We start from the raw sequence: 57,671 nt of genomic DNA, 5'->3' as shown, positions 1-57,671 counted from the left end.
AGCTATTGCGTTAGTTGCCGTCGAGCTGGCTTCAGGCCCTACAGCAACGCTATCAGTGCCGCTAGCAACGCTATCCGCCAGGGTCGAGTCGGCATGGAAGTACTTAATACCGGCACCGTTATTCACGATGTTGTTAACAGTCTCATTGGTTGTAAACAGCTGAGAACCATTCACCGCATCGGTCGACGAAGCACTCAAGGTACCTGGGGTCAGGTTAGTAATTTTCACCCCACCAGCAGGCCCGCCGACTCCACCGGTAGAACCCAAGGTGATGGTGTTGCCACCCGCCGCGTCATACTTCACGGCAATGTTGGCGGTATTCACCACGTCCGAATTCAACGCGCTCAGTGCACCGGCGACGCTGGTCTGTGCCGTCGTAGGACCAACAGCACCACTCGTACTGATCCCATTAATGGGCTGGCTGAAACCCGTCAGCCCGGTAGCCGGCGAGTAACTCGCGCCGCCACCCATCGTACTCGCCGTGGTAGTACCCAAGGTGTTGGTCTGGGTACCCAAAGCGGTCACTGCAGTATTGGTACCAAACAGTTGGCTGCCATTTATGGCATCGGTGCTGCTGGCACTGACCTGGCCTGCCGCCACGTTAGTGACCTGACGCTCTTTACCGGCAGTGCCCACGCTCATTACACCCACCGGTGCCGTTCCGGCATAGGTGTAGGTGGTGCCGTTAACCGCTCCACTTGGTGTTGCAGTCGCGGCTGCGGTGGTTGCGCCGTTACCCAGGGCAATCGAGTCCGCCACACTGGCGACGGCACCATTGCCGATGGCCACAGAGTTGGTTGCCGTCGAGCTGGCTTCAGGTCCCACAGCAACGCTGTCGGTACCGCTAGCAACGCTATCCGCCAGGGTCGAGTCGGCGTGGAAGTACTTGATGCCGGCACCATTGTTGACGATGTTGTTGACGGTCTGATTGGTTGTAAACAGCTGAGAACCATTCACCGCATCGGTCGACGAAGCGCTTAAAACACCAGGGCTCAGGTTAGTAATTTTTACGCCACCAGCGGGCCCGCCCGTACCACCGATGCCTCCCAGGGTGATGGTGTTACCACCCGCCGCGTCATACTTCACGGCGATGTTGGCGGTATTCACCACGTCCGAATTCAACGCGCTCAGTGCGCCGGCGACACTGCTCTGCGCCGTCGCAGGACCAACAGCACCGGTCGTACTGATCCCATTAATGGGCTGGCTGAAACCCGTCAGCCCGGTAGCCGGCGAATAGGTCGCGCCGCCGCCCATCGTGGTCGCGGCGGTAGTGCCCAGGGTTGTGGCCTGAGTACCGAGTGTCGTTACCGCGGTATTGGTACCAAACAGTTGGCTGCCGTTTATGGCGTCTGTGCTGCTGGCACTGACCTTGCCGGCGGCCACATTACTGAGCTGGCGCTCGTTGCCGGTACTGCCCAGGCTCAATACCCCGACCGGTGCCGCACCGGCATAGGTGTAGGTAGTGCCATTGACCACACCGCTGGGTGTCGCCGTCGCGGCAGCAGTGGTTGCACCGCTCCCCAAGGCAATGGAATTGGCAGTACTGGCCGTCGCGCCATTACCCATGGCCACTGCGTTGGTTGCCGTCGAACTGGCGGCCGGGCCGACCGCGACACTGTCGGTGCCGCTGGCTGTACTGTCCACCAGGGTCGAATTGGCATGGAAGTACTTGGTGCTGACGCCATTGTTGACGATGTTGTTGACGGCCTGATTGGTCGCAAAAAGTTGAGAGCCATTGACCGCGTCAGTGGACGAAGCACTTAAAACGCCAGGGCTCAGATTAGTGATTTTTACGCCACCAGCGGGCCCGCCCGTACCACCGATGCCCCCCAGGGTAATGGTGCTGCCACCTGCCGCGTCGTACTTCACGGCAATGTTGGCGGTGTTCACCACATCCGTATTCAACGCGCCCAATGCACCGGCGACACTGGTTTGAGCAGTGGCAGCCCCCACGGCGCCCGTGGTGCTGACACTGTTGATCGGTTGACTGAAGCCACTGACCATCCCGGTGCTGGTGGAATAGGTCGCACCGCCCCCCAGAGTGGTCGCCGTACTGTTGCCCAGATTATTGATGCCGCTGGCCACCGAGTTCAGCTGAGAACCGTTGATCGCATCGGTACTGGTGGCGGAAATGACCCCGGCGGCGACATTCTGTATTTGCCGCTCAGCCCCCGTCGCCCCGACAGACACCACGCCATTGACCGCATTGGCCACCCCCTGCGCTGTCGCGCCATATAGCGCGGTAGCCCCAGTGTGAGGTGCCGCCGTCGTACTGCCTGCGCCCAGGGCAACGTCTTTTGTATTGCCCGCAGTGGCGCCAACGCCGAGGGCGATCGCGCTACCGGCGGAAGCGTTCGCGCCGTCACCCAATGCCATGGCGCCCGCCACGGAGGCCGACGAGGCATTGCCCAAGGCCAGCGAACCTTGGCCGGTGGCGGTGTTGCCGTTGCCCAGGGCCACGGCCCCTTGGCCAGCGGCCGAATTATTCTGCCCCATCGCCACGGCCCCGGCCCCGACAGCCGTGTTGGGATCGCCGATCGCCACCGCACCATCGCCATTGGCGGTGTTGCCCGCGCCAATCGACACCGCCTTGCCGCCTTTGGCGATGGCCGCGTCCCCGATCGCTACGGAGGAGTCGGTTTGGGCTTGTGAAGCCTGACCGAGCGCGACGGAGTTCACCCCCGTCGAGACCGCGCTAAACCCCAAAGCTGTCGATCGATCCCCCACAGCGGAGCTGGCGCCGCCGAGAGCCGTAGAAACCAAGCCCGCCGCATTACTGTTATAACCCATCGCAATCGCCGACCCGCCGGTAGCGGAAGAGCCGGACCCTATGGCAATACCAGAAGCGAATCCACTGGTTCCGCCTACAGAGGCATTCCGGCCAATAGCAATGCCGAACTGTTGAGCTGTGGTGGCCGAGGTACCGATTGCAACAGCGTTGGCCACGTTGGAGCTCGCGCTATCGCCCAGCGCCACGCTTCCCGCCGCCGAGGCCGAAGCGGTATTGCCCAAGGCCAGCGAACCTTGGCCGGTGGCGGTGTTGCCGTTGCCCAGGGCCACGGCCCCTTGGCCAGCGGCCGAATTATTCTGCCCCATCGCCACGGCCCCGGCCCCAACAGCCGTGTTGGGATCGCCGATCGCCACCGCACCATCGCCATTGGCGGTGTTGCCCGCGCCAATCGACACCGCCTTGCCGCCTTTGGCGATGGCCGCGTCCCCGATCGCTACGGAGGAGTCGGTTTGGGCTTGTGAAGCCTGACCGAGCGCGACGGAGTTCACCCCCGTCGAGACCGCGCTAAACCCCAAAGCTGTCGATCGATCCCCCACAGCGGAGCTGGCGCCGCCGAGAGCCGTAGAAACCAAGCCCGCCGCATTACTGTTATAACCCATCGCAATCGCCGACCCGCCGGTAGCGGAAGAGCCGGACCCTATGGCAATACCAGAAGCGAATCCACTGGTTCCGCCTACAGAGGCATTCCGGCCAATAGCAATGCCGAACTGTTGAGCTGTGGTGGCCGAGGTACCGATTGCAACAGCGTTGGCCACGTTGGAGCTCGCGCTATCGCCCAGCGCCACGCTTCCCGCCGCCGAGGCCGAAGCGGTATTGCCCAACGCCAGCGAACCTTTCCCCGTGGCCGTATTACCATTGCCCAGCGCCACGGCACCCTGCCCGTTGGAGGTATTGTTTTCCCCCATCGCCACGGCACCGGTGCCGGTGGCTGTATTGGGATCGCCGATCGCCACCGCGCCATTGCCATTGGCGGTGTTGCCCGCGCCAATCGACACCGCCTTGCCACCTTTGGCGATAGCCGAATCCCCGATCGCCACCGAAGAGTCGGTTTGGGCTTGTGAAGCCTGACCAAGCGCGACGGAGTTTACTCCCGTGGCCACCGTGTTCCCTCCCAGAGCCAGTGATCGATTCCCCACAGCAGAGCTTGTATTGCCGATAGCCGTGGAAACGAGACCTGCCGCGCTACTGTTAAGGCCGAGCGCAATGGCTGCCCCACCTGTCACACTGGAGTTATCACCGATAGCGATACCGCTGGTGAACCCGGAATTGCTTACCGAGGCATTGGGGCCAATGGCAACCGCTCGCGACGCCTGGGCGGTTGCCGAATCGCCAATAGACACTGAAGAAACGGTTTGAGCCTGCGCACCCCGGCCAGCCGCTACCGAATTATTACCTGTCGCCGACGAAGAAAGGCCCAATGCCAACGCCCCCGAGCCGGTACTTGTCGAAGAAGCGCCTAAGCTTGTCGAGTTGGCGCCTGATGCGCTCGAGCTCACCCCCAACGAGGTGGCGTTATCGGCGGTAGCAGCAGCGACTCCGCCAATAGCAAGGGAATTGGTGCCCGTGGATTTGCTCTGAAAACCAAAAGCCAGCGAGCCGGATCCCGTTACATTGGCACCGCTGCCGATGGCGATTCCCGCCCCCGTGCTGGCCGAGGCGACTGTGGCATTGAGGCCGATCGCGATGCCTCGTCCTTGCCCGGTACTGGCAGAAGTACCAATGACGACTGAGTCCGAGGTAGCGGATGCACCGATACCCATGACGATATTATTGGAGCCGCTTGCTGTAGTGGCTGTGTCCCCAACGATAAAGTTATTGGCGAAAACCCGCGTAGTGGAGGCCGTAAAAGCCGCATCCCCTATGAAGACATTGGACTGATTAGCGGTATCCGCATTGCCTCGAAAGTACAATCTAATAGCCTGTCCATTGTCCCCACCACCAGCAAGTTGAAGTTCTTCATTGGGGCCACTTCTGTCATTGTTGGCAACAAACCTAAGCCCAGTATTAGTACCAGGAGTACATACAAAAAATTGGCCGGCCCCAATAGTAGCTGATGAGCAATCAATAGTAGCGGCATAAGCCCCCATTGGAGCAAAAACCACTATTGCTCCTATACCTAACGAGACACCCGCCCCGCCCCAACGACTCAACCCTTTTTCGATTTCAGCAGGAACTACCGAGATCGATGTCGACTTCTTTTTATTCTTGGCGGCAAACTCAGAGGCAACCACCCAGCACCCAAGCGAAAAGTTCCAGACAACCGAGTAAAATCTATTCATTTTTCCATTTGGCTAAAGCCAACCTCCAAGATCCAGACACAGGGGTGCCGCCCGCATAAATATTTAACGCAGGTAGGTAACTGCTTTTTTGCACCACATAAAAAAGCTTTCGACGTGAAGCTTTTAACTTTCAGGCAACCAACATTGATTCCACGACTTCAAAAACCAGCGCCTCGATCGACGCCGACTCATCTTTAGCCTCTGCCCCCAGCGCATAAGCCATAAGAAACGCACCGACTAGAGAATTGAGCATGGCCAGGGACTCCCTCCGGCTATTCAAGTGCCTTTCAAGCATCGATAAGTAGAACTCGATCTTGTCGCCTAATGAGTTCTGCTCGACATTGTCCTTACCGCCGGACCATGCCCCCACCAACTCGCCTTTAAATCCTTTACTGCATTGGCCCTCCATGCCTTTTCTTTTTAGATGCAGGGCAACCCACGCAATGAACTCTTGCAATGTGGAGTCACGCGTCCAGACGGGACCCGCATCTTGTGTTTTTGAAATCCGCAAGCCGCCATAAGAAACGATGCCGGATTCTCGAACGATTTCGTCCAGGGTTATCTTCGGACAACGCTTAGCCAACTCCAACTCACGAGCAAAACTGATGATTACATTACCGACCCGTACTACTTCTGTTGTACGCATGCGTCACGCCTCCGTACCTTTACAGCCAACCCAAAACTTTTCATCCTTAATGTGCTATTCCCCGCGCATCCCGCTCGAAACTCCAAAGGCCTCAAACTACTCGTGAACGCCCAGCGACCTGACAACATTTGAAATAACGCCGCTGGACGGCGAGGTTGAAAAGAAGACCCGAACATTACGAGTTTCCCAGGACTGAGAAGACGAAACCCTGCCGCTGCCATAAAAGAGCACGGACTTGACCATCGAAATTCGCTGAATGAATTCCAGCGCGGTTCCGTCGCAGCCCAATAAAAAATCAGAGTTCATCACAAGCATTCCGAAGGGCGCTGCTTCAATTAGCTTCAGCATGTCCTCAGGAGTCTGCACGGGCACTATCCGATGATATCCAGCGTCATTGAGCAGGCGCTCTATTTCCAAAAGGCGGCTGTGTTGCTGATCGGCAATCATCACACGCATCGTTTTATCGGGCATTTCAACCAACCTCTGCCAATACAAAACTGCCAGAAATAGACAAGCATCCGTGCCTCATGCCTTGCCCCGAAAGCCCTTTCAACCAAACAAATCCTTGCAAGGCATACCTCCTCCAAAACCGCGGCTACCACTACTGAAGGACCAGAATCTGTGCCTTTCATGGCCAATCTGGAGCGTGAGCCCCTTTTTAATGTTGGTCAACATCATAATAATCAAGAACGCTCACCTGTCAATCGAGCAACTGTGCCCAGGACAGAAATCAACGGTTCGAGCGGGGAAGGATTGAAATCGAAAGGGAGCCTTTGATTATATTTTATTCAATAAAATCAAAAAGTTAGCAAAAAAGACGGTCTTTCACCCATGAGCAGAGCTGATAGAAACCATCAATAATGCCGAGGAAGGCGTTTTGCCTGGAGAGGATTTCTTTCACGAAGCTTTCAATCGAGTATCTGGCAGGCAGAGATTTCCCTCAGGCAACACCCCTGATGCAGCAGAAATCAGCTAGAAAGGAAGGGCTCGCCGTGCTACCGGCAATGACGCTGGAAGGTCATCTTGCAAAGCAGAGATTCTGAAAGGCCCTTGGCTCAAATCTGCTCACCAGCCCAGTAACGCATTCGCCCCTTGTGTACCGGCCATCGCCGGCCACAAGGGTTGTAGACTTTATAAAAAGAGATCCGTAAACGGCGCAGCTCAGTAATTAGAAAAATATAAAACGACTATTATCCAAGTCCTTTGGCCTAAAAACAGGCACAGCAGATCCTTGAACGAAATAAAGGAGGATTTTATATTCTTGTTTTTCTATATCCCGAACCTAAGGCAGTTCGACCATATAAAGCCATGACACAATCTTAACGAGAGAACTGAAGATCCGCAGCCTTAACTTTACATATAGAGTTCAACCTCTCACGAGCAGACTCCAGAACTTCATCGGACAAGGATTCACTGCCCTTGACCAAGGCCTTGGAAAGTACGGTGGCGCCAATAACCGTGGTTAATATCGCCAGAGCCTCATTACGCTTGAAACTTGCACGATTCTTTGTTTTCAGATTCATGAACAGGTCGACACAGGCTTCTATACCGTCCGCATAACAGCCCTGGACATTTTCATCCCGCCCCATGGCATCTGCAACAAAGGTAGCAGAGGGATAACTATAACTCGGATTATCGCGTTGATCGGGCGAAAGATAATTATAGAGGCACTCAAGAAGTATCTCCTCGGCAGATTCACTCCCGACTTCAAACTTCGAGGTCATCGATTTCAAAAAATTGATGAAACTGAGTTTATAAGCTTCTACTGCCAGCGCTTCCTTGGAAGCAAAGTGATTATAAAAGCCGCCATGAGTAAAACCTGCCTCCTTCATCAACTCAGTCAGTCCAACCGCGTCATAACCGCGCTCATTAAATAACTTCGCAGCGGCCCAGACAATTTTGTTTCTATTTATTACCGCCTGTTCCTTAGACACTCTCACGACGTATCTCCCCTGTAGGTTGGATAGAAGTTTGGAAGCTACATCGGGGTACTCTCCCAAACAAAAATGTTTAACGACATCAATAATACCTCATCCCGTCGCCAAAAAGTGTCAACTGTTAGACAAAATCCGTGGTTCACTCGGCCTCAATCGGTCGAATCCCCCCAGAACAGCCCATAAAAAATAGCCTAGCAAGACCGAGGCCAGGGTGAGTAATGCTTTTTTGTAAAAAAAAATTATATTTATATGATCAAGAAATATATAGCACTTTGCCTTTACGCCAAAAATCTTCTCATTTTATCTAATACCAAAACAACCGTTTGATTTTACTGAAAAATAACAAAATCCAAGACCCACCCCCTACTCACTCAAGCTTAAAAGACCCTCGCGACTAAAAACCATAAACCGAATATTAAGCCGACCATCACCAGCAACTCTCCTCATCCCTACTCCCTCTAAAACCGACTCCATACTCAGCACACCCTTCAAAATACGATTATCTGATCTCGACTCATCAGCCAAACGTATAAAACCCAAAGGCACTCCTGGCAGGCTGAATCTTAATAGCGCACCATTCCGAAAATACAGTTTTGCTACATTTATAGACACGACGCACTCTTTTATTAAAACAGTAAAAACAAACAACTTATCTCAATAAAACACCCTAACAAAAGAGCCTCATAACAATAATAAAATATTCTCCCCTACCATCCAGACAATATTTTTGTTTCGTTTTTATGGCAAATAAATGACGAATGGCTTGATCCATTCTTCAGAGATTGTGCTGTACTGAACTCAGCACCGTAGCGCCCTCTTGACAAGTACCGACCAAGATCCACAACCAAGACTACTCATTGAGTAAAGCGCCAATAAAACCTCGTCAAAAAACCAGAGGTGCTCATGATCAGTTCAATGTCATTCCCTCCCCCTTTTACCCACTTGTTATTAAAACGCTATCGAACTCTTTCCTCTCACATCGGCCCTGCGCAAAAGAAGTGATTCCCCTTAAGAGGAAAAGTGATGAAAAGAGCCGAAATTCGCCAAGCCGTGCACGACTTCATCAGCCGCCTGCTGGATGGCAACGACAACTTTGCCGACGATGTAAGTCTTCAGGCGCTGGGGTTGGACAAACAGGATATCGAGGATCTGATCTTCCACCTGGAAGACGAATTTGGCCTGACGGCCTTCACTCACGAAGAAGACCAGATGCTCAAGGCGGCGAACAGCGCCAACGACTTGAGCCGGTTTCTGCTGAAGATTTCACGGCACTGAAGATTTCACGGTGCCAGGGGCTATTGGCGGGAATCAGGTAGGCGGGGTTCGATCAGAAGGTTGCAGCCCTCGCGAGCGGACCTGCTCTCGCGTGGCTGAAGAATGATGGGAGCAGGCTGGAACGCCTGCCCCACTCCCGAGTCGATGATTAACGGCGGCGTTGTTGCCGACGCCGTTGTTCGTCGTCTGTGCGGATTGGCACCGGCTGCAATGGTGGCTCGATCAGCCCCAATGCGACCCCGAGGTCGTGAAGCCAGTTCTGCAGTTTCTCTTTCATAGTGCCCCCTTAAGGGTCGTGCCCAGCGGCAGGGTTCTGGAGCCGCTCTGGGTTGATAATAGCGCTAAGTTTCGCGCCTTGCTCAACCTCGATCGCAATGATCTGTTACCGGATTAATCTGAATCCCCGCCTCTCATGCCAGCGTTCGCAGCGCCGGCCGTTGCTCCGTCTGCCCCGCTTGCTGCAGCTCGATCCAGGCATTGAGGTTCGCCCCCAGCATGCCCTTGCGCCACATCAGCCAGGTGGTGGCACTGGCGAACGGCTCGGCCAAGGGATGCACCGACACGCTCTCGCGCCCGGGCAGGCTGGCGAGCATCGACGCCGACATCAGCGCCACGCCGGACCCGGCGATCACGCAGGCCAGCATCCCCTGATAGGACTCGATTTCCATCGCCCGCCCCATGGCCGCACGGTAATGGGCGAACCAGGACTCCAGTCGCAGGCGGTAGGAGCAACCGCGGCGAAAGGTGAACACCGCGCGCCCTTCGACATCCCTGGCACTGCGGATCGGCGGGTGGTCCGCCTCGCTGATCAGCACCAGGGTTTCCTCGCACAGCGGTACGCCGTCCAGGCCCGCCAGTTCCAGCGGCCCGTCCACCAGCACCGCGTCCAGGCGGCCGGCCAGCAGGCCTTCGAGCAACTCGCTGCTGGGCGCCGATTGCACTTGCAGGTTCACCGCCGGGTAGGTTCGGTGGTAACGCGCCAGCAGCGCCGGCAATTGAATCGCCGCCGTGCTGTACATGGTGCCCAATACGAAGTCGCCGGCCGGCTGGCCGCCCTGCACCGCCCCCTGGGCCTCATCGTGCAAGGCGAACAGACGCGCGGCGTAATCGAGCAGCACCTTGCCCGCCGGCGACAGTTGCAAGCGCTGGCGCTCGCGCAGAAACAGCTCGACGCCCAGTTGCTCTTCCAATTGCTTGAGCCGTGTCGACAGGTTGGACGGCACTCGATGCAGACGCTCGGCCGCCCGGGTGATGGAACCTTCCTCGGCGACCGCCTGGAAGATGCGCAGCTGGCTGAACTCCACATCTATTCTCCAAAAACGAATAAGTTACTCAATATTATTCATTTTTAAAGAAAGTCAATCAGTCCTAGCCTGACGGGCATCGCCTCTTGTGTGGAGCCCGGAGCATGTCACCGCTGATTCGTTTACTCGCCAGCTTCATCGCCCTGATGATGGCCATGGGCATTGGTCGCTTCGCGCTCACCCCGCAATTGCCGCACCTGCTGAGCGAAGGCCAGGTCGACCTGACCGCCGCCGGCCTGATTGCCGCCGCCAATTACCTGGGGTATTTCGTTGGCGCGCTGGATGCCATGTTCGCCCACCGCCCGGCCCAGGTGCGCCGGCGCCTGCTGGCCGGGCTGTGGCTGTGCGTCCTGCTGACCCTGGCCTCGTTCTGGGCCGACGGTTTCTGGTCGCACCTGGTATTGCGCTTCGGCACCGGCGTGGCCAGTGCCTGGGTGCTGGTGATGATCACCGCGCTGAGCCAACCGCTGGCACTGGCCGCCGGCCGGCCGCGCCTGGGCGCCCTGGTGTTTGCCGGGCCCGGACTGGGGATTTTCCTCACCGGCCTGCTGGCCCTGGGGTCGAACCTGCTCGGGCAAAGCTCCGCGACCCTGTGGCTGGTGTATGCCGCGGCCGGCCTGCTGATGCTGCTGGCAGTCCTGCCGATCCTCCCGCAACCCGCCGCGGTCATGCCGCCCGTGCAGCCGCACCTGGCTTCGAGCCGCGGCGTGATTGCCCGGCTCGGCGTGATTTACGCGCTGTTCGGCGTGGGCTACATCTTGCCCGCGACCTTTCTGTCGCAGATGGCCAGCGCGTACTTTCAGGGGCAATGGCAGGCCGACCTGTTCTGGCCGTGCTTCGGCCTGGCGGCAGCCGCCGGTGTGGTGCTGGTCAGCCTGCGCCGACACAACCCGAATGCCACCCGGCACTGGCTGATGGCGACCTTATGGCTGCAAGCCGCCGGGGTCTTTGCCTGCCTGCTGGGCAACGGTGTCGGCCTGGTGCTGGGGGTAATCCTGTGCGGCACCCCCTTCCTGGCCTGCATGCAACTGGTGATGCAACGCTCGCGGGAACTGGCGCCCCACGCCGCCCAGCGCAATGCCGGCTTGCTCACCGCCTGCTTCGCCATGGGCCAATTGAGCGGGCCGCTGCTGGCGGCCCTGAGCAGCCATTTCAGCGGTAACTTGCAACCGGCGCTGCTCGTTGCCGGCAGCGGCCTAGTGTTGGCGGGTGCCTTGCTGCTGAGGCAACAACCGGCTACCCGGGAATGTCACGCTACCGCCTGAACCCGGCGCTCACAGCCAGTTGCGGATACGCCGGCGCAGCCACTGCTCGGCGCTGACGAAGGTGATGCCCAACAGCACCAGCACCGCACCAATAATGAAATTCAGGCTCAACGGCTCACCCAGCAACAGCACGCCGAAGGTGACGCCGAACAGCGGCGTCATAAAGGAAAATACCGCCAGGTTGGCGGCCAGGTAACGGCGCAGCAGCCAGAACCAGGTCAGGTAGCTGAAGAAGGACACCACCAGCCCCTGGAACAGCACGCTGGCCACCGCCACCGGGGTCAGGCTGACGTGGGTGACCTGCCCGCTCAACACGGCAATCAGCAACAGGCCGACAAAGCCGACGATCAACTGATAGAACAGGGTCAGGGTCGCCGGTGCTTCGGACAAACGCGACGCCCGCACCACCACAGTGGTCGCGCCCCAGGCCAGGCCGGCCAGCAGGCCCAGGGCATCGCCGAGCAGCATGCGCGTGTCCAGGTTATCCAGCGAGATACCGCCGGCGAAGGCGACGCCAATGCCAATGAACGCCAGCAGGATCCCCAGCCATTGCAAGGGCCTGAGACGCTCGCTGGGCAGCAGCCAGTTCACCCCTAGCGCGGTAAAGATCGGCGCGGTATAGAGAAACACCGACATGTGCGCCGCACTGGTGAGCTTGAGGCCCTCGGCGATGAACAGGAACTCCAGGCCGAACAGGCTGCCGGCCAGCAGGCCGCCGCGCCAAGTACTGCCCAACTGCGACCAGCCGCCCTTCCAGCACATCAGCAAGGCCACCAGCAACGCCGAAATCCCCGAACGGGCGGCGGCCTGCATCACCGGCGCGATATCCGCCGCGGCCCACTTGATCATCACCTGCTGTACGCCCCAGATCAGGCACAGCCCCAGCATGACTTGCAAGGCGAAGCCGTCGGCACTACGGCGCTCAATACTCATGACGCACGCTCGTGTTCATTCAACAACATGGCAGTTACTCGGCAAAAACGACAAAGCCCCGGAACCGGTCCGGGGCAAATAATGATGTGTTGCCAATTATCAACCAAACGGCCAGAAAAGACCGCTTTCGTAAGCGCCTGGTCCGCCCAGCCCCCAGAAACGCCAAAGGCCGCGCCCCGTGCAACGACAGGTCGCGGCCTTTGTGGGCCCCTAAGTAAGGCTCAGCTCAGTTCAATGCGGTCGGCATGAATGACAATCTGGCCATTCTTGTACAAGGCACCGATGGCCTTCTTGAAGTTGCCCTTGCTGACCCCGAACAACCCACTGATAACGCTCGGGTCGCTCTTGTCGCTGACCGGCAGGGTGCCATTGTTTTCTCGCAACTTGGCGAGGATCTTGGCGTTCAGGCTGCTGGCCAGTTCTTCGCCCACCGGTTGCAGGCTGAGGCTGATCTTGCCGTCGGCGCGAACTTCCTTGATAAAGCCTTTTTCTTGCTTGCCCGGGCGCAGGAACTTGAACACTTCGTTCTTGTGGATCAAGCCCCAGTGCTTATTGTTGATGATCGCCTTGAAGCCCATATCGGTGGCTTCGGCCACCAGCAGGTCGACTTCCTGGCCGACCTTATAGGTCACCGGCGTCTTGTCCAGGTAGCGGTCCAGGCGGGCCGTGGCGGTAATACGCCGGGTGTGCTTGTCGAGGTAGACGTGCACCACGCAATAGTCGCCGGCGTTCAGCTGGCGCTTTTCCTCGGAGTACGGCAGCAGCAGGTCCTTGGGCAGGCCCCAGTCGAGGAACACCCCGATGCTGTTGACTTCGACGACTTTAAGACTGGCAAACTCACCGACTTGAACTTTTGGCTTTTCGGTAGTTGCAATTAACTTATCGGCGCTGTCCAGATAAATAAAAACGTTCAGCCAGTCTTCATCTTCGCTGGGAATATCTTTTGGAATATAACGATTGGGCAGCAATATTTCGCCGTCCGCCCCGCCGTCCAGATACAAACCGAAGTTAGTATGTTTAACCACTTGCAAACTGTTGTAGCGCCCGATTAAAGCCATTTCCAATACCCTCATTGCGTGGGCGGCATTCTACCCGGTTTTACCGGCCGGGTTGACCGAGCCGTCGGCCTGCCGTGGATATTTTCCTGAAAGCCTTGAATTTCATGGCTTTTTGCCAGAAATCGACGGCGTTTGTCAGGCCATCCGGCGCGGCGCGGCCCTGGAATGCCTCCACCCCTGCCCTCTTCGGCGCATTGTCTTTATTTAAAACAGCAGCTTATGAGGATATTCCCGAGATCAACTTAGGAATAACCGGGAGTTTTCCTCCGTTATTTCGTCCGGAATATTAGCCAAGCAATGATCGGTCATTTCATGTATGATGGCTGGCCAAATTAATTTTCAAAAGGTTAATGGCCGCCATGCGCGTAAAAGCATCCAACAGCAAAGCAAAGCCCGCCCCAGCCGTTGAAACCAGCGAATCGATCAACGATCAAATTGCTGCGTTCCTGAAATCCGGTGGCGAGATCCAGCAAATTGCCAAAGGCGTCAGCGGCCAGACTTTCGGCCCATCCAAGCAGATCAGCCTGGGCAAGAAATAACACCTCGCATTACCTCCTGGTCCCTCTGCGCTTTGAGCCTCAAAGCGCTAGGACTGGATCCCCGATACCTCCCTCCTCCAGAAAAGTCGACGAACGGCCCTCATCCCCGAGGTTTCGCCGGTATCCTTGCACACGCCTAGACCGGGCGTTTCAGTAGGTTCTGCGGTTCCTGCTCCTCGCTTTTCATGGAGTGACGCATGCTCAAACCCTCTCTTTTATTGCTCGCCAGCATCCTGACCAGCTCCCAGGCCCACGGGCAGATCTTTCAGCGCGAGCTGGGCGATTTCGACCTCAAGCTCAGCAGCACCCCCAGCCGCAGCATGGCCCAGGGCCTGGTCAAGCCCTCGGCCACCGGCTCGTTTCATGGCGGCCTGGACCTGAGTCACGACAGCGGCTGGTACATCGGCCAGTGGTCGCCCAGCATGGGGCTGGGCGAGTCGAGCGATCTGGAAGTGGACTCCTACCTGGGCTTCAAGCGGCCCTTCGACCAGACCCTGGGCTATGAAGTGGGGCTGATCCAGTACAACTACCCCCAGGCCCCGCAGGACAGCCAGGAACTCTACGGCGGCCTGACGCTGCTGGGCAGCCGCTTCGGCGCCGCCTTCAGCCAAGACCCGGACAAGCGCAACAGCACCCTGTTCGCCGACCTCGGCGGCAACCCGCCATTCGGCATCGGCCTGAGCATCAAGTACACCGCTCATCAGCTGGGCAACCCGGTCTCGGTGAGCAACGGTTATGTCAGCAGTTTCAACGACTGGTCGATCAAACTCTCCCGCCCCTGGATGGGCATCGACCTGAAGCTGATCTACAGCGATTCCAACCTCAACGGCAGCGCCTGTTCGGCCTATTCTGGACGTAACGCGCAATGCGACGGCCTGCTCACCTTCAAGGCTGAGCATCCGTTCTATTGAGCGGCTGAACTGCCGAAGGCGTTACGCGTTCAGATCAGAAAACCCTGCTCCGCCAGCAAGGATTCGCCATGTCGCGCCGGTTGCAACGCCTCACCCTGTTTTTGCTGCTAAGCCTGGTGCTGACCGCCTGCACCCGCGTCGGGCTGGCTTATCGCAATCTCGATGTGCTCATTCCCTGGACCCTCAGCGATTACCTGGAGATGAACCGCGAGCAGAAAGGCTGGTTCAACGAGCGCCTCAAGGAACACCTGAGCTGGCACTGCAGCACGCAACTGCCCGGATATCTGGACTGGCTGGACCGCCTGCAACTGATGGTCGAAAACAATCAGGTCAACGACGCCGCGCTGCAGGAGCGCACCCGGGAGGCCAAACAGGCCATTGCCCAGACCGCCCGGGCGATCGCTCCGTCGGCCGTCGAGTTGCTGCGAGGCCTGGACGAGCAGCAAGTCGCGGACATGAAAGCCGCCTTCGCCAAGGACCTGCGCGAGCGCCAGGACAAATACCTCAAGCCCTCTCTGGAGCAACAGATCAGGCTGCGCGGCGAGCGCATGGACAAGCGCCTGACGACCTGGCTCGGCCCGCTCAGCGCCGACCAGGCCCGGCGCGTGGCGGACTGGTCAAGATCCCTGGGCGAACAGAACCGGCTGTGGATCGCCAATCGCGCCAACTGGCAGGCGCAATTCAGCGCGGCGCTGGAGCAACGCCAGAGCGGCGACTTCGGACCACGCATCGAGCGCCTGCTGGTCGATCGCGAAAGCTTGTGGACGCCCGCTTATCGTCAGGCCTTTGCCCACAACGAACAGGCGGCGCGCAGCCTGCTGGTGGACCTGATAGCCGCAAGCACGCCAGCCCAGCGCGAACATCTGCGCGACAAGATCCAGAACGTACGCAATGAATTCGCCGCCTTGAAATGCATGAAGACCGCACGCCAGGAATAACGCCGCGGCCGATCACTCACAGCTGGCAGGCGGACGACCGTTGGGCGGGACCGTCCGGCGGCTGTCGATTTGCCCGCGGGCGGAACGACTAGCCTGGGTAGGCACTGTCGCCGCGCCACCTGTCGCAGGAGAAGACGTCATGCACCTCAACGATCATCCGGTCGTATCCCGGGAACAATGGATACAGGCCCGCAAGCAGCATTTGATTCACGAAAAGGCCTTCACCCGTCAACGTGACCAGCTCAGCGCCGAGCGGCGCGCCCTGCCCTGGGTGAAGGTCGAGTCGCCCTACCGCTTCCAGGGCCCCGATGGCGCACTGAGCCTGGCCGAGCTGTTCGGCGCTCGCAGCCAGTTGGTGGTCTACCACTTCATGTTCGCCGAGGGCTGGGATGAAGGCTGCCCGGGCTGCTCCTTTCTTTCCGATCACATCGACGGCGCCAACCGGCACCTGGCCCACCACGACATCGCACTGGTGGCGGTGTCCCACGCGCCGTTCGCCGAATTCCAGGCATTCAAGCAGCGCATGGGCTGGACCTTCGACTGGGTGTCGTCCGCCGGTAGCGACTTCAACTACGACTTCGGGGTCTGCGTCCGCCCCGACGAAGTCGCCGCCGGCACCGCCACCTACAACTACGAAAAAACCGACGGCGCCGAAGCCGAGTTGCCCGGCCTCAGCGTGTTCTACCGCAACGAAGCCGGGGAAATCTTCCACACCTACTCCACCTACGCCCGCGGCCTGGACCTGCTGGTGGGCGCCTACAACTACCTGGACCTGACACCCAAGGGGCGCAACGAGGAACAGATCATGGAATGGGTCCGGCACCACGATCGCTACGACGACACGCCGGCCGCCAGTTGCTGCCATGGCAAGTCCTGACCTTTAGACCGCGATCGCGAGCACGCTCGCTCCTGCTTATTCCCTGTAGGAGCGAGCTGGCTCGCAATCACATTCGCCGGGCCAAGACAAAAAAACCGGCTACCCCACGCCCGCCGCGCCGCCCCCGGCTAAGCTTGTCTCCATGAGCCCTGCCTACCACAGCCTCCATGAATACACCCAACGCATGAACCGGGTGCTGGAGCATATCGACCAACACCTGGACCAGCCACTGGAGCTGGCCGAACTCGCGCAGGTCGCGCATTTTTCGCCCTTCCACTTCCACCGCCTGTTCACCGCCTGGGTCGGCGAAACCCTCGGCGACTACCTGCGGCGCCGACGCCTGGCCTGCGCCGCCTACCAGCTGGCCAGCCATCCGGAAGCCAGCATCCTGGACGTGGCCCTGGAAGTCGGTTTCGGCTCCGGCGAAGCCTTCTCCCGAGCGTTCAAGCAGCATTTCTCGGTCACCCCCAGCACCTGGCGCAGCACCGAACCCAAACGCTGGCACCGCCGCCTCAGCGACATTCGCGAACGGCGCCTGCGGGAATTGAGCAATCCTGATCAGACGCACATCCCGGCCTTCGACGATCCTGACGCCTTCATTCACCTGAAGGAGCCCTCGATGAACGTCACCCTCAAGGAACTGCCGCCGGTACGCGTCGCCTACCTGCGCTCTATCGGCCCCTATGGACCGGAGATTGGCACCTTCTGGCGCGAAACCGTCGCCCCCTGGATGCTCGAAAACGGCCTGATGGGCCGCGTGCGCTACGGCATCGGCCACGACGATCCCTACGTCACCCCGGCGCAAAAGTGCCGCTACGATGCGTGCGTCGAGGTCCCCGCCGACTTCAAAGCCAGCGCTCCCGCCATCGTCACCACCTTGCCCGGCGGGCTCTACGCGGTTGCCCATTACCAGGGCAAAGGCCCGGATATCGCCGACGCCTGGACCGAACTGTGCCGCGACTGGCTGCCCAGAAGCGGCATGCAATTCGACGCCCGGCCGGCGTTCGAGCGCTATGCCGTGGAGGCGAAATACGATGTGAAAACCGGGGAGCTGGAATGCGAGATCTGCATCCCGGTGAAGGCGCTCTGAGGCCTGGCGGACTCTCCAGCCTGCCGACAACGAGACACAGGCACCGTCCGTCGTAGGAAAGTCTGAACTTTCCCCAGGCTCCGCCCCTCAACCGGATAACTGCTCCCATCCGGAACCCGAGGCCAGGCCCCATGAAGACCTTAAGCACCCTCGCCATCGCCACCACCCTGTTCTGCGCCCTGCCCGCCTGGGCCTGCACCCTCGAGGAGGCCACCGCCAAACGCGAACAACTGGCCCGGGAAGTGGCCAGGCTCACCGAGCAGAACCCGGCCAAGGCCAAGGAGATCAACGACGAGTTGCAGAAGATGGACCTGGGCACGGCCAGCAAGGACCTGCCGGACAAGTGCCAGTTGATCGACCAGCGCCTGAAGGAACTGGACACCGCCGAGAAGAAGGCCGACAGCTGATCGCCCGCCCATAAAAAAGCCCGGACAAGGTCCGGGCTTCGTGTATCGATCTATGGCTTATTCGCCAGCCGGTGCCTGCGGCTTGCGGCGCTTGAGCGGCGCCATGCCGTCCTGGCTGACCAGGGCATCGCTTTTCGGCCGGTTGGCGGTCTTGCGTTTGGTCGGGGCCTTGGCGGCGGTTTTCTTCTTGTCGCCCTTGGCGTCGGTCTTTTTCTTCTTCACGCCAACGGCCTTGCCCGAAGCCTTGACCTTCTTCGGTCCGCCGTAAGTGCCTTTGACTTCCTTGATAGTGCGGCGCTCGAAGCTCTGCTTGAGGTAGCGCTCGATGCTCGACATCAGGTTCCAGTCGCCGTGGCAGATCAGCGAGATGGCCAGGCCATCGTTGCCGGCACGCCCGGTACGACCGATGCGGTGCACGTATTCGTCGCCGCTGCGCGGCATGTCGAAGTTGATCACCAGGTCCAGGCCCTCGACGTCCAGGCCGCGGGCGGCGACGTCGGTGGCCACGAGGATCTTCACCCCGCCCTGCTTCAGGCGGTCGATGGCCAGCTTGCGGTCCTTCTGGTCTTTCTCGCCGTGCAGGACGAACGCCTTGTATTCCTGAGCCACCAGGCGGCCGTAGATACGGTCGGCCATGACCCGGGTATTGGTGAAGATAATCGCCTTCTGGTACGTCTCGTTGGCCAGCAGCCAGTTGACGATCTGCTCTTTGTGCTGGTTGTGGTCGGCGGTGATGATCTGCTGGCGGGTGGTGTCGTTCAGCTGGCTGACCGCGTTGAGCTGCAAGTGCTCAGGGTTGTTCAGGACCTTGGCGACCATTTCGCGCAGGCCCGAGCCGCCGGTGGTGGCGGAGAACAGCATGGTCTGCTGACGGTTCGGGCATTCGTCCACCAGACGCTGCACGTCGTCGGCGAAGCCCATGTCGAGCATGCGGTCGGCTTCATCGAGGACCAGCACTTCCACTTCCTTGAGGTCGAGGTTGCCGGCGTTCAGTTGCTCGATCAGGCGCCCTGGGGTGCCGATCAGGATGTCAGGCACCTTGCGCAGCATGGCGGCCTGGACCTTGAAATCTTCGCCGCCGGTGATCAGGCCGGCCTTGATGAAGGTGAACTGCGAGAAGCGTTCGACTTCCTTCAGGGTCTGCTGCGCCAGCTCGCGGGTCGGCAGCAGGATCAGGGTCTTGATGCTGACGCGGATCTTCGCCGGGCCGATCAGGCGGTTGAGGATCGGCAGGACGAACGCGGCGGTCTTGCCGCTGCCGGTCTGTGCCGTCACCCGCAGGTCACGCCCCTGGAGCGCGAGCGGAATGGCCGCTGCCTGCACCGGCGTAGGCTCGACAAATTTAAGCTCGGCCACGGCTTTGAGCAGGCGTTCGTGCAGGGCGAATTCGGAAAACACGGGTGCTACCTCGAAGAAATGCAAAAAATCAGCTGCATAGGGTAACGGTTTCGAGCGCGAAGGCCGAGTTTCTTTCATGCAAAGCGCGGTAAACAATTGGTTTTTTTCGGCGATTTGTCCTTAACGGTAACTTTCGATGGCTTAAATGTTCTAATCGATTCGTCCCGTCTCATAGAGGAAGCTTCTGACCCCATGGATTTCCAACAGCTCTGGCTCAACGTTCAAGACCTCTGGGGTGCGCTCGACCAGCACCCGCTCCTGCATTCCAGCCTGGCCCTGGTGCTGCTGCTGGTGGTGGCGCTGCTGCTCGGACGGGTGGCGCGCTACGTCATCCTGCATGCCGTCAAGCTGCTGGGCCGGCAGCCGGCCCTGCACTGGCTCAACGACTTGCGCCAGAACAAGGTGTTCCATCGCCTGGCGCAGATGGTCCCGTCGCTGGTGGTGCAATTCGGCCTGCACCTGGTGCCGGAGCTGAGCAAGACCAGCCAGGTGTTCCTCGGCAACCTGGCCCTGGCATTCACCATCCTGTTCCAGGTCCTGGCCATCAGCGCCCTGCTCAATGCCCTGCTGGATATCTACGCCCGCACCGAACATGCCCGCACCCGCTCGATCAAGGGCTATGTGCAACTGGCGAAAATGGTGCTGTTCGTGTTTGGCGCGATCATCATCGTCGCCACCCTGATCGACCGCTCGCCACTGTTGCTGCTGTCCGGCCTGGGCGCCATGTCGGCGGTGATCCTGTTGGTCTACAAGGACACCCTGCTGTCGTTCGTCGCCAGCGTGCAGTTGACCAGCAACGACATGCTGCGGGTCGGCGACTGGATCGAAATGCCCCAGGTCGGCGCTGACGGCGATGTGGTCGACATCACCCTGCACACGGTCAAGGTGCAGAACTTCGACAAGACCATCGTCTCGATTCCCACCTGGCGCCTGATGTCCGAATCGTTCAAGAACTGGCGCGGCATGCAGCAGTCCGGCGGCCGGCGGATCAAGCGCAGCCTGTACATCGACGCCAGCGGCGTGCGCTTCATCAACGACGAGGAAGAGACGCGCCTGGGCAAGGTGCACCTGCTCACCGACTACATGCTGCGCAAGCAGGCCGAGCTCAAGAGTTGGAACGAGGCCCAGGGCAACGTCGCCGCCCTGTCCGCCAACCGCCGCCGCATGACCAACCTGGGCACCTTTCGCGCCTATGCCCTGGCGTACCTGAAGAGCCATCCGGACATCCAGCCGAACATGACCTGCATGGTCCGCCAGATGCAGACCACCGCCCAGGGCATCCCGCTGGAAATCTACTGTTTCACCCGCACCACGGCGTGGGTCGACTACGAGCGTATCCAGGGCGATATCTTCGATTACCTGCTGGCGGTGATGCCGGAGTTCGGCCTGAGCCTGTACCAGCAGCCGAGCGGCAACGACCTGCGCGCCGGCCTGTTGCCGGCAGTGCTGGGCGCCAGCCATATCCCCGAAGCGGAAAAACGCGCGCTGTAATCCCCGCCTGATCGCCCCGTCCCCGGGGCGATCCCCCCGATCCCTTGTAGGAGCGAAGCTTGCTCGCGATCCGCGCAGCGGCCTGATATCCGCGGAGTCTGATCGGCCGCGATCGCGAGCAATCGAGCGTCGACCGGCTGCTCCTACAACAGGGCGGTGTTTCTTGTGCCGCGGCGGCTGATCCATACGGCAAACAGAATCACCAGCGCCCCGAGGAACAACCGCCCCAGCTCTTCGTGCTGGTTCCAGATCAACAGGTTGATCAGCAACCCCACCGGCACATGCAGGTTGTTCATCACCGCCAGGGTCGCACCGTTGACCAGGCAGGCGCCCTTGTTCCACCAGTACAGCCCCAGCGCGGTGGAGACCAGCCCGAGAAACAGCAGCACCGCCCATTGCAACGGCGCTTCGGGCAGGAAGTCAGGTTTGCCGAACAGCAGGAAGGCCGGCAATACCACCGCCAACGCCCCCAGGTAGAAATAACCGAAACGCCGGTAATGCGGCAGGTCGCTCGGATGGCGCGCCACCAGGTGCTTGTACAGTACCTGCCCGGCGGCATAGGTGAAGTTGGCCAGTTGCAGCAGCAAGAAGCCCATGAAGAAGTCCGGGTTGATGCGGTCGTAGCGGATCACCGCCGCCCCGGCCACCGCCACCAATGCCGCCAGCAAGCCCCAGGGGTTGAAGCGACGGTTCAGCGCATCTTCGATCAGGGTCACATGCAGCGGCGTGAGGATGGTGAACAGCAGCACCTCCGGCACCGTCAACACGCGGAAACTCAGGTACAGGCAGACGTAGGTCACGCCGAACTGCAAGGCGCCGATCAGCAGCATGCCGCGCATGAACGCCGGTTCCACCCGCCGCCAGCGGGTCAGGGGGATGAACACCAGCCCGGCCAGCAGCACCCGCACCAGCACCGCGAAGTAACTGTCGACATGCCCCGCCAGGTATTCGCCGATCAGGCTGAAGGAAAACGCCTGGATCAACGTGACAAAAAGTAGATAGCCCATGCTCGCCTCGTCTTGAAGGGAGGCGACGATAGCGGTTTTGCCCTGCTCGATGCAAAACACCTCCCCTCCTGACACCCAATCCTGTAGCCGCTGCCGAGCCCGCGAGGCTGCGCAAGACCCGCAGGGGCTCCGGCGCCTGCAAGACCGCCGCGAGCGTACCGCTCGAGCGCAGCCTTCGGCAGCGGCTACCTCGTCGGGCAAGCGGAAGGATCGAGGCGTCCGCAGTGCCTGTAGCGGCTACAGAGGGGGATATAAATCGCAGGCAAAAAAAAGCCCGATCTCGCAATGCGGGCAATCGGGCGGGAGCACTCAGGAGCAACAAGTGCAAAGGGAGGTTCGATGCGCAAAACAAACATGAAGGGGAGCGCAGGGCCTACTAGACCACTGCGCGATTATCTGGCGATTAACGGCTCAGGCGACCTGGGCCAGTTTGGCATTCGCCTGGTTCAAGCCCTTTTCCTGGAAGTCGCCGCCCAGGTTCATGCCTTCGGCGTGAATGAACTCGACGTCGTGAATGCCGATGAAACCCATGACCTGACGCAGGTAAGGTTCCTGGTGGTCGTTGGCGCTACCGGCGTAGATGCCGCCGCGGGCGGTCAGCACATAGGCGCGCTTGCCGGTGAGCAGGCCCTGGGGACCGGTTTCGGTGTACTTGAACGTCACGCCGGCGCGCAGCACGTGGTCCAGCCAGGCTTTCAGGGTGCTCGGGATGGCGAAGTTGTACATCGGCGCGGCCATCACCAGCACGTCGGCGGCCAGCAGTTCGTCGGTCAGTTCGTTGGAGCGCTGCAGCGAGGCCTCTTCGACCGCGTTGCGCTGGCCGACGGGTTTCATCCAGCCGCCCAGCAGGTTGCTGTCCAGGTGCGGCACCGGAGTCGTCGCCAGGTCGCGCACGGTGATCTGGTCGGCCGGGTGGGCCGCTTGCCATTGCTTGATGAAGGTTTGGGTCAACTGGCGGGAAACGGAATCCTGTTGGCGGGCACTGCTTTCGATAATCAGAACGCGGGACATGTGAGGCACTCCATCGGGAAGGTGGTCAGTCGATGGAGCGCAGATTAAACAGAGTCATATCGATGAAAAAGCGCAAATAACTGCTATAACCAATCAATAAATTCGTTTATAAGCGGAGCAGGTCGCGCGCCCTGCCCCGCTGTGCGCTTATTTGGCGGTACAGGTCAGGTCGATGCGCAGCTTGATGATGCTGCGGTTGAATTTAGCGGTGGCGTTCTTGAACTTGCCGGCCGCAACCTCCAGCTTGCGCGTGCGCGGGGCCTCGGGGCCGTTGCGAAAGACCACGGTGCAGGCCGCGTCGGTACTGCCGTAGTTGTTCACCTGGATCGAACCGATGTCGGCGTCGGTGTCGTAGGCGGTGTAGTCGATGCTCACGCCCTCGAGCTTTTTCTGCACGTCGATGGGATAGGCGAACGCACTGAGCGGCAGCAGGGCCAGCAACACACAACAGAATTTTCTCATTCGGCAGTCTCCAGTAAGGAGCGCCAGCTTAGGACAAGAGGAGCTCCTCATGAAAGCGCCCCGCGTTACCCTCGATCAATGGCGCACGCTGCAAGCCGTGGTCGACCATGGCGGCTTCGCCCAGGCAGCCGAAGCGCTGCACCGTTCGCAATCCTCTGTCAGTTACACCGTGGCGCGCATGCAGGACCAACTGGGCGTGCCGCTGCTGCGCATCGACGGGCGCAAGGCCGTGCTCACCGAAGCCGGCGGCGTGTTGCTGCGCCGCTCGCGGCAACTGGTGAAACAGGCCAGCCAGCTGGAAGACCTGGCCCACCACATGGAACAGGGCTGGGAAGCCGAAGTGCGCCTGGTGGTCGACGCCGCCTACCCCAATGCGCGCCTGGTCCGTGCCCTGACCGCCTTCATGCCGCAAAGCCGCGGCTGCCGGGTGCGCCTGCGCGAGGAAGTGCTGTCCGGCGTCGAGGAAGTGCTGCTCGAAGGTGTGGCCGACCTGGCCATCAGCGGCTTCAACATCCCCGGTTACCTGGGCACCGAAATGAGCGCGGTGGAGTTCGTCGCCGTGGCCCACCCGGAACACGCCCTGCACCGCCTGAACCGCGAACTGAACTTCCAGGACCTGGAAAGCCAGTTGCAAGTGGTGATCCGCGACTCCGGCCGCCAGCAGCCGCGGGACGTCGGCTGGCTCGGCGCCGAACAGCGCTGGACCGTCGGTAGCCTGGCCACCGCCTCGACCTTCGTCGGCAGCGGCCTGGGGTTTGCCTGGCTGCCGCGCCACCTGATCGAGCGCGAACTCAGGGAAGGCCTGCTCAAGGTCCTGCCGCTGGACCAGGGCGGCAGCCGCCATCCGACTTTCTTCCTCTACTCGAACAAGGACAAACCCCTGGGGCCGGCCACGCAGATTCTTGTCGAACTGCTGCGCACCTTCGACACCGCGCCGCTGGACGCGCCGTTCGCCGCCCCGCAGCAAGCCTGAACGAACACTTGACCCCACCGCGAGCCTGAACAGGAATTCGGCCATGGCCTATTTCGAACACGAAGGATGCACCCTGCACTACGAGGAATATGGCCACGGCGAGCCGCTGGTCCTGGTTCACGGGCTCGGCTCCAGCACCCGGGACTGGGAGAAACAGATCGCCGAACTGTCGGCCCGCTACCGGCTGATCCTGCCCGACGTACGCGGCCATGGCCGCTCCGACAAGCCTCGCGGGCCCTACAGCATCGCCGGCTTCAGTGCCGACCTGATCGCCCTGCTGGAACACCTGAACCTTGAGCGGGTGCATCTGGCGGGGTTGTCCATGGGCGGCATGATTGCCTTCCAGGTCGCGGTGGATCAGCCCGGGTTGCTGAAAAGCCTGTGCATCGTCAACAGCGCCCCGGAGGTGAAGGTCCGCGGCGCCAACGATGCCTGGCAATGGTTCAAGCGCTGGAGCCTGATGCGCCTGCTTGGCCTGGACACCATCGGCGTCGCCCTGGCCGGCAAACTGTTCCCCAAACCCGAGCAGGGCGAGCTGCGGCAAAAGATGGCCGAGCGCTGGGCAAAAAACGACAAACGTGCTTATCTCGCAAGCTTCGATGCCATCGTTGGCTGGGGCGTTCAGGAACGACTTTGCCAAATTACCTGTCCAACCCTGGTCATCAGCGCCGACCGCGACTACACCCCGGTCGCCCTGAAAGAAAACTATGTGAAATTGCTGCCCGCCGGGCGCCTGGTGGTGATCGCCGATTCGCGTCACGCCACGCCGCTAGACCAGCCGCAACGCTTCAACCAAACCCTGCTCGAATTTCTAACCGCAGTCGACACCACTCCCCAGGATCACTGACCCATGCTGAAAAAAATCGCCCTCGTCGCCGGCTCCGTTCTGTTCGCGGCCAACCTGATGGCCGCCCAACCGGCCAAGGCGCCTCACGTGCTGCTGGACACCAGCTTCGGCAAGATCGAAGTCGAGCTGGACCCGGTCAAGGCCCCTGTCTCCAGCAAGAACTTCCTCGACTACGTCGACAGCGGTTTCTACACCAACACCATCTTTCACCGGGTGATCCCGGGTTTCATGGTCCAGGGCGGCGGTTTCACCCCGCAGATGGTGCAGAAGGAAACCCGCGACCCGATCAAGAACGAGGCCAGCAACGGCCTGCATAACGTGCGCGGCACCCTGTCCATGGCCCGTACCTCGAACCCGAACTCGGCCACCAGCCAGTTCTTCATCAACGTCGCCGACAACGCCTTCCTCGACCCGGGCCGCGATGCCGGCTACGCAGTGTTCGCCAAGGTAGTGAGCGGCATGGACGTGGTCGACCAGATCGTCAACTCGCAGACCACCACCAAACAGGGCATGCAGAACGTGCCGATCGACCCCGTGCTGATCAAGTCGGCCAAGCGCCTCGACTAGGCTCAGTACGTAAAGTGGCTACGCTCGGCCATGCTGCGTTAAAAACAGGCTCGGAATGCTCATGTAGGTCCCTACACTCCGCTTCCTCGCCTGTTTTTGCCTTGCCTGGCCTTCGCTCGCCGACTTTTCGTACAGAGCCAAAGGCTTCACCGGGAGTCCCGGCGCAGCGCTGATTCGGCGCTGCGCCTGCTTACTGATAAGGAGAGCCCGCCACGCGGGCGTCAGATCCCATGCTCTATCGTCGTTTTGAACAACTGATCGATATTTTCCGCGACGCTCCCACTGCCGCTCCCCCCAACCGCGTACTGCCCTTCTACCTCTATTACGTCAAGCAGGTCTGGCCGAGCTTCGTCGCCCTGCTGGTGGTCGGCCTGTTCGTGGCGCTGATCGAGGTGTCGCTGTTCAGTTACCTGAGCACCATCATCGACCTGGCCCAGGGCACGCCCAACGTCGAGATCTTCAAGACCCACGGCCTCGAACTGGCCTGGATGGCGGTGGTCGCGCTGATCTTCCGCCCGCTGTTCGTCGGCCTGCACGACCTGCTGGTGCACCAGGCCATCAGCCCGGGCATGACCAGCCTGATCCGCTGGCAGAACCACAGCTATGTGCTCAAGCAGAGCCTGAACTTCTTCCAGAACGATTTCGCCGGGCGCATCGCCCAGCGCATCATGCAGACCGGCAACTCGCTGCGCGATTCCTCGGTGCAGGCGGTCGACGCGCTGTGGCACGTGCTGATCTACGCGGTCAGCGCCCTGGTGCTGTTCGCCGAAGCCGACTGGCACCTGATGATCCCGCTGCTGATCTGGATCGCCGGCTACATCGGCGCGCTGCGCTACTTCGTGCCCCGGGTGAAGAAACGCGCGGTGATCTCCTCGGACGCCAACTCCAAGCTGGTCGGGCGGATCGTCGACGGCTACACCAACATCACCACCCTCAAGCTGTTCGCCCACACCCACTTCGAGCAGAACTACGCCCGCGAAGCCATCGGCGAACAGACCGAAAAAAGCCAGCTGGCCGGGCGCGTCATCACCAGCATGGACGTGGTGATCACCGCCATGAACGGCCTGCTGATCGTCTCCACCACGGGCCTGGCCCTGTGGCTATGGACCCAGTCGCTGATCACCGTGGGCGCCATCGCCCTGGCCACCGGCCTGGTGATCCGCATCGTCAACATGTCCGGCTGGATCATGTGGGTGGTCAACGGCATCTTCGAGAACATCGGCATGGTCCAGGACGGCCTGCAGACCATCGCCCAGCCCATCAGCGTCAGCGACCGCGAACACGCACCGCGCCTGGCGGTGGCCAACGGCGAAGTGCGTTTCGAGCATGTGGATTTCCACTACGGGAAAAAGGCCGGGGTCATCAGCGACCTCAACCTGACCATCAGGCCGGGGGAAAAGATCGGCCTGATCGGTCCGTCCGGCGCCGGCAAGTCGACCCTGGTCAACCTGTTGCTGCGGCTCTACGACCTGGAGAGCGGACGCATCCTGATCGACAACCAGAACATCGCCGAGGTGACCCAGGAAAGCCTGCGCGAGCGGATCGGCATGATCACCCAGGACACCTCGTTGCTGCACCGCTCGATCCGCGACAACCTGCTGTACGGCAAGCCCGACGCGACCGACGAGGAACTCTGGGAAGCGGTGCGCAAGGCCCGCGCCGACGAGTTCATCCCGCTGCTGTCCGACGCCCAGGGCCGCACCGGCTTCGATGCCCACGTGGGCGAGCGCGGGGTGAAACTCTCGGGCGGCCAGCGCCAGCGCATCGCCATTGCCCGGGTGCTGCTCAAGGACGCGCCGATCCTGATCATGGACGAAGCCACCTCGGCGCTGGACTCGGAGGTCGAAGCGGCGATCCAGGAAAGCCTGGAAACGCTGATGCAGGGCAAGACCGTGATCGCCATTGCCCACCGGCTCTCGACCATCGCCCGTATGGACCGCCTGGTGGTCCTGGAAAAAGGCCGCATCGCCGAAACCGGCAGCCATGCCGAACTGCTGGCCCAGGGCGGCCTGTACGCACGCCTGTGGCAGCACCAGACCGGAGGTTTTGTCGGTATCGACTGATGCCCTCGCTTCCCCCAAAAAACGCCAGCCCCCTTCGGGGTCCTGGCGTTTTTTTATGCCCCTCATCTGTAGCCACTTCTTCCGGCGCCGGCAAGATCGCAGCGAGCGTGCCGCTCGTGCGCAGCCTTCGGCAGCGGCTACACAGAGCGTGCATGACTGGAGTATCGAGGCGTTCGCAATCCCTGTAGCCGCTGCCGAGCCTGCGAGGCTGCGCAAGACCCGTAGGGTCTCAGGCGTCGGCAAGATCGCCGCGAGCGTACCGCTCGTGCGCAGCCTGCGGCAGCGGCTACACAGAGCGTGCATGACTGGAGTATCGAGGCGTTCGCAATCCCTGTAGCCGCTGCCGAGCCTGCGAGGCTGCGCAAGACCCGCAGGGTCTCCGGCGTCGGCAAGATCGCCGCGAGCGTGCCGCTCGTGCGCAGCCTGCGGCAGCGGCTACAGAATGCGTCTGGAGCCTTTACCCCGGGCCCTGGCGGTTTGGGGCGCGCTGGAATTGTGCAAAAAGCCTGCTGTACTGAGCCTAGGTTCTGGAGCAGGGCCTGTAGCCGGGCTGTCGGGCTGCATAACGGCTGTTATCGGATCGATAGGTCGACCTATCAAGGAATAACTTCATGTCGCTGTTCAAACGTTCAGTCACTGAGTTGTTAGGTACGTTCTGGCTGGTATTGGGGGGTTGTGGCAGCGCGGTGCTGGCAGCCGCGTTTCCGCAGGTCGGGATCGGCCTGCTGGGCGTGTCCCTGGCGTTCGGCCTGACCGTCCTGACGATGGCCTTCGCCATCGGCCATATCTCCGGCTGTCATCTCAACCCCGCGGTGTCCGTCGGCCTGGTGGTCGGTGGGCGTTTTCCGCTCAAGGAACTGCCCGCCTATGTCGTCGCGCAAGTGATAGGCGCGGTGATCGCCGCGGCGCTGCTGTACTTCATCGCCAGCGGCAAGCCCGGTTTCGAGCTGGCCAGCGGGCTGGCCTCCAACGGCTATGGTGAGCATTCGCCTGGGGGCTACTCCCTGGCGGCGGGGTTTGCCAGCGAACTGGTGATGACCGGGATGTTCGTGGTGATCATCCTCGGCGCCACCGATAAACGCGCCCCGGTCGGCTTTGCGCCGATCGCCATCGGCCTGGCGTTGACGCTGATCCACCTGATCTCGATCCCGGTGACCAACACTTCGGTCAACCCGGCACGCAGCACCGGGCCGGCCCTGATCGTCGGCGGCTGGGCGATCCAGCAACTGTGGCTGTTCTGGCTGGCGCCGATTCTCGGCGCGGTGGTCGGCGGCGTGATCTATCGCTGGCTGGGCAAGGAAGACAGCTGAACGCACACCTCGAGGGTCACGCCTGCCGGTACGGCAGCGCGGCCCTCGCCTCTTCGGCGTAAGCCAGCACGCCCTGTCGCTCCTGTTCGAGAAAGTCCTTCACCGCGGCCGCCAGGCCCGGGTGTCGCAGGTAGTGCCAGGAACGGGTGATCACCGGCTCGAAACCGCGAATCAACTTGTGCTCGCCCTGGGCGCCGGCGTCGAAACGCTGCAAACCCTGGGCGATGGCGTAGTCCAGGCCCTGGTAGAAACAGGTCTCGAAATGCAGGCGGTCGAACTCCGCCAGGCAGCCCCAGTAACGACCGTAGAAACTGTCGCCGCCGACCAGGCTGAAGGCCATGGCCACCGGCCGGGCATTCTGTGTCGCCAGGACCACGCGGATCGCCTCCGGCATGCGCTCGGCCAGCAGGCTGAAAAACGCCCGGGTCAGGTAGGGCGACTGGCGCCGCACCGCATAGGTATTGGCGTAACAGGCGTAGACGAAATCCCACTGCGCCTCGCTGAGTTGCCGGCCTTCGAGCCACTCGAATTCGATGCCCTGCCCCGCCACCTGCTCGCGCTCCTTGCGCATCTGTTTGCGCTTGCGCGAACTCAAGGCGTCGAGAAAATCCGCGAAATCCCGGTAGCCCCGGTTCTGCCAATGGAACTGGCAACCCAGGCGTTGTTGCCAGCCGGGCTGCCCGGCCAGGGCGGTATCGGCGAAGGCATCGGTGAAGTTGATATGGGCGCTGGAAAGCCCCTCGCTCTCCAGGTAACCAGGCAGGTTCTGCAGCAGCTCGAAGCCGTCTTCCTGGCTCGCCGCCAGCAGCCGCGCGCCGCTGACCGGGCTGAACGGCACGGCGCTCAGCAGCTTGGGGTAATAGTCGATGCCGGCCCGCTCGCAGGCCTCGGCCCAGCCATGGTCGAACACGTACTCGCCGTAGGAATGCCATTTGCGGTAGCTGGGCAGCGCCGCGATCAGCCGGCCGTCCCGCATGTGCAGCAGATGCTCGGCCTGCCAGCCCGAGCGCGGGCCGAGGCTGCCGCTGTCTTCCAGCGCACTGAGAAAGGCGTGGCGCAGAAACGGCTGGCCGTCGTTGAGCAGGCCGTCCCATTGCTGCGGATCGACGGCGGCCAGGCTGGTCAAGGATTGCAACGGCATTGGGTTCCCCAGGTGTGATGCCACGAACGCGCCGAGTATCGCCGATCACTGCCCCAGGTGCAGCAACAGGAAGTCGATGAACGCCCGCGACTTGTGCGGCAGGTGCGAACTGTTGGGAAACACCACGTTCACCGATTGCGAAGGCAGGCTGTAGTCGGGCAGCAGGCGCACCAGCCGGCCGCTGGCCAGATCGTCCTCGACCACCCAGGCCGGCAATACCGATACGCCGAGGGACGACAGGGTCATGGCGCGAATGGCGGTCGAGGAGTTGGACTCGAAATGGTTCGGCCCACAGACCTCCGCCTGACCCAGACGCGGGTGGCTCAGGGTCCATTGGGTCGGCCCCTGCAGGTTGCTGTTGGCGATCCACGGCACACTGTTCAAATCCTCGGGTTCGTCGACCGGATGCCGCGCCAGGAAGTCCGCGCTGGCCACCAGGACGATGTCGTAGTCGGCCAGCTTGCGGCTCTTGAAAGCCGAGTCGGCGAGGTTGCCCAGACGGATCACCAGATCAAGTTTCTCCGCCACCAGATCGTTCAACGAAGAGTTGAAGTTATAACAGAGACGGATCTCCGGATAGCGCGCCGTAAACTTGGAAATGATCGGCAATATATACCGCTCGCCATACTCACTAGTTGAACTGAAGCGCAACTTGCCAGAGATTCTATTATGCCCATGCAGGACATTATCGAAGGCATTGTCGATATCTGCGACAATCCCCTTGAACTCGTCATAGAAGTCCTGGCCTATTTCCGTCAGGGATATATTGCGAGTGTTGCGGATCAACAAGGTGGCCGACAAGACTTCCTCGAGCGCCTTGACATGCAGGCTGGCCATGGCTTTGCTGATACACAGGTAGTTGGCGGCCTTGGTGTAGGAGCCGAAATCGACCACCGCCAGGAATGTCTGGACGCGATTCAAATGCGTGTGCATGTTGTCGCTCGCTGTGCTGTAAGTTGCCGCGTTGCGTTGAAAGCCATTGTTAAATCCCATCAAACAATGTTTCAAGTATAGGCGTATCGACACCCTCGGTCTATCGCTCCTATGATCCCGCCGCAAAAGGGAGATCATATGACTTATCGCTACAAAGTGGCTCTTATATTCCTTATCGGGTTCTTTATCGACTGTATAAACATATTCATGTCGGCAGTGGCTTTACCGAGCATTGCCCGTGATATGCAGGTGTCGACTTCCGCCGTGGCCTGGGTGGCCAATGCCTATATTCTCGGCCTGACCCTGATCATTCCGGTGAGCACCTGGCTGGCCGGACGTTTCGGCAGCCGCGAAACCCTCACCGCCTCCATGCTGGTGTTCAGCGTCGCGGTATGGATGTGCGGGATGGCCGGCAGCTTCCACGAACTGGTGTTCTGGCGCTTCGTCCAGGGCATCGGCGGCGGTTTGCTGATTCCGGTGGGCCAGGCCCTGACCTTCAACCTGTTCCAGGGCCCGCAGCGGGCCAAGATCTCCACCCTGGTGATGGCCGTCGCGCTGATCGCCCCGGCCATTTCGCCGACCATCGGCGGAGTGATCGTCGACAGCAGTTCCTGGCGCTGGGTGTTTTACAGCAACATTCCGTTCTCGCTGATCGCCGCCGGCCTGTCCTGGCTGTGGATCGAGGAAGCCCGCCCGGCCAGCCTGCCGCGGCCGGACATCAAGGGCCTGCTGCTGGTCAGTTCGGCCCTGGGCTGCCTGCTGATGGGCATGTCGCTGTACGGCGGCGACTACCCGCCGCTGGCCGCCGTGAGCTGCCTGTTCACCGGCCTGTTCTGCATGGGCCTGTATGCCCTGCACTACCGCCAATGCGACAACGCCATCGTCGAGCTGAGCCTGCTCAAGAGCAAGAAACTCAGCACCTCGATCTTCATCTATTACGCGATCCCCGGGGTGTTCACCGGGGTCAACCTGCTGAGCATCTTCTTCCTGCAGAACAGCCTGCACTTCAGCGCCCGGCTGACCGGCATGTTCATGATCCTCTACGCCTGCGGCGCCTTCGTCGCCATGCTGGTCTGCGGCCGGGTCTACAACCGGTTCGGCGCCCGGCGCCTGTTCACCCTCGGCATGCTCCTGCACAGCGCCGGCATCGCCACCCTCTACCTGGTGGACAGCGCCGCCGACTTGCCGGTCATCGTCATCGCCTACTGCCTGATGGGCATCGGCGGCGGCATCGGCGCCAATACCGCGCAAACCACCTCGCTGATGGACTTCCAGGGCGCCGATACCCACAAGGGCAGCGTGATCTGGAACATCAACCGGCAGATGTCCTTCAGCATCGGCGCCGCGCTGTTCCTGATGATCTACAACCTGCTGCTCGCCAGACTGGCCTCTACCCCGGCCTATCACCTGACCTTCGTCATCGCGGCGGTGATGGGCCTGCTCCCCCTGTTGCTGATGAGCAACCTGACCCCGCAAAAGGAATGTCATGCACACCACAATCGTTGAACAGGCCCACCACAGCATCCATGCCGTCCACGACCTGATCCATGCGGTCTTCACCGACCCGGACGGCACCGGCGCCGCTGCCGTCGAGCAACTGCTGCCGGCCTTCGCCGAGCGCTTCAGCATGGTCACCACCGCGGGGGCCATCGTCGGCCTCGAGCAGGTCGAACAGATGTTCCGCGGCGCCGTCGGCGCCCGCCCCGGCCTGGAAATCCGCGTCAGCGACCTGCACACCGTGTGGCACGAAGGCCACAGCGTGGCGATCCGCTACAAGGAAACCCATCGCCTGAACCAGCAGGAAACCTCGCGCCTCTCGGTGGTGGTGATCCGTATCCACGAACATTCGGCCCAGTGGCTGTACCTGCACGAAACACCGTTAAGCTGACAGCGAGCCACCGATGAATTACCAGATCACCCAGTGCCTGATGCTCGCGCCGAGCATCAAGGAAATCACCCTGGCGCCTGTCACTCCCGGCCCCTGCGAAACACCCGCCGGGGCCCATTTCAAATGGTGGATTCCCGGCCTCGAACAATGGCGCCACTACTCCCGGGTCGAACTGGCCGGGCATGACCTGCCGCCGGGCAGCCTGGTATTCGCCATCCGCCTGAACGCCGAGTCCGCCAGCAGCGGCTACATCCGCCAGCTGAACGTCGGCGACCCGGTGCGGCTCGACGGCCCGTTCAATGCCTTCGACTTCTGCCTGGACGACAGCGACGGCGCCGATATCGCCCTCGCCGGCGGTATCGGCATCACTCCCCTGACCGGCATCCTCGGCCACTTGCGCGCCCTGGGGCGCCCCGCGCGGCTGCATTATTTCGCCAGGAGCGCGAGCGATGCGGCTTACGCCGAGCCCCTGCGCGAGCTGCTGCAAGACAGCCTGAGCCTGCACTGCTCCGACGCGCCCGCCGGGCGTCCGTCGGTGGCCGCGGTGCTGGGCGGCCTGCAAGCCCACGACCGGCTGTACGTGTGCGGCCCGCAGGCGATGCTCAACGAGGTGTTCAACCATGCGCAAAGCCTGGGCTTTCCCCGCGAGCGCATCCACTTCGAAATCTTCAACGCCGTGCTGGCCGAAGACGCGCCGGGCTTTGCCGTGCAGGCCGTCGATTCCGGCGTCGAGTTCCAGGTACGTCCCGACCAATCGCTGCTCGATGCCCTCGAAGAAGCCGGCCTCGATCCGCTCTACGACTGCCGCCGCGGCGAGTGCGGGGTGTGCGAGCTGGAAGTGCTGGAAGGCGAAGTCGAACACCGCGATTTCATCATGAGCGCGCAGCAGGCCGCCTGCAGCAACAAGATCTACCCCTGCGTATCCCGGGCCAAAAGCCCAAGCCTGAAACTGGTCATCTAAAGAGAGAACCTCGTTGGACAACTACTTCAACGGCAAGGAAGTGCACCGTGCGCTGTTCCTTGAGCCGTCGCTTTTCGAGCGAGAACAACAACAGGTCTTCGCCGCCAGCTGGTGCTACCTGGGCCATGAAAGCCTGATTCCCGAAACCGGCGACTTCTTCACCGGCGAGATCGCCGGCCAGCCGCTGGCCATGGTCCGGCAGAAAAACGGCGAGATCGTCGTGCTGCACAACCGCTGCCCGCACAAGGGCGTGAAAGTCCTGGCCGAACCCCAGGGCAACGTCGGCCGTTTCATCCGTTGCCCGTACCACGCCTGGACCTTCAAGACCGACGGCCAGTTGCTCGGCATCCCGGTGAAAAAGGAATACGACGACTGCGACCTGAGCAGCTGCGCCGCGCACAAGGGCATGCAGCCGGTGGCCGCGGTGGAAAACTACCGGGGCTTCGTGTTCGTGCGCCTCAAGGAGCACGGCATTGGCTTTCGCGAGTTCTTCGGCGAGTCGCTGTCGACCCTGGACAACATGGTCATGCGCTCGCCCCAGGGCCAATTGCGCGCTGTCGGCCAGCCGTTGCTGCACCGCCATCGCTGCAACTGGAAAATGGTCGTCGACAACCAGACCGACACCTGCCACCCGATGGTCGCCCACGAATCCTCGGCCGGCGAAGCCATCCGCCTGTGGCAGGAAACCGGGCACGACGGCGCGCCGCCGATGGCCGTCGAACTGTTCTCGCCGTTCATGGCCTCCTACGAGTTTTTCAGCGCCATGGGCATCCGCACCTGGGCCAACGGCCACGGCCATACCGGCGTCAGCAACTCGATCCACAAGGCCTATTCCAGCATCAAAGGCTACTGGGAGCTGATGGTCGAAAGCTACGGCGAAACCCAGGCCGCGGCGATCCTCGACGACACCCGCCACAACACCGTGTATTTCCCCAACCTGATGGTCAAGGGACCGATCCAGACCCTGCGAGTGATCCGCCCGATCTCGGCCAGCGAAACCGTGGTCGAGTCGTGGATCTTCGAGCTGGTGGGCGCGCCGGAGCAACTGCTGGAAAGAACCGTGCAATACAACAACCTGATCAACTCGCCGTGCTCGATGGTCGCCCACGACGACGTGGAGATGTACGAGCGGGCCATGGACGGGTTGCGCAGCCGGGCCAACGACTGGGTGAACGTCGCGCGCCTGTTCGACCCGAGCGAAACCTTTGCGCAGACCGAGGTCGTGTCCGGCACCAGCGAACGGGCGATGCGCAACTTCTACAACACCTGGCAGCAACTGATGCAAGCCCACGACGGATCGACCGCCCATGGATAACTCGCCCCTCGAACAGCTGATCTACCAAGAGATCGCGCTCCTCGACCGACAGGACTTCGATGCCTGGCAACAGCTGCTGTGCGACGATTTCCACTACTGGATTCCGCTGCGCCACGACCAGCCCTGCCCGTTGCGCGAGTCCTCGCTGCTGTACGAGGACCGCTTCCTCACCACCCTGCGCATCAACCGCCTGGCCAGCGCGCGCAATTTCTCGCAGCAGCCCAAGAGCCGTAGCCTGCACATTGCCCAGCGGCCGGCGATCGACCTCGCCCCGGACGGCCTGAGCGCCCGTTGCCTGACCCCCATGCTGTACTGCGAAGCTCGCGGCGACAGCGAATGGCACTACCCGGTGACGGTGGAACACCAACTGCTGTGCCACGCCGGCCAGTGGCAGATCCAGCGCAAGAAAGTCCTCCTGCTCAACCCGTCCCGCGCATTCGAAAGCCTGCAGCTCATTATCTGATTTCCGAGATTGTCTACCTGTGAACTCCTTGCATTCCAGTTCCGAAGCCACCCAAGGCACCCGTTCGTTCCCCAACATCGACCTGCTGTACGACTACGGACAATTCCTGCGCCGCGCCACCCAGGCCATCGGCCACCTGCCGCCGGCGATCGCCGACAAGCACATCGGCATCGTCGGCGCCGGCCTCAGCGGCCTGATCGCGGCCTATGAACTGCTGCGCGCCGGGGCCACCCGCATCACCTTGTTCGAGGCCTCGAAAGACCATCTGGGCGGGCGCTTCCTGACCCAATGCTTCGACGAAAGCCAGCCGCAATTCATCGCCGAAATGGGCGCCATGCGCTTCCCGCCGAGCGAAGTCGGGCTGTTCCATTACCTGGACCGATTCGGCATCGGCACCACCGAAGCCTTCCCCGACCCCGGCGTGGTCGACACCGAAATCCACTACCGCGGCGAAACCCACCACTGGCCGGCCGGGGAAAACCCGCCGCCGATCTTCAACACCGTGCACCGCGGCTGGAACGCCTTTCTCAAGGAAGGTGTGCGCCTGGACGACGGCACCTTCCTCGCCCCGCCGCTGTTGCTCACCGAACTGCTGGAGAAGCAGCAATACGCCGAAGTACAGCCGGAGTGGCAACGCTACCTGGACTGCTTTGGCGACCACTCCTTCTACTCGGCCATGGTGCAGATCTTCACCTCGAAAAACCCGCCGGGCGGCAAGCCCTGGCGCAAGCCGGAAGACTTCCACCTGTTCGGTTCGCTGGGCATCGGCTCGGGCGGGTTCCAGTCGGTGTACCGGGCTTCGTTCACCGAGATCCTGCGGCTGGTGATCAATGCCTTCGAGGTCAACCAGCGCCTGGTGCCCAACGGCATTTCCACCTTGTCGGAGCGCATCGCCGACCTGGAATTCCATGGCATTGCCCTGCGCGACCGGATCTGCCGCACCCGCATCGAATCCATCAGCAAAGATGCCGACGGGCAGATCCTGCTGCTGGGCTGCAACGGCGAAACCTATGGCTGCGACCGGGTCATCACCACCGCCACCACCCGCGCCCTGCAAGTGAACATGCGCCTGACCCAGGCCGAGCAGTTCGTCAGCCGCGACGTGGCCCGGGCCATCAACGAAACCCACATGGTCGGTTCGTCCAAGCTGTTTATCCTGACCCGCGACAAATTCTGGCTCAAACACGGCCTGGCGCAGAACATCCAGACCGACACCCTGGTCAAGGGCGTCTACTGCCTGGACTACGCCCCGCACGACCCGGACTCCTGGGGCGTGGTGCTGATCAGCTACACCTGGGAAGACGACTCGCACAAGATGGTGTCGATGACCGACAAGGTCCAGCGCTGCAAGCGCCTGGTGGACGAGCTGGCCATGAGCGCGCCGGCGTTCGCCCACCACCTGGTGCCATTGGACGGCGACTACCAGCGCTATGTGCTGGAGTACGACTGGCTCACCGACAAGCAGGCCCTGGGCGCCTTCAAGCTGAATTTCCCGGGCGACGACCTGTACTCCCAGCGCCTGTTCTACCAGTTCAAGACCGCCCTCGACCCGCAGCAGGACAGCGGCCTGTACCTGGCCGGCTGCGGCAGCTCGTTTACCGGAGGCTGGGCCGAAGGCGCGGTGCAGACCGCCCTGAACAGCGCCTGCGCGGTGATCGCCAGCCTCGGCGGCGAACTGCTGGAAGGCAACCCGCTGGTCGACCTGCAATCGCACTTCAACTATTGCTGATCGCGCCTTAACCGACTTTCGTTGAGACTTTTTCATGTACAACCAGCTTTCGATCGAAGCGCTCGTTGACGGGTTTCGCCGGGGCAGCCTCTGCCTGGATTCCTGGCACCGCGCGCTGCTCGAGCACTACGCCGACGCCGCGCACCTGAACAGCTTCATCAGCTTCGCCGCGCCAGCGTTCAGCGGCGACACCGGCACGCCGCAGCAGCGCCAGGCGCCGCTCTACGGCATCCCGGTTTCGTTCAAGGACAACATCAATGTCCACGGCCTGCCGACCACCGCCGGCACCCCCGGCCTGGCCGACTACTACCCGGCGGCGGACGCCGGCATCGTCCAGCGCTTCAAGGCGCTGGGCGCGCGGATCGCCGGCAAGAACAACATGCACGAGCTGTCGTTCGGCGTGACCTCGGCCAACCTGAGCCACGGCGCGGTGGTCAACCCGCGCCACCTGCAACACAGCGCTGGCGGCAGCAGCGGCGGTTGTGCCGCGGCGGTGGCCGCCGGCCTGGTGCCCTGCGCGGTGGGCACCGACACCGGCGGTTCGGTACGGATTCCCGCGGCGTTCTGCGGCGTGGTCGGGTTTCGCCCCAGCACCGGCGTCTACCCCGGCGACGGCATCGTCCCGGTGTCCCAGACCAAGGACTCGCCCGGCCTGCTGACCCGCAGCCTGGACGATGCGCTGTTCGTCCATCGGCAACTGACCGGCGCCTCTCAAGCGCCGATACCGGAACGCAACCCCCTGCGCATCGGCATCCCCCGGCAGTTCTTCTGGGCCGAACTGGACACCCAGGTCCACCGCGACTGCCGCGCCGCCATCGATGCCCTGGCCGACCAGGGCATGGACATTGTCCCGGTGGACGATGCGGTGATCGGCGAGGTCAACGAAAGCATCCAGTTCCCGCTGCCGATCTTCGAGTTCTTCATCGACTTCCCGCGCTTCCTGCTCAAGGCCGGCCAGGGCGAGCGTTTCCTCGACATCCTGGGCTCGATTCGCGATCCGCAGATCAAGAAGACCCTCATGACCCAGCTGGAAAGCCCGGCGATTTCCTACGAGGACTACTTGCAGGCGCTGATGAGCAAGCTGCGCCTGGACCGCGAATACGCCGGGCTGTTCCGCCAGCACCGGCTCGACCTGATCGCCTACCCGACCGTCAGTTGCACTGCGCCGCTGCTACGCGACTGCGACGCCCAGGAGCATTTCGAGCGGTTCGTGCGCAACACCGACCCGGCCAGCAACCTGGCGGCGCCCAGCGTCAGTGTGCCGGTGGCCGCCCCCGGCAGCCTGCCGGTCGGCCTGTCGTTCGATGCCCTGCCCGGGCAGGACCACGCGCTGCTGCTCATGGCCCAACGCTTGGGTCGCCTGCTGGCGCCGCGCTGAACCGGCGCCGGGTGCGCGGGGCCGGTCCGCCGGTTTCCGCCGCCCGCGCCGCGCCCTCGCTACCTCCAATAACAATTTTCATTGCAGGCCCTGCCATGCGCGGTACGTCCATCGTTTCATCCCCTTCGACCTCCCACGACCCGCTCGCCGAACGCCGGCCCTCGGTCGTCGGCGGCGCCATGATCATCGGCGGCACCATTGTCGGGGCGGGCATGTTCTCGCTGCCGGTGATGATGTCGGGCCTGTGGTTCCAGGGCTCCCTCGCGGTCCTGCTGCTGACCTGGTTCTGCACCCTGCATTCGGGGCTGATGATTCTCGAAGCCAACCTCAACTACCGGCCGGGGGCGAGCTTCTCGACCATCACCCGCGACCTGCTCGGCCGGCGCTGGAGCCTGTTCAACGGCGCCAGCCTGGTGTTCGTCCTGTACATCCTGACCTATGCCTATATCTCCGCCAGCGGCTCGGTGATCCGCCACACCGCCCACGGCCTGGGCCTGGAGATTTCCTCGCGCAGCGCCGGCCTGGCGTTCGCCCTGGCGGTGGCCCTGGTGGTCTGGCTCAGCACCGCGGCGGTCAGCCGGATCACCAGCCTGCTGTTCGGCGCCAAGATCCTCGCGTTCTTCCTGACCTTCGGCGGCCTGCTCGGCCATGTGCAGCCGCAGATCCTGCTCGACCGCGGCAATCCGCACCCCGACTACCTGCCCTACCTGCTGATGACCCTGCCGTTCTGCCTGACCTCCTTCGGCTTCCACGGCAACGTGCCGAGCCTGATGAAGCACTACGGCAAGGACCCGCGGCGCATCCGCAACTGCCTGCTGATCGGCACCCTGATCGCCCTGCTCCTGTACGCCGTGTGGATGCTCTGCACCATGGGCACCCTGCCCCGCGAGCAGTTCAAGGACATCGCTCGCCAGGGCGGCACCATCGACGTGCTGATCAGCGCCCTGGGCAGCATGCTCGACAGTACCCGGGTCGACTTGCTGCTGACCCTGTTCTCGAATTTCGCCGTGGCCTGCTCGTTCCTCGGCGTCACCCTCGGGCTGTTCGACTACCTGGCCGATTCCCTGGGTTTCGACGACAGCCCACGTGGCCGCATGAGCAGCGTGCTGGTCACCTTCGCCCCGCCGATCGGCTGCGCGCTGGCCTGGCCGGAAGGCTTCATCCTCGCCATCGGCTTCGCGGGCCTGGCGGCGACCGTGTGGGCGGTGATCACCCCGGCGCTGCTCGCCCATGCCTCGCGCAAACGCTTCGCCAGCCCGCTGTACCGGGTCTGGGGCGGCACGCCGATGATCGTCCTGGTGCTGCTGTTCGGCCTGGCCAATGCCGTGGCCCATCTGTTGTTCAGCTTCGATCTGCTGCCGGTCTGGCGCTAGGCTTGGGCCCCAAGCTGCGGGCAAAAAGCTGCAGGCAAAAAAAGCCCCGCTGGAGCGGGGCTGAAACGAAAGGAGCTTTAACGGATGAGAAAGAGCTCTTTACAGCAGGTGCATCAACCTCAGAACACGTACTGCGCGCGAACGATGAAACCGTCGCCGTCGTCGTCGCCGGTGCGCGCGGCCGGGGTACCGCCGCTGGCCGCGGTGGCGTTGGTGATCTTGTCGGTCTTGGCCTTGACGTAAGTGGCGGAGATTTTCACCGCTTCGTTGGCGTACCAGTTCACACCCAGGTTATGCACCTTGACTTCGGCGTCGCCGACGTCGCGGGTCAGGCTGGCGGTGGTGATGTTGTCGTCTTCGACGGTCAGGCTGTCGTAGCGATAGAACACTTCCCAGGCGCCGTAGGCCTTGTTGGCTGGCTTGATGGCGTCGAACTTGCCGACTTTATAACCGCGGGCTTCGCCGGTCAGGGTGTACGCGCCCTGCACGTAGAAACCGTGGCCCTTGATGTCTTCATAAGCGTTGGAATCGGCCTTGGTCTTGCGGGTGATGTATTCGCCCTGGATCGAGGCCGGGCCCATGGCGAACGCGGCTTCCAGGCCCAGCGCGGTGTCGCGGTCGTAGGAACCGGCCGGCGAAGTCGAGCTGCCACCCAGTACCGGACGGTTGCCGTTGGTGCCGGCATCGTTGCCGCCCAGGGTTTCCACGCCGCGCATGCCCATGCGGGTGCGGTAGCGGGAGTCGAACGCGGTGTCGGAGACATCGCGCGAAGCCACGTTCACACCGAAGTGCAGGACGTTGCCGGCATCGTGCATCGGGGCGAAGACGAAACGACCGTTGACCTGCTTGACGCTGTCGCCGTCGGTGTCGTCGGTGTCCTTGCTGAACACGCCAGCCGAGGCGTAGAAGGAGTCGGCGAAGGTGCTGGAAGCCTGCAGGCCCATGCCGTTCTGGTGAGTGTTGGCCCAGTCGATCATGTCGTAGGCCATGTTGCGCTCAGGCGCGGTGACCCACTTGGAGCTGGTGGCTTTTTCCAGGCCGAAGTCGGGGTCGAAACGACCGACCTTGATCGACACCGGCTTGAAGCCGTTGTAGGCCAGCGAGGCCTCATCGAAGTACCCGTTGTCGGAGTCGCCGGTGTTGTGGGAGAAGTCGTAGTTGATGGTGTAAGCCCAGTCGGTGTACAGCACGCCGGACAGTTCGAGGAACGCGCGACGGAAGTAGGCGGCGTCGGCGGAGTCACCGTTCTTGGTGTAGACACCGTCGAAGCGGCTGTAGTCGGCTTGCAGGCGACCACCGAGTTTGAAGCTGAACTCTTTGTCGGTGGTAGCGACCTCAAGGCCGCCCTTGGTCTTGACTACGATATCGGCGCCGTCGGTGGTGACGGTGCCAGCGAAAGCCTGGGCGGTAACTGCCAGGGCCAGGGCGCTGGCGGCAAAACCGGCGAAGTGCTTACGGATCATCGAAGATTTCCCCTAATTGGTGGTCTGTAGCGCTGGAAAAAACACGCGAGTCAGGCCCGCTTGTGTTGGGAGGGAATCTTGGCGGCGGGTTATTTCAGGGGAGTTGCTTCTAGATAAAGATTTGATGACAGCGGAACTTTTTTACTCCGAATCGAAATAAGGCAAAAAGCCTGTACTAGAGCGGTCGGCGGGGGATTTTGCAGATGGGGAGATTCAGGTGTCGGTACAAACCGCGATAAGGCCGAAGGCTTTCGACAACCTTCAGGCCTTTGCGGCCGTGCCGGCCGTTCGCAGCCTGCGGCAGCGGCTACAGGCGTAAACCTCGGGTGCTGTGTGTCGCCGTTGGCGCAGCCTGCGAACGAGCACGAAGCGGTCGCGCTCTTGAGGCCCGGCAGCGGCTACAGGTGTGAACCTCGGGTGCTTTGTGTAGCCGCTGGCGCAGCCTGCGAACGAGCGCGAAGCGGTCGCGCTCTTGAGGGATCAGGCGCCGCGGTCATGCTCGGCGACAAGGCGCGCGACCAGGTCGTCGACACCGGGCACAGGAGGCTCCGGCAGCTTGCGCAGGGTGGCCTGCATCAAGCGCATCTGCCGCACGAAACGCCGGCAATTGGGGCAGAACAACAGGTGATGGCGTTGAAGCAAACGCTGACGAAAACTCAGCTGACCATCGAGATAGTCGCTGGTGCGTGCCACTTGTTCCTTGCAGGTCAGCATTGGCCGGTCTCCTCGAAGTGCTCCACCGTGGCAAAAATCTTGAGCCGCGCTCGATGCAGCAGCACCCGGACATTGGAGAGGGAAATGTCCAGAAGATTACAGATTTCCTCCAACTCCAGGCCCTGGCGCTCGCGCAGGGTCAGCACGCTGCCTTGCAACTCCGACAGGCTGAGCAGGGTGTGCTCCAGGCAGTCGCGCAGCTCGGCCTCGGTCAGCAGGGCTTCCGGGGTGTCGGCGTGCCAGGCGAACGGCGCCACCAGCCAGTGGCCGTCCGTGGGGGAAAAGCGTTCGTCGCCGATGGTGCCGTGGGGCGCCGGCAGGTCGTCCAGCAGGACTTCCCGGCGGTTCTGTTTGTAGCGGCTCTTGGCCGAGTTGGCGGTGATGGTCAACAGCCAGGTCTTGAGGCTGGAGCGCCCCTGGAAACCGGCCAGGTTGCGCACCACCGACAGCCAGGCGTCCTGCACCACTTCGTCGGCGTGGCGCTGGCCGACAATGGCGTAGGCCACGGCGCGCATCGCGCTCTGGTAAGTACTGACCAGTTCCTTGTAGGCCTTTTGCTCGCCGGCCAGCAGGCGTTCAAGCAGTTGCGGGTCGTCAGCTGCGGACATTCATGCCTCGTCATCGAAATCAGGAGTCACCGGCGCCGGCATCAACCGGCGGCGGTGATCCATAAGACTGTCAACGCTTGCGCAGAAGCACACTGCCAATCGAATAACCGGCGCCGAACGAACTGAGCACCGCCAGCGAACCGCTTGGCAGGTCGTCCTGGTTCTTGTGGAAGGCGATGACCGAACCGGCCGAACTGGTGTTGGCGTAGGTGTCGAGAATCACCGGCGCCTCGGCTTCGGTGGCCTCGCGGCCCAGCAGCTTCTTGACGATCAAGTGGTTCATGCTGAGGTTGGCCTGGTGCAGCCAGAAACGCTTCACGTCGCTGACGTTCAGCTGGTTTTCCTGCAGGTGTTCGGCGATCAGCTCCGCGACCATCGGGCAAACGTCGCGGAACACCTTGCGGCCTTCCTGCACGAAGAGTTTGTCCGGCGCGCCGATGCCCTCTTCCGCGGCGCGGTTGAGGAAGCCGAAGTTGTTGCGGATGTTGTTGGAAAACTTGGTCAGCAGCTTGGTGCTGACGATGTCGAACTGGTACGCCGAGGTGGCGAGATCAGCCCGCTCGACGATCACCGCGGTGGCCGCGTCGCCGAAGATGAAGTGGCTGTCGCGGTCGCGGAAGTTCAAGTGGCCGGTGCAGACTTCCGGGTTGACCATCAGGATCGCCCGGGCCTGGCCCAACTGCACGCTGTTGCAGGCGGCCTGGATGCCGAAGGTGGCCGAGGAACAGGCCACGTTCATGTCGAAACCGAACCCTTCGATGCCCAGGGCTTCCTGGACTTCGATGGCGATGGCCGGATAGGCGCGTTGCAGGTTGGAGCAGGCGACGATGACCCCGTCGATGTCCGCCGCGGTCTTGCCAGCGCGTTGCAGGGCCTGTTCGGCGGCGCCGATAGCCATCTGGCAGAGCACCGACCATTCGTCGTTGGAGCGCTCGGGCAGGCGCGGGGCCATGCGGGCCGGATCGAGGATGCCGTCCTTGTCCATGACGAAACGGCTTTTGATGCCGGAGGCTTTTTCGATGAAGGCCGCGCTGGACTCAGTCAGGGCCTGGACCTCGCCGCGCTCGATCGCTGGCGCGTTGTCGGCGTTGAACTGATGCACGTAGGTGTTGAAAGACTGCACCAGCTCTTCGTTGGAGATGCTGTTGGCCGGGGTGTACAGGCCAGTGCCGCTGATGACGACGTTATGCACGTTCGTTCCTCTATTCTGTTCTGGCAGAGGGTATTGGTACCGCCGTACCAAACCGTAAATGGTCGATCCCGACGGGCGAGACCGGACCTGACATCGCTTTATTCCGCTTGGCCCGGATGGCGAACGCTCAAAACCGCGGGGTCGGTATTTATAACGGCGAAGTTTGCCATAAACCCAGGCATTTCGCCCCCTCGGCACGCTTAATCGCCGCAATGCTGTCAATTCCTGTAGCCGCGGCGCTTTCGAGGGCCTCGAGGTCCCTGCGGGACCTTGCGCAGCCTGCGGCAGCGGCTACAGGCATACGCCGCGCTGCTCCCGGTAGCCGCTGGCGAAGCCTGCGTACGGCTGCGCAGCAGCCGTGCTCTTGTCAGGCTTCGACCTGACTCCACTGCTTGTTCAGGCGCTTGTCGGAGATCGGCGCCTTGGTCCCCAACTGCTGGGCGAACAGCGATACCCGGTATTCCTCCAGCCACCAGCGGTACAGCTCCAGCTGCGGATCGCGCTTGCCTTCCTGGGCATGCTTGTCGGCACGCGCCTGGTACTGGTTCCACAGGTTGCTCAGTTCGCTGCTCCAGACCCGGTCCTTCTGCACCTGGCTACCCAGCTTCTCGAAACGCAGTTCGACGGCCTTGAGGTAACGCGGCAGTTCCTTGAGCCATTGCCCCGGCGTTTCCCGGACGAAGCCCGGGTACACCAGGTGGCTGAGCTGCGACTTGATGTCGTTCAGCGCCACCGCCTGGGCCAGGTCGATCTTGCCCTTGAAGCGTTTTTGCAGGCCGTGCCAGAGCTTGAGGATCTCCAGGGTCAGGCGTGCCAGGCGCTCGGCATGCTCGGTCCAGTTGCCGCGCTTGCGCTCGGCCAGCGACGCCAGGCCGGCGCCGTCCCGCGGCAGGCTGTCCTCGCCTTCCAGCACGCAGCTGTCGAGGCTGGCCAGCAGGATGTCCTCGACCAGCGCGTCGACCCGTCCCAGCTCGCGGTACAGCAGGCCCAGCTCAGTCAGCCCCGGCAGCTTGTTGCGCAGGAACTTGGCCGGTTCGGCCAGTTGTTGCAGCAACAGGCGTTGCAGCGCCCGGCGATGCTGGAACTCGGCCTCGGCCTGGGTCGAGAAACGCCCTTCCTTGACCGTCCCGCCCTCTTCTACCAGCGCCGGATACACCGTCATCGACAGCCCGGCGATCTTCTGCTGGGTCTTCTCTGCCACCGCGGCGAACACCTTGGCTTCCACCGGCTGCTGGCTTTTCGCGGTTTGCGGCACCGCCAGCGCGGCCTGGCTGGCTTCGGCGAAACGCGCGGTGAGCTCAGCCAGGTCGCGGCCTTCGCCGAGGAACTTGCCCTGGGCGTCGACGATTTCCAGGTTCATCCGCAGGTGGCTTTCCACCTGTTGCGCCGACTCGGCCCAGGCTTCGTCGCTGACCCGCGCGCCGGTCATGCGCAGCAGCTCGCAGCCCAGCGCCTGGGGCAACGAACCCTGGGCGAAATCGATACGCGCCAGCGCCGCCTTGACGAAGTCCGGCACCGGCACGAAGTTCTTGCGCAGCGCCTTGGGCAGGTTGCGCACCAGGGCGATGCACTTGGCTTCCACCAAGCCCGGCACCAGCCATTCCAGGCGCTCGGCGGGCAGCGCCGGCAACAGCGGCGCAGGCACCCGCAAGGTCACGCCGTCCCGCGGATGGTTGGGCTCGAAGTGGTAACTCAGGGCCAGCTCCAGGTCGCCGATGTGCAGGGTATCCGGGTACTGCATGGCAGTGACTTCGCTGGCCTCGCGGGCCAGCACGTCTTCCTCGCGCATGATCAGCAGTTGCGGATCTTTCTGGCTGTTGACCCGGTACCAGCTGTCGAAGGTGGCGGTCTGGTGAATTTCCGCCGGCAAACGCGCGTCGTAGAAGGCGAACAGGGTTTCCTCGTCGGCGAGGATGTCGCGCCGCCGGGCCTTGGCTTCCAGCTCGTCGAGCTGTTCCAGCAGGCGGGTGTTGGCGCTCAGGCACTTGGCTTTCGACTGAATCTCGCCGCGTACCAGGCCTTCGCGGATAAACAGCTCGCGCGACACCACCGGGTCCACCGGGCCGTAATGCACCGGGCGCCGGCCGACCACGATCAGGCCGAACAAGGTGATCTGCTCGTAGGCCACCACCTGCCCGCGCTTCTTCTCCCAATGGGGCTCGAAGTGGTTCTTCTTGATCAGGTGCCCGGCCAGCGGCTCGATCCAGTCCGGCTCGATCTTGGCCACCATGCGCGCATAGAGCTTGGTGGTTTCCACCAGCTCGGCGGTCATCAGCCACTGCGGGCGTTTCTTGCCCAAGCCCGAGGACGGGTGCACCCAGAAACGCCGCTGGCGGGCGCCGAGGTAATCGCCGTCTTCGGTCTTCTGGCCGATCTGGCTCAGCAGGCCGACCAGCACCGCCTTGTGCAGTTTCGGGTAGTCGGCCGGTTCCTTGTTCAGGCTCAGTTGCAGGTCGCGGCAGATCAGGTTCAGTTGGCGATGGGAGTCGCGCCACTCGCGCAAGCGCAAGTAATTGAGGAAATTCTTCCGGCACCAGTTGCGCAGCGGGCTGGCGGTCAACGCCTGGCGCTGTTCTTCGAAACCGCGCCACAGATTGACCAGCCCGGCGAAGTCCGAGTCCGCGTCTTTCCATTGCGCGTGGGCCTGGTCGGCCGCTTGTTGACGCTCCGGCGGCCGCTCGCGCGGGTCCTGGATCGACATGGCGCTGGCGACGATCAGCACTTCCTGCAAACTGCCGAGCTTGGCCGCCTCGAGCAGCATGCGACCCATGCGCGGGTCCACCGGCAGGCGCGCGAGCTGACGGCCCAGCGGGGTCAGCTGGCTGTTGCGGTCCACCGCCGAGAGTTCTTGCAGCAGGTTGAAACCATCGCTGATGGCCTTGCCGTCCGGCGGTTCGATAAACGGAAACGCGGTGATTTCGCCAAGGCGCAAATGGAGCATCTGCAAGATCACCGCCGCGAGGTTGGTGCGCAGGATTTCCGGGTCGGTGAATTCCGGACGGCCGTTGAAATCCTCCTCGCTGTACAGGCGCACGCAGATCCCCGGCTCGACCCGGCCGCAGCGGCCTTTGCGCTGGTTGGCGCTGGCCTGGGAAATCGCCTCGATGGGCAGGCGCTGGACCTTGGCCCGGTAGCTGTAGCGGCTGATGCGCGCGGTGCCGCTGTCGATCACGTAGCGGATGCCCGGCACGGTCAGCGAAGTCTCGGCGACGTTGGTCGCCAGCACCACACGACGCCCCGGGTGCGACTGGAAAATCCGCTGCTGCTCGGCCGGCGACAGCCGCGCATACAACGGCAGGATCTCGGTGTGCCTGAGCTGGGCCTTGCGCAGCATCTCGGCGGCGTCACGAATCTCCCGTTCGCCCGGCAGGAACACCAGTACGTCGCCCGGGCTGCGCCGTTCGCTGCGCTCGTGGGTGGCGATTTCGTCGAGGGTGGCGAGAATCGCCTGGTCCACCGTCAGGTCGTCCTCGACCCGGTTGCCCTCTTCGTCCTGCTCCAGGGTCAGCGGCCGATACCAGGTTTCCACCGGGAAGGTGCGCCCGGACACCTCGACGATCGGCGCATCGTCGAAGTGCTTGGAAAAACGCTCCAGGTCGATGGTCGCCGAGGTGATGATGACTTTCAGGTCCGGACGCCGCGGCAGCAAGGTCTTCAGGTAACCCAACAGGAAGTCGATGTTCAGGCTGCGTTCGTGGGCTTCGTCGACGATGATCGTGTCGTAGCGTTCCAGGTAGCGGTCGTTCTGGGTTTCCGCCAGCAGGATACCGTCGGTCATCAGTTTGATCAGGGTGTTGGAATCGCTCTGGTCCTCGAAGCGCACCTGATACCCCACCAGCGCGCCCAAGGGGGTCGCCAGCTCTTCGGCGACCCGGCTGGCGACGCTGCGCGCGGCGATCCGCCGGGGCTGGGTGTGGCCGATCAGGCCGTGCTGGCCGCGGCCGATTTCCAGGCAGATCTTCGGCAATTGGGTGGTTTTACCCGAGCCGGTTTCGCCGGCGATGATCAGCACCTGATGCTTGTGCAGCGCGGCCTTGATCTCGTCGCGCTTGGCGGCGATCGGCAGGTTGTCGTCGTAACGGATCGACGGCACGCTGGCGCGCCGCGACACCACCTGGGCGCAGGACGCCTGCATGCGCTCGACCCACTGCGCCAGCTTGGCCTCGTCGGGCTTCTTGCGCAGCTCAAGCAGCTGCCGGCGCAAGCGGTGGCGGTCGGCGAGCATGGCGTGGTCGAGGTTTTTCAGCAGTTGGTCGATTGCAGGCGATTCGGAAGTCATCGGGTACGCAAGGGTCGTCTATTTATGCCGGGGGCGGATTGTCGCAGATTTGCGCCGGTAAATGCTGCCTCCCCCGCCGCCCTCACCTGCCCCTGTAGGAGCGAGCTTGCTCGCGATCGAGTGCACAGCACTCGTGGTGCCGGCGCCGCCTCATGTGCGGCGGTGTCGGCAGGAGCGGCCTGCGGCCTATCGCGAGCAAGCCCGCTCCTACAGGGGTGAGGGAGAAACGGGTTATTCGCTGTCCCGCTCCTTGCGCCGGTACGGGAAGACGTCGATCACTTTGCCGGCGCGGATGGCTTCCTGCAGGCTTTTCCAGTAGTCGGCGTTGTACAGCTCGCCGTGCAACTGGTCGAACAGCTTGCGCTGCCCGGCGTCGGCGAACAGGAACGGCGGGAACTCCTCGGGGAACACGTCCAGCGGGCCGATGGAGTACCAGGGTTCGGAGGCCATTTCGTCCTCCGGGGTGCGCGGCGCCGGGATGTGGCGGAAATTGGCTTCGGTGAGGAAGCAGATCTCGTCGTAGTCGTAGAACACCACCCGGCCATGGCGGGTGACGCCGAAGTTCTTCAGCAGCATGTCGCCGGGGAAGATGTTGGCCGCCGCCAGTTGCTTGATCGCCAGCCCGTAGTCTTCCAGCGCCTCGCGCACCTGGGCCTCGTTGGCGTTGTCCAGGTAGAGGTTGAGCGGGGTCATGCGCCGCTCCGTCCAGCAGTGGCGGATCAACACCGTATCGCCTTCCACCGACACCGTGGACGGCGCTACTTCCAGCAGTTCGGCCAGGCACGCCGGGTCGAACTTTCCCAGGGGAAAACGGAAATCGGCGAACTCCTGGGTATCGGCCATGCGCCCGACCCGGTCGACGCTTTTCACCAGGCGGTACTTCTCGATCACCGTGGCGCGGTCGACGTTCTTCGACGGCGAGAAGCGGTCCTTGATGATCTTGAACACGGTGTTGAAGCCCGGCAGGGTGAACACGCTCATGACCATGCCGCGCACGCCCGGGGCCATGATGAACTGGTCGTCGGTGTTGGCCAGGTGGTTGATCAGCGCCCGGTAGAACTCGGACTTGCCGTGCTTGTAGAAACCGATGGAGGTGTACAGCTCGGCGATGTGCTTGCCCGGCAGGATGCGCTTGAGGAAACCGATGAACTCCGCCGGCACCGGCACGTCGACCATGAAATAGGAGCGGGTGAAGGAAAAGATGATCGACACGTCGGCTTCGTCGGTGATCAGCGCATCGATCTGGATACCCCGCCCTTCGCGGTGCAGCAGCGGAATCACCAGCGGCCACTGCTCGTCGTGGGTGTAGATGCGCCCGACCAGGTACGCGCCCTTGTTGCGGTACAGCACCGAGGAAAACAGCTCCACCGAGAGTTCCGGGTCCTTGCACACCCAGTCCGGCAGGTTCTCGCGCAATTGCGCTTCCAGGCGCAGCAGGTCGCCGGGCAGATCGGCATAGGCCTCGCTGAAGCGGTAGTCGACGAAGATCTGTTCGAGCATCGTCGACAGGTGGCCGTCCGGCCGGTAGGTGCGGGTCTGCGCGGCCCGGGCGCGGCGCAGGCTCGGCCGCGTGGTGTGGATGAACATGCTGCCGTCGCTGATCAGGTCGTGGCTGAACAGGCCGCAGAAGGCCGAGTTGTACCAGGTCTCCGACAGCTCGTCGTCGAAGCGCAGGTCGATCAGGCTGATATAGGCGCTTTTCACCAGCGGCCACTGATTGACGTCGAGCAGGGTCTCCAGGTCGAAGGCCCCGCGCAGCCGCGCCACGGTCTCGCCGACCTTTTCCTCGTACAGGTTGATCCGCGCCGCCGAAGCGGTCTGCGCCTCTTGCCACTGCGCCTGCTCGAAACGCGCCCGGGCGCCATCGGTGATCTGGCGAAAGTGCTCGCGGTAATCGTCGAAGCCATCGAGGATCGTTCGAGCGATATCGGCGGCGGGCCATTTTTGCGCCATGGTGAGACCTCTGCGGGAATTCGGAAAAACCTGAGCTTAGCCAGTGAACCGGGTGCAGGAGAAGTGCAATTTTTCTTCGCCCGGCGCCAGCCGCGAACAATTCCAGCACAAGATAGCGATTGCTCGCGGCTGGCCTCTCGGCAACACTTTCGCCCTGCCCAAGCAAGGGCCGGTGAAACGGCCATCAAAGGAGTTGCACCGTGAGACCCGTCGATATCCTGCGTTTGTTGTCCCTGGCCGCGATCTGGGGCGCAAGTTTTCTGTTCATGCGGATTATCGCCCCGGTGATCGGCAGCATTCCCACGGCGTTTTTTCGCGTGTCCATCGCCGCCAGCGGCCTGCTGGTGATCCTCGCGCTGATGCGAATCAGCTGGGACTTCCAGGGCAAGTTCAAGACCGTGCTGCTGCTCGGGGTAATCAACTCCGGCATCCCCGCCACCATGTATTCGGTAGCAGCCCTGGTCCTGCCGGCCGGTTACTCGGCGATCTTCAATGCCACCACGCCCTTGATGGGCGTGCTGATCGGCGGGCTGTTCTTTCACGAGAAACTGACCCCGCCGAAAATCGCCGGGGTCAGCCTGGGCCTGTTCGGCGTGGGTATCCTGACCCGCGCCGGCCCGGTGGCGTTCGACCTGGAGTTGCTGCTCGGTGCCCTGGCCTGCCTGCTCGCCACCACCTGCTACGGTTTCGCCGGCTTCCTCGCGCGGCGCTGGCTGGACCAGGCCGGCGGCCTCGACAGCCGCCTTTCGGCCCTGGGCAGCATGCTCGGCGCCAGCCTGTTCCTGCTGCCCGTCTTCGCCTACAGCGCCATCAACCAACCGCCCGCCAGCTGGGGCGGCTGGAGCGTCTGGCTGTCGCTGCTGGGCCTGGGCCTGGCTTGCACCGCCTTTGCCTACATCCTGTATTTCCGCCTGCTGAGTTCGATCGGCCCGGTCAAATCGATGACCGTGACCTTCATGATCCCGCCGTTCGGCGTGCTGTGGGGCGCCCTGCTGCTGGACGAGCCGCTGTCCATGGCCCACCTGTATGGCGGCGTGCTGATCGCGGCGGCCGTGTGGCTGGTGCTCAAGCCGGGCCCTCGACCAACTCCGGCTCCGCAGCCGGTCAAACCTTGACCTGAACATATCCAGGCAACGAAACGAGGTGCGCTGCAACGTAGCGCACTCGCTGCTGGGTCTGATTTTTTATCAACTCGAACAATGGTGACACATATAAAACACTGAACTTAAAACATTAAAAACACACACTTAAAAACAATAAAACCCACTTAAACAAATACGCAAACCCCGCCAACCAAGACCACTCCCACCCAGCAGAAAAGTTTTACTTTCTGCTCGCGTCCATTTTCTTTCCAGCACTCTCGCCCTCGACCAAAACTCAAAAAACTTAAGAAAAATCCTGAAAAAATCCCGCCCCAGACACTTCCTACGCAAAGACCAACCAACTAACTACAAAAAACAACGATTAATACCCGGCAACAAACAGATATTTCTGAAAACTTTCAAAAAAACTCCACCCCTTCTTCCCCGCATATATTCCCACGCACTTCTTTATTAAGTTACCCGGCGTCTCAAACCGTCATGGACAACTTGAGCAGTTCAACACCTATGAAAAGCAATTGAGGTCGCGCCTTCCGTATCGACCCATGGCACTTCATAGCCGAACAACGCCTCCCGGCGCATCGCTGATCGATAACGCGTTCGACGCCGTTTCTATCCCACGACCACACAGGCACCCTCTTGGAAAGAAAAACGATGACACGACACAATTTCAGCCCCAGCGACATCGCTATCGCCGTCGCATTGGCGTTGAGTTCATTCAGCCCGGCCGTGCTGGCCGCCACGACCTGGACCGGCGACGCCCACCACTTTGTTCTGCAGGATCCCAATGACCCTAATTCCAGCATTAGGGTCAACGACAGCAATGCCTGGGAAAACAGCGGCAACTGGAGCAACGGCGCGCCCTCCAGCACCGAGGTGGTCAACATCGACCGGCCGTACTCCGGCCGCCATGACGTCGCCCAACTGGACAGTGCGCGCACCGTAGGCAGCCTGAACGTCGGCACCCAGGCCAACGGCCTGGGCCAGTTGAACGTCGGCGGCGGCGGCAAGTTGACCGTGGGCGATACCTTCACCCTGGGGACCGGACAGAACACCACCGGCAAGGCCACCTTCAGCAATGGCGCGACCTTGACTACCGGCGGCCCGTTGATCGTCGGCAACGGCGGCGACGGCACCCTGACCCTGAAGAACGGTTCCACCGCTCGCTCCCAGGGCGATACCCTGATCGGCGCCCAGCGCAACGGGACGGGCAAGCTCAGCGTCGACAACTCGAAACTGACCAGCGACAAAAAACTGGTCGTCGGCGGTGCCGGCAATGGCTCCCTGGAGATCAAGAACGGCAGCCAGGTCACCAGCCAGGAAAGCATCGTCGCCAACGACCCGGACAGTAAGGGCACCGCCACGGTCGACGGGGCCGGCAGCCTCTGGAAAACCCTCGGCGACATGATCGTGGGCCTGGGGGGCAACGGCTCGCTGAAGCTCACCAACGGCGCCAAGGTCGAGACCGCCGGCGACACCGTGCTCGGCGCGCAGAAAAAGGCCACCGGCACCCTCAGTGTCGACAACAGCACCCTGTCCACCGGCAAGCGCCTGATCGTCGGCGCCGCCGGCAACGGCACCTTGGAGATCAAGAACGGCGGCAAGGTCACCAGCCAGGACGGCATCATCGCCTCCGACCCCGGCAGCACGGGCGACGTCAGCATCGATGGCGCCGGCAGCCTCTGGAAAACCCTCGGCGACATGATCGTGGGCCTGGGAGGCAACGGCTCCCTGCGGCTCACCAATGGCGCCAAGGCAGACATTGCCGGCGATACCCTGATCGGCGCGCAGAAAAAGGCCAACGGCACCCTCAGCGTCGACAACAGCACCCTGTCCACCGGCAAGCGCCTGATCGTCGGCGGAGCCGGCAACGGCTCGCTGGACATCGGTAACGGCGGCAAGGTCACCAGCCAGGACAGCATCATCGGCTTCGAGCTAGGCAGCAATGGCAACGCCAGCGTCGACGGCGCCGACAGCCTCTGGACCACCCTCGGCGACATGTTCGTGGGCTACGGCGGCAACGGCTCGCTGTTGCTCACCAATGGCGCCAAGGTAAAGACCGCCGGCAATACCGTGCTCGGCGCACTCAAGAAATCGAACGCTACCCTCAGCGTCGACAACAGCACCCTGTCCACCGACAAGCAACTGGTCGTCGGCGGTGCCGGCAACGCCACCCTGGAAATCAAGAACGGCGGCAAGGTCACCAGCCAGGAGAGCATCCTGGCCTTCGAGCAGGGCTCCAACGCCAGCGCCAGCGTCAGCGGCGCTGGCAGCCTCTGGGAAACCGTCGATGGCATGACCCTGGGCCTGAACGGTGTCGCCAACCTGCTATTGACCGACCAGGGCACGCTCAAAGTCGGCAATGGCACCTTGCGCATCGCCGAAAACAGCACCTCCAGCGGCACCCTCTATATCGGCGCGGCCAGTGACAATGCCGCCGACGCCAAGGCCGCCGGCCACCTGCAAGCGCAGAAGGTCGTCTTCGGCAAGGGCCAGGGCCTGGTCCAGTTCAACCACAGCGACCGCGACTATCAGTTCGATGCCGGCTTCGAAGGCAAGGGCACGGTCAACCACATCGCCGGGCAGACCCAGTTCAACGGCGACTCCAGCGGTTTTACCGGTCGCCTGAACGTCAAGGGCGGCAAATTGTTGCTGAACAACAAGCTGGCCGGCGAAGTCCATGTCGAACAGAACGCCAGCCTGCACATCGGCGCCCACAACGGCACCACCGGCGAAGTGCTCAGCGATATCGACAACAACGGTCAGGTGGCCTTCGACCGCAGCAATCAATACCAGTACGACCATGTGATTTCCGGCACCGGTTCGGTGGAACAGCTCGGCACCGGCACCACCGTGTTGACCGGCGAGAACACCTACAGCGGCGGTACGCGGATCAGCAACGGCACCCTGCAACTGGGCGCTGGCGAGGACGGCGGCGACACTGGCTCGCTCCTCGGCGACGTGCAGATCGATGCCCCCGGCAGCTTGATCTTCAACCGCGCCAACGGCTACCGCTTCGATGGCAAGCTTTCCGGTACCGGCTCTCTCTACAAGCGCGGCAGCGGGCGTACCGAACTGACCGCCGATAGCTCGACCTTCACCGGCAAGACCCAGGTCGAGAAAGGTATCCTGGCGGTCAACGGCAAGCTCGGCGGCACCGTCGATGTGTATGACAGCGCGACCCTGGCGGGTAATGGCCAGGTCGGCGATGTCACCCTGTACCGCGGCGCGACCATCGCTCCCGGTAACTCGATCGGTACCCTCACTGTGGCTGGCGACCTGAACCAGCACAGCGGCTCGACCTTCCAGGCCGAACTGCTGAGCACCGGCGCCAACGACCGGCTGATCGTCAAAGGCACCACACGCCTCGATGACGGCAGCATCATCGATGCCCATAAACTCGACGACGCCCGCTACCAGCTGGATCGGCGCTACTGGGTGCTTTCGTCCGACCAGGGCCTGAGCGGGCGCTACAAACTGACTGGCGATACCTGGGTCTCGACCTTCTACGACCTGGTGGACAACTACGACAGCCACAACGCCTATCTGGATGTGCAGCAGACGCGCCTGTTCCAGGAAGCGGCCTACACGCCGAACCAGTACGCCACGGCCACCGCCGCGCAAAGCCTGAAGGGCGACGCCGTGCCAGCCCTGACGCCACCGGTCCACAACAAGCTGTTCGAGGCCATCGCCTACCTGCCGGACGACGAACAGGCTCGCGCGGCATTCGATCAGCTCTCGGGGGAATTCCACAGCTCGACGCGAACCTCGCTGATCCAGGACAGCCGTCTGCTGCGCGATGCCGCGAACAGCCGCCTGCGTTCGACCGCCCAGGCCCCGGCCGACAGCGCCGCGACCGGCACCGGCCCGACCGCGTGGCTGACCACCCTGGGCAACTGGGGCGAGGTCAAGGGCGACAGCAACAGCGCCAGGCTGACCAGCGATACCAAGGGCCTGCTCACCGGTGTCGATACCGCCATCGGCGAACGCAGCCACGTCGGGGTCATGACCGGCTACAGCCGCACCCGGCTCAAGAGCTCGTCCCGCGACTCGTCGAGCGATAACGACAACGTCCACCTGGGCGTCTACGGCGGCACCGCGCTCGGCCAGTTCGACCTGCGCGGCGGCATGGCCTACACCTGGAGCCGGATCGACGCCAAGCGTTCGGTGAACTTCGCCGGCTACAACGACCGCCTGAAAACCGACCACGACGCCACCACCCTGCAAGCCTTCGGCGAGCTGGGCCGGCGCTTCGACCTCAGCCCGGCGGTGCAACTGGAACCCTTCGCCAACCTGGCCTACGTGAAAGTCCAGAGCGAAGGCTTCAAGGAGCGCGGTGGCGCCGCGGCCCTGCAGGCCAAACGTGCGGCGGACGAGCAGACCTCGTCCACCCTCGGCCTGCGGATCAGCACCGCCAAGGCGCTGGACAACGGCAAGCAACTCACCGTCTACGGCAGTGCCGGCTGGAAGCGCGACTGGAGCAACAACACCCCGTCCGATACCTTCCGCTTCACCGGCAGCGACGCGTTCCGGGTCGAAGGCACGACGCTCGCGCGCAACACCGCGGCGCTCGAAGCCGGCGTGGAAACCCGCCTCACCCGTGAGCTGAGCGTAGGTGCCGGCTACAGCGGCCAGGTGGGCGGCGGCTCCAACGAGCACGGCCTGCTGCTGAACGCCAACTACCGCTTCTGACCCCGCCCCACCCTGGCGCGACGCTCTTGTCGCGCCAGGTTCCAATCGATCGGCAAGGCAACCTTGCCGATTCCTTTCTTGCAACAGCCTGTCTCCCTTGGCGCTACAGCGCCGCCATCGCTCTAGCCACCCGCCGGCATGACGGGTCGAGCCAGCTCGAACAACTGCTCGCGCAACCAGCGATTACCCGCTTCGTGCTCCGCCTGGCGCGCCCAGTAAAGGTTCAGGCTCACCGCTGGCAACGCCAGGGGCATCGTCAGCAGGCGATTGCCCAGCCCGACATTGAGGAGCTCGGCGTACTGTCGAGGCACGGTCAGCAACAAATCGCTCTGGCTCACCAGCAGCGCGGCCGAGAGGTAATGCTGGCAACGCTGGCGCACCTGACGAACCATTCCCCGGTCCCCCAGCGCCAGGTCCTCCACACAGATCCCCCGGCGCCGCGAGGTAATGGCGACATGCTCGGCCGCCAGATACCGCTCAACGCTCAATTCCCCGGCAAAGTGCGGGCCGGCCATCACGCATAACGCGTCGCGCAACAACAGTTGCTGCTGCAGTTCGGTGTCGGTGGGCCGGGCAAGCTCGATCGCCAGATCGACCCGCCCGGCGGTCAGTTCCAGTTTCAAGTCCGCCCAATGCACGCTGCTGCTACGCACTTGCAACCGGGGGGCGATCCGCCGCAGATGGGCGAGGATTTTCGGCAGCACCAGCGGCTCCATCTGCTCGGGCATGTTCAAGGTGAAACAGCGCTGATCGTGCCGCGGGTCGAAGGCCTGGCCGCGGTTCACGCTGCGGCGCAGACCGCCCAGGGCCTCGAGAATGCCCGGCGCCAACTGTACCGCCAGCGCCGTGGGCTGCACGCCATAGCCTTCGCGAACGAACAGTGGGTCATCGAGTTGATTGCGCAAGCGCGCCAGGGCATGGCTGATCGCCGACTGGCTGAGGTGCAGGACCGACGCGGCGCGCGTCAGGTTGCGCTCCTGATAGACCACTTCAAAGACCCGGAACAGATTCAGATCGAGCCGGCTAAGCGTCGACCATTCATGTTGTTTATTCATGATTTCACTCTCGCAGCGTCGCTACCGGACAACCTAGCAGGGTCGAGCCGACAGG

46 protein-coding genes (1 of these 46 running past the window's edge) are annotated in these 57,671 nt (G+C 62.3%); 25 read left to right on the top strand and 21 right to left on the bottom strand.

The genetic code is table 11. From position 1 onward, the window contains the following. The 4 genes from BTN82_RS31285 to BTN82_RS07200 all read right to left on the bottom strand — a co-directional run. The coding region annotated (locus BTN82_RS31285) for an ESPR-type extended signal peptide-containing protein (protein WP_186828363.1) crosses the window boundary (this coding region is incomplete at its 3' end): on the bottom strand, positions 1-5,070 show 5,070 of its 8,402 nt. The annotated region extends 3,332 nt beyond the left edge of the window. A 130-nt stretch (positions 5,071-5,200) separates the two neighbouring features. After that, positions 5,201-5,716 (bottom strand): hypothetical protein, encoded by a 516-nt coding sequence (locus BTN82_RS30905; protein ID WP_148169475.1) that lies wholly within the window; start codon positions 5,714-5,716, stop codon positions 5,201-5,203. Positions 5,717-5,812: 96 nt separating this feature from the next. Next, positions 5,813-6,187, bottom strand: a complete 375-nt coding sequence (locus tag BTN82_RS07210) for a chemotaxis protein CheY (RefSeq protein ID WP_148169473.1) — start codon at positions 6,185-6,187, stop codon at positions 5,813-5,815. 848 nt (positions 6,188-7,035) lie between these two features. Beyond that, positions 7,036-7,656, bottom strand: coding sequence for a TetR/AcrR family transcriptional regulator (locus BTN82_RS07200; protein WP_075118475.1), 621 nt, complete (start codon positions 7,654-7,656; stop codon positions 7,036-7,038). A 1,020-nt stretch (positions 7,657-8,676) separates the two neighbouring features. On the opposite strand from BTN82_RS07200, the gene BTN82_RS07195 reads away from it, so the two are divergent. Continuing rightward, entirely contained in the window at positions 8,677-8,928 is a 252-nt protein-coding gene (locus tag BTN82_RS07195) for a phosphopantetheine-containing protein (RefSeq protein ID WP_075118474.1), read from the top strand. A gap of 148 nt (positions 8,929-9,076) precedes the next feature. Here BTN82_RS07195 and BTN82_RS31685 read toward each other — a convergent pair whose 3' ends face one another. Both BTN82_RS31685 and ptrR read right to left on the bottom strand, forming a co-directional pair. Next, a complete protein-coding gene (locus tag BTN82_RS31685; protein ID WP_009042667.1) occupies positions 9,077-9,205 on the bottom strand; it encodes a PA1414 family protein in 129 nt (42 codons plus the stop codon). A 133-nt stretch (positions 9,206-9,338) separates the two neighbouring features. Continuing rightward, on the bottom strand, positions 9,339-10,232 hold the full coding sequence (gene ptrR / locus BTN82_RS07190) for a putrescine utilization regulator PtrR (protein WP_075118473.1): 894 nt from the start codon (positions 10,230-10,232) through the stop codon (positions 9,339-9,341). 104 nt (positions 10,233-10,336) lie between these two features. Between ptrR and BTN82_RS07185 the strand changes: the two genes are divergently transcribed. Beyond that, positions 10,337-11,497: an MFS transporter gene (locus BTN82_RS07185; protein ID WP_075118472.1), complete on the top strand. Its 1,161-nt coding sequence runs from the start codon at positions 10,337-10,339 to the stop codon at positions 11,495-11,497. A 9-nt stretch (positions 11,498-11,506) separates the two neighbouring features. Here BTN82_RS07185 and BTN82_RS07180 read toward each other — a convergent pair whose 3' ends face one another. Both BTN82_RS07180 and BTN82_RS07175 read right to left on the bottom strand, forming a co-directional pair. Then, the gene (locus BTN82_RS07180; RefSeq protein ID WP_075118471.1) at positions 11,507-12,430 is read right to left on the bottom strand and encodes a DMT family transporter; all 924 of its coding nucleotides are present in this window, start codon (positions 12,428-12,430) and stop codon (positions 11,507-11,509) included. Positions 12,431-12,651: 221 nt separating this feature from the next. Next, positions 12,652-13,488, bottom strand: coding sequence for a S1 RNA-binding domain-containing protein (locus BTN82_RS07175; protein ID WP_075118470.1), 837 nt, complete (start codon positions 13,486-13,488; stop codon positions 12,652-12,654). A 74-nt stretch (positions 13,489-13,562) separates the two neighbouring features. On the opposite strand from BTN82_RS07175, the gene BTN82_RS30900 reads away from it, so the two are divergent. From BTN82_RS30900 to BTN82_RS07145, 7 genes are all read left to right on the top strand, one after another. Next, positions 13,563-13,778, top strand: coding sequence for a hypothetical protein (locus BTN82_RS30900; protein ID WP_148169471.1), 216 nt, complete (start codon positions 13,563-13,565; stop codon positions 13,776-13,778). Positions 13,779-13,838: 60 nt separating this feature from the next. Beyond that, positions 13,839-14,027 (top strand): hypothetical protein, encoded by a 189-nt coding sequence (locus BTN82_RS07170; protein WP_016702300.1) that lies wholly within the window; start codon positions 13,839-13,841, stop codon positions 14,025-14,027. 197 nt (positions 14,028-14,224) lie between these two features. Next, a complete protein-coding gene (locus tag BTN82_RS07165) occupies positions 14,225-14,938 on the top strand; it encodes a TorF family putative porin (RefSeq protein ID WP_075118469.1) in 714 nt (237 codons plus the stop codon). Between the two features lie 68 nt (positions 14,939-15,006). Then, positions 15,007-15,876: a DUF6279 family lipoprotein gene (locus BTN82_RS07160; RefSeq protein ID WP_075118468.1), complete on the top strand. Its 870-nt coding sequence runs from the start codon at positions 15,007-15,009 to the stop codon at positions 15,874-15,876. Positions 15,877-16,015: 139 nt separating this feature from the next. Continuing rightward, positions 16,016-16,753 carry a DUF899 domain-containing protein gene (locus BTN82_RS07155; RefSeq protein ID WP_075118467.1) on the top strand — a complete coding sequence of 246 codons (738 nt, stop codon included), beginning with the start codon at positions 16,016-16,018 and terminating at the stop codon, positions 16,751-16,753. A 142-nt stretch (positions 16,754-16,895) separates the two neighbouring features. Further along, entirely contained in the window at positions 16,896-17,843 is a 948-nt protein-coding gene (locus tag BTN82_RS07150) for a GyrI-like domain-containing protein (protein ID WP_075118466.1), read from the top strand. Positions 17,844-17,974: 131 nt separating this feature from the next. Further along, complete coding sequence (locus BTN82_RS07145; RefSeq protein ID WP_075118465.1) at positions 17,975-18,250, top strand: hypothetical protein; 276 nt, start codon at positions 17,975-17,977, stop codon at positions 18,248-18,250. Between the two features lie 57 nt (positions 18,251-18,307). Here the strand turns inward: BTN82_RS07145 and BTN82_RS07140 are convergent, their stop codons facing one another. After that, positions 18,308-19,648: a DEAD/DEAH box helicase gene (locus tag BTN82_RS07140; RefSeq protein WP_075118464.1), complete on the bottom strand. Its 1,341-nt coding sequence runs from the start codon at positions 19,646-19,648 to the stop codon at positions 18,308-18,310. A gap of 192 nt (positions 19,649-19,840) precedes the next feature. Between BTN82_RS07140 and BTN82_RS07135 the strand changes: the two genes are divergently transcribed. Then, positions 19,841-21,139 (top strand): mechanosensitive ion channel family protein, encoded by a 1,299-nt coding sequence (locus tag BTN82_RS07135; protein WP_075118463.1) that lies wholly within the window; start codon positions 19,841-19,843, stop codon positions 21,137-21,139. A 143-nt stretch (positions 21,140-21,282) separates the two neighbouring features. Here the strand turns inward: BTN82_RS07135 and BTN82_RS07130 are convergent, their stop codons facing one another. The 3 genes from BTN82_RS07130 to BTN82_RS07120 form a co-directional block, all read right to left on the bottom strand. After that, positions 21,283-22,146 carry a carboxylate/amino acid/amine transporter gene (locus BTN82_RS07130; protein WP_075118482.1) on the bottom strand — a complete coding sequence of 288 codons (864 nt, stop codon included), beginning with the start codon at positions 22,144-22,146 and terminating at the stop codon, positions 21,283-21,285. Positions 22,147-22,557: 411 nt separating this feature from the next. Then, entirely contained in the window at positions 22,558-23,157 is a 600-nt protein-coding gene (locus tag BTN82_RS07125) for an FMN-dependent NADH-azoreductase (RefSeq protein ID WP_075118462.1), read from the bottom strand. Positions 23,158-23,304: 147 nt separating this feature from the next. After that, the gene (locus BTN82_RS07120) at positions 23,305-23,619 is read right to left on the bottom strand and encodes a 3-phosphoglycerate kinase (RefSeq protein ID WP_075118461.1); all 315 of its coding nucleotides are present in this window, start codon (positions 23,617-23,619) and stop codon (positions 23,305-23,307) included. 49 nt (positions 23,620-23,668) lie between these two features. Here BTN82_RS07120 and BTN82_RS07115 point away from each other — a divergent pair, with 49 nt between their 5' ends. From BTN82_RS07115 to aqpZ, 5 genes are all read left to right on the top strand, one after another. Continuing rightward, on the top strand, positions 23,669-24,592 hold the full coding sequence (locus tag BTN82_RS07115) for a LysR family transcriptional regulator (RefSeq protein ID WP_075118460.1): 924 nt from the start codon (positions 23,669-23,671) through the stop codon (positions 24,590-24,592). Between the two features lie 43 nt (positions 24,593-24,635). Next, positions 24,636-25,439: an alpha/beta fold hydrolase gene (locus BTN82_RS07110; protein ID WP_075118459.1), complete on the top strand. Its 804-nt coding sequence runs from the start codon at positions 24,636-24,638 to the stop codon at positions 25,437-25,439. Positions 25,440-25,442: 3 nt separating this feature from the next. Further along, entirely contained in the window at positions 25,443-26,006 is a 564-nt protein-coding gene (locus BTN82_RS07105; protein ID WP_075118458.1) for a peptidylprolyl isomerase, read from the top strand. Between the two features lie 230 nt (positions 26,007-26,236). Continuing rightward, on the top strand, positions 26,237-28,069 hold the full coding sequence (locus BTN82_RS07100; RefSeq protein ID WP_075118457.1) for an ABC transporter ATP-binding protein: 1,833 nt from the start codon (positions 26,237-26,239) through the stop codon (positions 28,067-28,069). Positions 28,070-28,680: 611 nt separating this feature from the next. Further along, a complete protein-coding gene (gene aqpZ / locus BTN82_RS07095; RefSeq protein ID WP_075118456.1) occupies positions 28,681-29,379 on the top strand; it encodes an aquaporin Z in 699 nt (232 codons plus the stop codon). A gap of 16 nt (positions 29,380-29,395) precedes the next feature. Here the strand turns inward: aqpZ and BTN82_RS07090 are convergent, their stop codons facing one another. Both BTN82_RS07090 and BTN82_RS07085 read right to left on the bottom strand, forming a co-directional pair. Further along, a complete protein-coding gene (locus BTN82_RS07090) occupies positions 29,396-30,520 on the bottom strand; it encodes a GNAT family N-acetyltransferase (RefSeq protein WP_075118455.1) in 1,125 nt (374 codons plus the stop codon). A 45-nt stretch (positions 30,521-30,565) separates the two neighbouring features. Then, positions 30,566-31,453, bottom strand: coding sequence for a LysR family transcriptional regulator (locus BTN82_RS07085; protein ID WP_075118454.1), 888 nt, complete (start codon positions 31,451-31,453; stop codon positions 30,566-30,568). A gap of 138 nt (positions 31,454-31,591) precedes the next feature. Between BTN82_RS07085 and BTN82_RS07080 the strand changes: the two genes are divergently transcribed. The 8 genes from BTN82_RS07080 (at position 31,592) to mtr (ending at position 40,560) form a co-directional block, all read left to right on the top strand. Then, positions 31,592-32,959 carry an MFS transporter gene (locus BTN82_RS07080; protein ID WP_075118453.1) on the top strand — a complete coding sequence of 456 codons (1,368 nt, stop codon included), beginning with the start codon at positions 31,592-31,594 and terminating at the stop codon, positions 32,957-32,959. After that, positions 32,940-33,341, top strand: coding sequence for a DUF4440 domain-containing protein (locus BTN82_RS07075; RefSeq protein WP_075118452.1), 402 nt, complete (start codon positions 32,940-32,942; stop codon positions 33,339-33,341). Before BTN82_RS07080 ends, BTN82_RS07075 begins: the two co-directional genes overlap by 20 nt. Before the next feature lie 13 nt (positions 33,342-33,354). Next, positions 33,355-34,302 carry a PDR/VanB family oxidoreductase gene (locus BTN82_RS07070; protein ID WP_075118451.1) on the top strand — a complete coding sequence of 316 codons (948 nt, stop codon included), beginning with the start codon at positions 33,355-33,357 and terminating at the stop codon, positions 34,300-34,302. A gap of 13 nt (positions 34,303-34,315) precedes the next feature. Further along, on the top strand, positions 34,316-35,617 hold the full coding sequence (locus BTN82_RS07065) for an aromatic ring-hydroxylating dioxygenase subunit alpha (RefSeq protein WP_075118450.1): 1,302 nt from the start codon (positions 34,316-34,318) through the stop codon (positions 35,615-35,617). After that, entirely contained in the window at positions 35,610-36,080 is a 471-nt protein-coding gene (locus tag BTN82_RS07060; protein ID WP_075118449.1) for an aromatic-ring-hydroxylating dioxygenase subunit beta, read from the top strand. The genes BTN82_RS07065 and BTN82_RS07060 overlap by 8 nt, the downstream gene beginning before the upstream one ends. A 19-nt stretch (positions 36,081-36,099) precedes the next feature. After that, positions 36,100-37,809, top strand: coding sequence for an NAD(P)/FAD-dependent oxidoreductase (locus tag BTN82_RS07055; protein ID WP_075118448.1), 1,710 nt, complete (start codon positions 36,100-36,102; stop codon positions 37,807-37,809). Between the two features lie 34 nt (positions 37,810-37,843). Further along, positions 37,844-39,187, top strand: a complete 1,344-nt coding sequence (locus tag BTN82_RS07050; RefSeq protein ID WP_075118447.1) for an amidase family protein — start codon at positions 37,844-37,846, stop codon at positions 39,185-39,187. 95 nt (positions 39,188-39,282) lie between these two features. Further along, positions 39,283-40,560, top strand: a complete 1,278-nt coding sequence (gene mtr, locus BTN82_RS07045) for a tryptophan permease (protein ID WP_075118446.1) — start codon at positions 39,283-39,285, stop codon at positions 40,558-40,560. Between the two features lie 119 nt (positions 40,561-40,679). Here mtr and BTN82_RS07040 read toward each other — a convergent pair whose 3' ends face one another. The 6 genes from BTN82_RS07040 to aceK form a co-directional block, all read right to left on the bottom strand. Continuing rightward, positions 40,680-42,023, bottom strand: a complete 1,344-nt coding sequence (locus BTN82_RS07040) for an OprO/OprP family phosphate-selective porin (protein ID WP_075118445.1) — start codon at positions 42,021-42,023, stop codon at positions 40,680-40,682. Between the two features lie 480 nt (positions 42,024-42,503). Next, entirely contained in the window at positions 42,504-42,737 is a 234-nt protein-coding gene (locus BTN82_RS07035) for an anti-sigma factor family protein (RefSeq protein WP_075118444.1), read from the bottom strand. Further along, a complete protein-coding gene (locus BTN82_RS07030; RefSeq protein ID WP_075118443.1) occupies positions 42,731-43,345 on the bottom strand; it encodes an RNA polymerase sigma factor in 615 nt (204 codons plus the stop codon). The genes BTN82_RS07035 and BTN82_RS07030 overlap by 7 nt, the downstream gene beginning before the upstream one ends. A 70-nt stretch (positions 43,346-43,415) precedes the next feature. Beyond that, positions 43,416-44,537: a beta-ketoacyl-ACP synthase III gene (locus BTN82_RS07025; RefSeq protein ID WP_075118442.1), complete on the bottom strand. Its 1,122-nt coding sequence runs from the start codon at positions 44,535-44,537 to the stop codon at positions 43,416-43,418. Positions 44,538-44,904: 367 nt separating this feature from the next. After that, positions 44,905-48,816, bottom strand: coding sequence for an ATP-dependent RNA helicase HrpA (hrpA, locus tag BTN82_RS07020; RefSeq protein ID WP_075118441.1), 3,912 nt, complete (start codon positions 48,814-48,816; stop codon positions 44,905-44,907). 231 nt (positions 48,817-49,047) lie between these two features. Next, positions 49,048-50,769, bottom strand: coding sequence for a bifunctional isocitrate dehydrogenase kinase/phosphatase (aceK, locus tag BTN82_RS07015; RefSeq protein WP_075118440.1), 1,722 nt, complete (start codon positions 50,767-50,769; stop codon positions 49,048-49,050). Between the two features lie 200 nt (positions 50,770-50,969). On the opposite strand from aceK, the gene BTN82_RS07010 reads away from it, so the two are divergent. After that, positions 50,970-51,884: a DMT family transporter gene (locus BTN82_RS07010; RefSeq protein WP_075118439.1), complete on the top strand. Its 915-nt coding sequence runs from the start codon at positions 50,970-50,972 to the stop codon at positions 51,882-51,884. Positions 51,885-52,523: 639 nt separating this feature from the next. Beyond that, positions 52,524-56,561: an autotransporter domain-containing protein gene (locus BTN82_RS07005; RefSeq protein WP_075118438.1), complete on the top strand. Its 4,038-nt coding sequence runs from the start codon at positions 52,524-52,526 to the stop codon at positions 56,559-56,561. A gap of 122 nt (positions 56,562-56,683) precedes the next feature. Here BTN82_RS07005 and BTN82_RS07000 read toward each other — a convergent pair whose 3' ends face one another. Then, positions 56,684-57,616, bottom strand: a complete 933-nt coding sequence (locus BTN82_RS07000; protein WP_075118437.1) for a LysR family transcriptional regulator — start codon at positions 57,614-57,616, stop codon at positions 56,684-56,686. Positions 57,617-57,671 lie beyond the last annotated feature (55 nt).

The organism is Pseudomonas chlororaphis (assembly GCF_001921865.1).
GTDB classification, from domain to species: Bacteria; Pseudomonadota; Gammaproteobacteria; order Pseudomonadales; family Pseudomonadaceae; genus Aquipseudomonas; species Aquipseudomonas chlororaphis_D.
The sequence above is the reverse complement of the archived record's forward strand: the minus strand, read 5'-3'. Positions and strand labels throughout refer to the sequence as shown.

Bases quoted from the DNA above. Each gene is read 5' to 3' on its own strand.
- aceK (WP_075118440.1), bottom strand. From the start codon at position 50,769: ATGGCGCAAAAATGGCCCGCCGCCGATATCGCTCGAACGATCCTCGAT.
- aqpZ (WP_075118456.1), top strand. From the start codon at position 28,681: ATGTCGCTGTTCAAACGTTCAGTCACTGAGTTGTTAGGTACGTTCTGG.
- BTN82_RS07035 (WP_075118444.1), bottom strand. From the start codon at position 42,737: ATGCTGACCTGCAAGGAACAAGTGGCACGCACCAGCGACTATCTCGAT.
- mtr (WP_075118446.1), top strand. From the start codon at position 39,283: ATGCGCGGTACGTCCATCGTTTCATCCCCTTCGACCTCCCACGACCCG.
- BTN82_RS07150 (WP_075118466.1), top strand. From the start codon at position 16,896: ATGAGCCCTGCCTACCACAGCCTCCATGAATACACCCAACGCATGAAC.
- BTN82_RS07115 (WP_075118460.1), top strand. From the start codon at position 23,669: ATGAAAGCGCCCCGCGTTACCCTCGATCAATGGCGCACGCTGCAAGCC.
- BTN82_RS07105 (WP_075118458.1), top strand. From the start codon at position 25,443: ATGCTGAAAAAAATCGCCCTCGTCGCCGGCTCCGTTCTGTTCGCGGCC.
- BTN82_RS07180 (WP_075118471.1), bottom strand. From the start codon at position 12,430: ATGAGTATTGAGCGCCGTAGTGCCGACGGCTTCGCCTTGCAAGTCATG.
- BTN82_RS07130 (WP_075118482.1), bottom strand. From the start codon at position 22,146: ATGGGCTATCTACTTTTTGTCACGTTGATCCAGGCGTTTTCCTTCAGC.
- BTN82_RS07145 (WP_075118465.1), top strand. From the start codon at position 17,975: ATGAAGACCTTAAGCACCCTCGCCATCGCCACCACCCTGTTCTGCGCC.
- BTN82_RS07135 (WP_075118463.1), top strand. From the start codon at position 19,841: ATGGATTTCCAACAGCTCTGGCTCAACGTTCAAGACCTCTGGGGTGCG.
- BTN82_RS07160 (WP_075118468.1), top strand. From the start codon at position 15,007: ATGTCGCGCCGGTTGCAACGCCTCACCCTGTTTTTGCTGCTAAGCCTG.
- BTN82_RS07075 (WP_075118452.1), top strand. From the start codon at position 32,940: ATGCACACCACAATCGTTGAACAGGCCCACCACAGCATCCATGCCGTC.
- BTN82_RS07060 (WP_075118449.1), top strand. From the start codon at position 35,610: ATGGATAACTCGCCCCTCGAACAGCTGATCTACCAAGAGATCGCGCTC.
- BTN82_RS07080 (WP_075118453.1), top strand. From the start codon at position 31,592: ATGACTTATCGCTACAAAGTGGCTCTTATATTCCTTATCGGGTTCTTT.
- BTN82_RS07000 (WP_075118437.1), bottom strand. From the start codon at position 57,616: ATGAATAAACAACATGAATGGTCGACGCTTAGCCGGCTCGATCTGAAT.
- BTN82_RS07100 (WP_075118457.1), top strand. From the start codon at position 26,237: ATGCTCTATCGTCGTTTTGAACAACTGATCGATATTTTCCGCGACGCT.
- BTN82_RS07165 (WP_075118469.1), top strand. From the start codon at position 14,225: ATGCTCAAACCCTCTCTTTTATTGCTCGCCAGCATCCTGACCAGCTCC.
- BTN82_RS07175 (WP_075118470.1), bottom strand. From the start codon at position 13,488: ATGGCTTTAATCGGGCGCTACAACAGTTTGCAAGTGGTTAAACATACT.
- BTN82_RS07030 (WP_075118443.1), bottom strand. From the start codon at position 43,345: ATGTCCGCAGCTGACGACCCGCAACTGCTTGAACGCCTGCTGGCCGGC.
- BTN82_RS07110 (WP_075118459.1), top strand. From the start codon at position 24,636: ATGGCCTATTTCGAACACGAAGGATGCACCCTGCACTACGAGGAATAT.
- BTN82_RS07125 (WP_075118462.1), bottom strand. From the start codon at position 23,157: ATGTCCCGCGTTCTGATTATCGAAAGCAGTGCCCGCCAACAGGATTCC.
- BTN82_RS07005 (WP_075118438.1), top strand. From the start codon at position 52,524: ATGACACGACACAATTTCAGCCCCAGCGACATCGCTATCGCCGTCGCA.
- BTN82_RS07210 (WP_148169473.1), bottom strand. From the start codon at position 6,187: ATGCCCGATAAAACGATGCGTGTGATGATTGCCGATCAGCAACACAGC.
- BTN82_RS07155 (WP_075118467.1), top strand. From the start codon at position 16,016: ATGCACCTCAACGATCATCCGGTCGTATCCCGGGAACAATGGATACAG.
- BTN82_RS07090 (WP_075118455.1), bottom strand. From the start codon at position 30,520: ATGCCGTTGCAATCCTTGACCAGCCTGGCCGCCGTCGATCCGCAGCAA.
- BTN82_RS30905 (WP_148169475.1), bottom strand. From the start codon at position 5,716: ATGCGTACAACAGAAGTAGTACGGGTCGGTAATGTAATCATCAGTTTT.
- BTN82_RS07040 (WP_075118445.1), bottom strand. From the start codon at position 42,023: ATGATCCGTAAGCACTTCGCCGGTTTTGCCGCCAGCGCCCTGGCCCTG.
- BTN82_RS07120 (WP_075118461.1), bottom strand. From the start codon at position 23,619: ATGAGAAAATTCTGTTGTGTGTTGCTGGCCCTGCTGCCGCTCAGTGCG.
- BTN82_RS07185 (WP_075118472.1), top strand. From the start codon at position 10,337: ATGTCACCGCTGATTCGTTTACTCGCCAGCTTCATCGCCCTGATGATG.
- hrpA (WP_075118441.1), bottom strand. From the start codon at position 48,816: ATGACTTCCGAATCGCCTGCAATCGACCAACTGCTGAAAAACCTCGAC.
- BTN82_RS07170 (WP_016702300.1), top strand. From the start codon at position 13,839: ATGGCCGCCATGCGCGTAAAAGCATCCAACAGCAAAGCAAAGCCCGCC.
- BTN82_RS07085 (WP_075118454.1), bottom strand. From the start codon at position 31,453: ATGCACACGCATTTGAATCGCGTCCAGACATTCCTGGCGGTGGTCGAT.
- BTN82_RS07050 (WP_075118447.1), top strand. From the start codon at position 37,844: ATGTACAACCAGCTTTCGATCGAAGCGCTCGTTGACGGGTTTCGCCGG.
- BTN82_RS07070 (WP_075118451.1), top strand. From the start codon at position 33,355: ATGAATTACCAGATCACCCAGTGCCTGATGCTCGCGCCGAGCATCAAG.
- BTN82_RS31685 (WP_009042667.1), bottom strand. From the start codon at position 9,205: ATGAAAGAGAAACTGCAGAACTGGCTTCACGACCTCGGGGTCGCATTG.
- BTN82_RS07195 (WP_075118474.1), top strand. From the start codon at position 8,677: ATGAAAAGAGCCGAAATTCGCCAAGCCGTGCACGACTTCATCAGCCGC.